This window comes from Amycolatopsis sp. NPDC003676, assembly GCF_053587275.1.
In genome coordinates, this window is sequence record NZ_JBSFNS010000010.1 from 1 (window position 1) to 53,617 (window position 53,617).

Below are 53,617 nucleotides of genomic sequence, written 5' to 3' on the forward strand. Positions count from 1 at the left end.
GTCGGCAGGATCAGGTGGCCGAGGACGTCGCCGAACTGGGTCCAGAACCCGCCCGCGGCGACCACCGAAGAAGAGCCCTGAGGGAATCTGATTCCCTCAGGGTTCCCCTCACGTACCTCAGCCCGCCACGCGAAAGAGGTCCCCGCCCAACCCGGGCGGGGACCTCTTTTTCGGCTCTGCGCCTAAGACTTCTCGGACTTGCCGTTCTCCCCCGGCGCGGAGGAAGACCCGGCGTCCACAGTGTCCTCCGAAGCCTTCTCGTCCGGTTCCGGCTTCTCGGCCGCGTCGTCCGAAGTGGACTCGACAGCGGCGTCCCGCTCGTCCCCCTTGCTGCGCAACGTCTCCGGGGCTTCGCGCGGGCCGCGTTTGGCCGCGAGGACGAAGTACGCCATCGCGCCGATGAACAGCAGGATCGACACCCACACGTTGACCCGCAGGCCGAGGATGTGGTTGGCGTGGTCGGAGCGCAGCAGTTCGGTCCCGCAGCGGCCGACGGTGTAGCCCGCGACGTAGAGCGCGAACGCGCGGCCGTGGCCGAGCTTGAACTTGCGGTCCGCCCACACCACGAGCAGCGCGATGAGCAGGTTCCAGACCAGCTCGTACAGGAACGTCGGGTGCACCGGGCTTTCCGGCAGCGGGATGTGCCCGGTCGCGACGCCGCCGAGGGCGTCCGGGGCTCCGGTGGCCGGGTCGAAGCGCTGGTAGATCTCCAGGCCCCACGGCAGGTCGGTGTGCCCGCCGTACAGCTCCTGGTTGAAGTAGTTGCCGAGCCGCCCGATCGCCTGCGCGACGATGATGCCGGGCGCGATCGCGTCGGCCATCGCGGGCAGCGGGATCCCCCGGCGCCGGCAGGCGATCAGCGCGCCGACCGCGCCGAGCGCGACCGCGCCCCAGATGCCGAGGCCGCCGTCCCAGATGGCGAAGGCGTTCCAGGGGTTCTTGCCCTCGGTGAAGTACAGCTCGGGGTCGGTGATGACGTGGTAGAGCCGACCACCGACCAGGCCGAACGGCACTGCGAACACCGCCATGTCGAGCACGGTGCCCTTCGTGCCGCCGCGGGCCTCCCAGCGCCGCTCGCCCCACCAGATCGCGACGATGATGCCGGCGATGATGCAGAGCGCGTACGCCCGGATCGGGATCGGGCCCAGGTGCCAGACGCCTTGGTCGGGGCTCGGGATCGTGGCCAGGAACGCTGCGGAGTACACGCGGCCACCGTAGCGCGTCGGGCTCCGGTCGTGGTCCGGGAGCCGCGGAACCCTTAGTCAAGACCCGGTCACAGCCCGGTCACGGCCGTCCAGGGTCACACTGTGTACTGCGGGTCGGACGCCGCGGCGAGGTACCCGGCCAGCAGCGCGTCCGCGACCTGGCCGACCGCGGCGTCCTCGGGCAGGAACGTTTCGCCGTGCAGGCTGGGCGCGCCCGCGGTCTCGCCGAGGCCGACGAACAGCATCAGGCCGCGGACGCCGTCGCCGCAGTAATGCGCGAAATCGTCCGCGCCGAAAGACCGGAAATCAACGTCGACGTCCGCGCCGCCGTCTTCGAGCCAGCTCCGCGCGGCGGCGGCCAGCGCCGGGTCGTTGACGAGGACGGGCTCGCACGGGCTGATCCGGAGGTCAGCGGTGCAGCCGTAGGCGCGTGCGGTGGCGTGCACGACCTCGTCGAGCGCCTCCAGCGCGCGTTCGCGGTCGCTCGCGCGCATCAGCCTCAGCGAACCGAACGCCGACGCCGTATTCGGCACGACGTTCGCCGCCGTGCCCGCGCTTAACCGGCCGATCGTGCAGACGGCCCCGTGCATCGGGTCGATCCGGCGGCTCGCGACCTGCTGCAGGCTCACCACCAGTTGGCTGAGCGCCAGCACTGGGTCGCGCAGCAGGTGCGGATATCCGGCATGGCCGCCTTGGCCGTGCACCACGACCTCGAACTCGTCGGTGGACGCGTTCACCGGCCCGGGCGCCGCCGAGACGACGCCGTACGGCAGCCGCGGCTGGACGTGCGCGCCGATCACCGTGTCGATGCCGCGCTCTTCCAGAATGCCCGATTCGACCAGGTCGAGCGCTCCCGACGGGGACGTTTCCTCGCGCGGCTGCAGGATCGCGAACAACGGACGCGGGAGTTCGACGCGCCGCGCTGCCCGGCAGACCGCGGTCAAGGCGGCGAGGTGGACGTCGTGGCCGCAGGCGTGCATCAAGCCGGTCTTCGCGGCCCATTCGACGCCGGTGCGCTCGACTACCGGCAAGGCGTCCAACTCGGCGCGCAGGGCTACGGCCGGACCCGGATGCGGTGCGGAGATCTCGATGAGCCGCCCGGTTTTCGCGACTCGCTCCCCCTCGCCCAACGCAGCGGCCACTGTCCGGGCGGTGTCATCCTCGTCGCCGGAAGCACGCGGATCGGCATGAATCCGGTGCCGCAACTCGACCGCGGCGGGCAACTCCTCGGCCAACGCCGCGCGCCAAGCCTCGACCAAGTCGTTCATGCCCGCTCCAGCCCGTAGATCCTGGCCGCGTTCTCGTGCCCGGCGAGGCGGGCCAGCCGGATCGCGTCCGCTTCGGACAGTGCGTCCGCGGCGAGGGCGGTGCGCAGGAAGTCGGACAGTCCTTGCCGGAACAGCGCGGTGCCCAGGTGATACAGCTCGGCCAGGCCGAACGCGTCGGTGGAGAACAGCAGTTTCCCGAACGGCGCCAGCTCCAGCGTCTCGGCCAGGATGGCGGGCGCGCGGAAGCCCGCGTTGTGCGTGATGAGGCCGACGTCGACGAAGACGTGCTCGAAGACCTGCGCGAGGTAGGCGGCGTTGCGGTGGAACGGGTAGTTGTGCAACAGCAGGATCGGGACGCCCGCGTCGCGGGTCGCGCGCAGCAAACCGGTGAGCCGCAAGGGATCGCAGCGGTGGAGGTCGACGTCGGAATCTCCGTAGCCGACGTGGAATTGCACCGGGAGCCGCCGGTCGATTCCGGACCAGATCAGGTGGCGGTGCAGGACCTCGTCGGCCAGCCGGACCGGGTCGCCCGCCTCGATCCGGGCCAGCCAGCGTCCGGCGGCGGCTTCGACTTCCGCGGGAGCCGGGCGTTCGCCGGACAGCTCCAGCCCGACCCGGTATGCCGCGATCGACTTCACGCCGACCGCTGTGGTGGTGCGGCGGTCGAGTTCGGCGGCGAAGTCGTCGGCGAAACTGGCGGCGCTGGTGGTGCGGATGACGTCTTCGGCGACCTGTTCCAGCCGGACGATGTCGTGCGCGCGGGCGTCGGCCAGTTCGGCGAAGTCCTTCGTCGTTGTGAGGGATTCGGGCAGGAAACCGCCGTCCAGCAAGTAATCCGTGCTGCCGGTGCCGCGCAGGAACCGCCGGTTGACCTCTGCCGCGCCCAGTTCGGCTCGGCGGGCGAGGTAGTCGTCGGCCGGGGCGTGCTTCGGCAGGTCGAGGATCGGCGCGCAGCGTTCGCGCACGGACAGGCCGATCAGCGAATCGAACAGCGACGTCCCCAGCGGCGACACGGTGTCCGCCTCAGTCAGCATCCGCTCGAACCCGTCGCGGTCGACGCCGCCGGTGCGGACGCCGTGGCAATGATGGTCGACCAACGGCAGGTCCGCGACGAAATCGAGCAGTCCGGTCATGCCTCTCCTTCAGCGAGCCTCTCCCCCACCCTACGGGCGAATCCGGGCGCCGAGGCGACCACGACGACAGCCAGCACGAGCACGCCACCCGCGACGACCGGGAACCATCGCGCCGGACCGTCGGTCGGATACGGCACCACGTTGACGTACACGGTGTACCCGAGCAGAACCAGCGCGCCGATCGGGAACGCCAAATGCCACCACGGCACGCGCATTCGCCGTCGCACGAACAGCAGCAGGATCGCGCCGAGTGTGGTGAGCAGGTAGATGACTAGCAGGATCAAGGTGCCGATGGATCCGGCCCAGGCGAAGGTGTCGTCCGCGGTGGCACCGAAGAACACCGCGCACACCAAGATGATCAGCGCCGCCGCGAGCGCGACCACAGTCACGGCGACGGCGGGAGTGCCCTTGGCGGAGATCCGGCCGATGCCGCGTCCGTCGAACGCGTCGCGGCCGAGGGCGAACAGCAGCCGCGAGCCGCCGACGACGCAGGCGAGGCAGCAGCCGAACGCGCTGATCGCGGCACCCGCGCTGATGACGTCGCCGACCCACGGGCCGACGAAGCGGCTGCCGAGATCGCCCAGCAGCGACGGGGAATTGTGGAACGCCGTGGCGTCGCCGCCGAAGGCCATCATCTCGACGGCGGTCACGAGCACGAAGTAGGCACCGCCGAAGATGGCCGTGCCGAGGATCGCGCGCGGGATGTTGCGACGCGGGTCGCGGGTCTCCTCGCCGAGCGTCGCGGCGGCCTCGAAACCGGCGAACGACAGGAAACCGAACACCGCGCCGAGGAAAATGCCGGAAACTCCGGTGTCCGGCACGAAAACCTGCAGCGTGAACCGTCCGCTGGGAGCGTCTCCGGCGATCAGCCGGACCAGGATGACCACGGTGACCAGCAGGATGAGCGCGATGGTCGCGCCTTCGACGGCGAGCAACGTGCTGGTGCCGCGACGAGCCGGGGCGACCGCGAGCAGCCAGCTGCCGATCAGCGCGACGGCGGTCAGCACGAACGGCCCCCACGACGGCGGATGCGGCCAGATCCCGACCTGCGTCAGGAACGCCGTGCCCAGCACACCCGCGGCGGAACTGGTGACCACGGCGTAGAAGGTGTAGGTGCCGAGCAGCCCGATTCCGGACACGACGCCCGCGCGCGGACCGAGGGTCGCGCCGACGAACGCGTAGACCGATCCCGCGTGCTGATAGTGGCGGCAGAGCTGGACGAAACCGTACGCGACCAGCAGCACCCCCGCGGCCGAGAGCAGGAACGCCAGCGGAACCGCGCGTCCGGCGGCCGTCGCTGTTTGCTGTGGATTGATGTTCGCGGCCATGCTGGGTGCCATGAGCGCGACGGACAGCCCGACGGCCTGCCAGACCGACAGGGTGCGCCGCAATTCGGGACGGTCTCCGGACACGGATGCGCTCCTTTCCCGAGGAGTACACAGTGAACCTTCCGAGCGGTGCGGAGAGCGAGCGCCGACCGGCTGAACTCTCTCGTGCGGCACGGAAGGAGCGCCTCGTTTCCCGCCACGCTCGACCAGGAGCAGCTACCGCGGAAACCCTCGCCCGCCCGTTCCCGCCAACTCGACCGCGACCGGCTGCCCGCCAAGGCACCCCCTCACCTCGACCGGCCGCACCTCCCCTCCAGCGTTGAAGGAGCAAACCTTGTCGTCCCCCTTCTCGTCTTCCGCCGGGCTCGACCGCGACCGGCTCGCTGAACTCGGCGCGGCGGCAGCCGGTCGGATGGAGCAGGCGGGCGTCGAGCTCGTCGCGCTGAGTTTCGTGGACAACTCCGGGATTTCGCGGGTCAAAGCGGTTCCGGTAGCGAGGCTGGCGACGGTCGCGGCGTGGGGAGTCGGCGCGTCGAACTCGTTCGATTTCTTCCTCGGCACGGACAGCATCGCTGACGGCGAGCATTCCCTCGGCCCAGTCGGCGACCTGCGGCTGCATCCCGACCTCGACGCGCTCACCGTCCTCGCCGCCCAGCCCGGCTGGGCGTGGGCCCCGGCGTGGCGGTACGACCAGGACGGGCACCAGCATCCGCAGGACACCCGGGGCCTCGCCGCGGCCGCCGCGGCACAGCTCGCCGACCGCGGCCTGTCCGCGCGGATGGCCTTCGAACTGGAGTGGATCACGACCGACGCGGACGGCATCCCGCTGCCCGGCCCGGCCTACGGCTACTCCCGGCTGAGCGCGAACCACGGGTATCTCCGCGCGATTGTGTCCACTTTGGACAAATGTGGCGTGAAGGCGGAGCAGATTCACCCGGAGTACGCGGCGGGTCAGTTCGAGTTGTCGATCACTGCGGCAGATCCAGTACGTGCGGCCGATTTAGCCGTACTGACAAGGGAAACCGTGCGGACAGTGACCGCCGCACACGGCCTGCGCGCGTCGTTCACGCCGAAGTTCGAGCCCGGCGGCGTCGGCAATGGCGGACACGTGCACCTGAGCCTCTGGGACGGCGAACGGAATCTGTGCGCGAACGGAACCGGAGCGTTCGGGCTGACGGAGACCGCGGAATCCTTCGGTGCGGGCATTTTCCGCCGGCTGCCCGCGCTGCTGGCGGTCGGCGCGCCGTCGGTGGTCAGCTATCTGCGGCTGGAACCGCACCATTGGGCAGGCGTGTTTACCGCGTGGGGGCTGGAAAACCGCGAAGCACCGCTACGCCTGATCCGCGGCGCGACCGGACAGCGCGACACGGCGGCGAACCTGGAGGTGAAGTGCTTCGACCTCACCGCGAACCCGTATCTGGTGGTGGCGGGACTGCTTTTCGCCGGGCAAGCAGGCATCGACGCTGCGGCGAGCTTGCCGGAACCGGTCAGCGTGGACCCGGGGTCGCTCTCCCCCGAAGACGCTGCGGCGGCTGGAGTCGCGCGGCTGCCGCAATCGCTGTCGGAGGCGATCGCCGCGTTCGAGGCGGACGATGTGCTGCCGGACGCGTTCGGCCCCCAGCTGGCCACGACGTTGGCGGACGTGCGCCGTGCTGAAGTGGCCGAGCTGGGGTCGCTGGAACCGGCGGAGCTGTGCCAGGTGCTGCGATTCCTGCACTGACCCGGTTCACCGAAGCAAGGCCGCCACCCGAGACTGCAATTCGGGCAGCATCGCGTACAGCTTGTCGCCCGGGCAGTCGGTGTTGTAGAAGTCGCGGTGTCCCTTGATTTCCTTGACCGGGATGCCGTACTGGCGGCACACGTACGCCACGAACACCACCAGCGAATCGAACTGCGCCTTCGGCGGGGCGACCTGCATGTGGGTGCCCTCGTTCTCGATGCCGATCGCGTTGTCGTTCTGACCGGGGCAATGCGCCGCGCGGACGATCTTTTTGCCGCTGCGCAACGCGTCCAGGCTGCCGTGGCGGCCTTCGAGCCGGTAGCCGCCGCGGGAGACCGTGAAGTGCTGGCCGGTGTCGGACCAGCCGTTGTTGTCGATGTGGTCGGCCTGGTCGTTGCGCGCGACCTGGAACGCGTGCTCGAGCGAGTAGTCGGTGCTGTTAGGGCAGTCGATGTGGTGGATGAGCACGCGATTGGCCGGATGGTCGAGCGTGGTGAGCGGATCCGCGGGCGGGCGCGCACCCCACTCCGCACAGCTGTAGATGCGCGGCGCCGCCGCGGCGTGCGCGAGGCCGGGCAGCACGAGCCCCGCCGCCGCGGCAGCGCTCACGCCGGCCGCCCCGCGCAGGAACGTCCTCCGGGGAACCTGTCCGATGTCGAAAGCCATGCGCCGCACTGTGCGCGGACGGCGTACACGATGCGTACAACCGGCCGCTCAGGCGCGCAGATCCAGCTGCGCGGGGAACGGTTCGGCCAGCGTGAGCACCCCGCCCTCGCTCTTCGCGTGCGGCAGGTACTCGCCTTCGGAAAGCGCGTAGACGGTGGCGGCTTCCTGCTCCGGGTCGACGAGCAGGTAGTACGGGATGAGCGCTTCGGCGTAGAGGGCTTTCTTGAAGATCCGGTCCTGCACCCTGGTGGACGGCGATTCGATCTCGGCGACGAGCAGCACCTCGGACGCCGGATACCAGGTCGTGGCCACGTCGGGGCAGGTGACGATTACGAAATCCGGGATCAGCAGCCGGCTTTCACCGCAGCGAACCGCGACGCCGGGGAGCAGTGCAGTGCCTTTCGGCAAGGCTGGCACCATTGCGAGCTGCAATCGCTGGAGCCACTGCTGGTGCAGCGCTGTCGGAGCCGGACCCATCACCAGGGTCCCGTCGACTCCTTCGATCCGGTTGCCGAGGAGCTGTTCGTTCGGCAGGGCGAGTACTTCCGCCAACCCCGGAGCCTTACCCGGGTTGATGTCGTTGGTCTGCATACCGAGAGAGTACGAACGACCACCGACAGTTTCCGGTGCTCGACCCGAGATCAGGCCGGAGTAACCGCCTCGCGCACGCCCTTCGCCAGCTCCGAAGCCAGCTTCGCCACCCCGTCCGGACCGTCCGCCGCGGCCGTGACCAGCGCGGATCCGACGATCACCGCGTCCGCGAACCCGGCTACCTGCGCGGCCTGCTCCCGCGAACGGACCCCGAGGCCCACCCCGATCGGCAGCTCCGTGTGTTCCCGAGTCCGCCGCACCAGGTCCTCCGCGTGCACACCCACCGCGTCGCGGGCGCCGGTCACGCCCATCACCGCGGTCGCGTACACGAAGCCCGACGAGGCCGCCGTGGTCTTCGCCAGGCGTTCCTCCGACGACGACGGCGCGACCAGGAAGATCCGGTCCAAGCCGTGCTCGGCGGACGCGGCCATCCACTCGTCGGCCTCGTCCGGGATCAGGTCCGGCGTGATCAGGCCCAGGCCACCAGCCGAATCCAGGTCGCGCGCGAACGCGTCGACCCCGTAGCGGTGCACCGGGTTCCAGTACGTCATCACCACCGCGCGACCGCCGCGCGCCGACACCGATTCCACAACCTCGAACAGCTGCTTCAGCCGGAAACCGCTGGCCAGCGCCGCCTCGGCGGCCGCCTGGATGGTGGGGCCGTCCATGACCGGGTCGGAGTACGGGACGCCGACCTCGACCAGGTCCGCTCCGCCGTCGATGGTGGCGGCCAGCAGGTCCTTCGAGCCGTCCACCGACGGGAATCCGGCGGGCAGGTAGCCGACCAGCGCGGCCCGGTGTTCCGCCCGCGTCGCCGCGAACAGCTCGTCGAGGCCGCTCACTTGTCCTCCCCGTCCACGAGCCCGAACCACTGGGCCGCGGTGTCCATGTCCTTGTCGCCCCGGCCGGAAAGGTTGACCACGATCAGCCCGTCCGGGCCCAGCTCGCGGCCCAGTTCCAGGGCCCCGGCCAGCGCGTGCGCCGATTCGATCGCCGGGATGATGCCCTCGGTGCGCGACAGCAGCCGGAAGGCGTCCATCGCGGCCGCGTCGGTGACCGGGCGGTACTCGGCGCGGCCGGAGTCCTTGAGCCACGCGTGTTCCGGGCCGACGCCCGGGTAGTCGAGCCCGGCGGAGATCGAATGCGATTCGACCGTCTGGCCGTCCTCGTCCTGCAGCAGGTACGACATCGCGCCGTGCAGGTTGCCGGGAGTGCCCTTGGTGAGCGTCGCGCCGTGCCGGTTGCCCTCGATGCCCTCGCCGCCCGGCTCCAGCCCGACCAGCCGCACCGACGGGTCGTCGTAGAAGCCGGAGAAGATGCCGATGGCGTTGGACCCGCCGCCGACGCACGCCGCGACGACGTCCGGCAGCCGGCCCGCCTTCTCCAGGATCTGCGCCCGCGCCTCTTCGCCGATGACGTGGTGGAAGTTGCGCACCATCATCGGGAACGGGTACGGGCCGGCGGCGGTGCCGAAGAGATAGTGCGTGTCCTCGGCGTTGGTGACCCAGTCGCGCAGGGCCTCGTTGATCGCGTCCTTCAGCGTGCGCGACCCGGTTTTCACCGGCACGACCTCGGCACCGAGCAGCTTCATCCGCGCGACGTTCAGCGACTGGCGCTCGGTGTCGACCTCGCCCATGTACACGACGCAGTCGAGGCCGAGCAGCGCGCACGCGGTGGCCGTGGCGACGCCGTGCTGGCCCGCGCCGGTCTCCGCGATGACGCGCTTCTTGCCCATCCGGACGGTGAGCAGCGCCTGACCCAGCACGTTGTTGATCTTGTGCGAACCGGTGTGGTTGAGGTCCTCGCGCTTGAGGAACACCCGCGCGCCGCCGGCGTGCTCGCCGAAGCGCTTGGCCTCGGTGAGCAGCGACGGACGGCCCGCGTACTCGGTGAGCAGCCGGTTCAGCTCATGGGTGAACTCGGGGTCGTGGCGGGCCTTCTCGTACTCCGCCGCGACCTCGTCGACCACGCCGATCAGCGCTTCCGGCATGAACCGGCCGCCGTACGGACCGTAGTAGCCGCGTTCGTCCGGGTCGTGCTTGCCGCGTTCGGTCACCGCGAGGGCCTCGGGCAGGCGGGGTGCGAACCGGCGGTGACGAGCTTGACGACCGCGCCCTTCGGGTCGCCGGAGGCCACCAGGCCCTCGCCGACGAGCACCGCGTCCGCGCCGTGGCCGGCGTACGACATCAGGTCGCCCGGGCCGCGGACGCCGGACTCGGCGACCTTGAACACGTCCATCGGCAGGCCGGGCGCGAGGCGGGAGAACACGTCGCGGTCCACTTCGAGGGTGTGCAGGTTGCGCGCGTTGACGCCGATGACCTTCGCGCCCGCTTCGAGCGCGCGGTCGGCCTCTTCGGCGTTGTGGATCTCCACGAGCGCGGTCATGCCGAGCGATTCGACGCGGTCGAGCAGCGCGGCGAGCGCGTTCTGCTCCAGCGCGGCGACGATCAGCAGCACCATGTCCGCGCCGTGCAGCCGGGCCTCGTGCACCTGGTACGGGCTGACGACGAAGTCCTTGCGCAGCACGGGAATGTCGACCGCGGCGCGCACCGCGTCGAGGTCGGCGAGCGATCCGCCGAAGCGGCGCTGCTCGGTGAGCACGCTGATCACGCGCGCGCCGGCGTCCTCGTAGTCGCGGGCCAGCGCGGCCGGGTCGGGAATCGTGGCCAGCTCGCCCTTGGACGGGCTGCGCCGCTTCACCTCGGCGATGACGCCGATGCCGGATTCGCGCAGCGCCGCCATCACGTCACGCGGCGGGGCGGCCTTGGCCGCCCTGGCCTTCAGTTCGTCGAACGGCAGCGCGGATTCCCGCTGCGCGAGATCCTCGCGCACGCCGGCGACGATGTCTTCGAGCACGCTCATCGGACGCCCCTACCCGCTGCCGCACTCCTGGGTCCACTCGCAAGCTCGCTCACAAAAACCTTCCCCTTCCCGCCGAAACGATGCTAACCCCCGCTCCATGACCGGCCGGTTCCGGGTTGCTCAGCGCCGCGGATCCCCGCCGTCGGTCGGGTCGTCGCCCTCCGACAGCGCCTCCCACAGCTCGGTGTCCGGATCCTTCCGCGCCGCCTTGGCTCCCGGTGCGGCGTAACGGGCCCCGAGCTTGCGCGCGGCTCCCGCCCACTTGATCGCTGCCAACCCGCCGAGTGCGACAAGAATTCCGCCCAGCGCCGCGATCAGGTGGCCGAACACGATTTCCGTGCCGGGCAGCCCGGGCGCGAACCCGCCGAACTGGATCCCGTCGACGCCGCTCCAGACGCCCGCCGCACCGGCGAGCACCAGCACGATCCCGAGCACGCGGCGCAGCCAGCCGCCGGTGGCGATGGCCCCGGCGACGCCCGCGAGCGCGAGGATCGCGAGCGGCACGAGCGCGGTGGAGCGCTGTTCGCCGGGTTCGGTGTACAGGACGGTGCCGCGCACTCCCTCGTCGCGGAATTCGGCGAACCACACCATCCGGGACGCCCCCCAGAGGGCCAGTGCGCCGAGCAGGAGGGCGAGGATGATCGTCCACAGTGGACGGCGCGCCGAAGCGGCGGCGGCGGGTTCGGGTGTCGTCGGCGATTTCCCGCTCTCCGAGGGCTCCTCTGCAGCGGTTTTCCCCGCGGCAGGCGATTTTTCACCGACATCCGCCGGACGGACCGCGTCCTCTCGCGCCTCGGCGCCGCCGCGCCGTGGTTCCGCCTCCTCGGACCGCTCAGACACCGGCCGCGTCCTCGGCCGGATCCAGCTCGCCCGCCGGGATCATCGTGCCCGCCGCGGCGATCGCGGACAGCACGGTGCGGGCCTTGTTGAGCGATTCGGTGTCCTCGTAGTCCGGGACCGAATCCGCGACCACGCCGCCGCCCGCCTGGACGTAAGCGGTCCCGTCGAGCATCAGCGCGGTGCGGATGGCGATCGCCGTGTCCGCGTCGCCCGCGAAATCCAGGTAGCCGACCACGCCGCCGTACAGCGCCCGGCGCACCGGTTCCAGCTCCTCGATCAGCTGCATCGCCCGCACCTTCGGCGCGCCGGACAGCGTGCCCGCCGGGAAGCAGGCGGTGACCGCGTCGAACGCCGTGGCGTCGTCCTTCAGCTCGCCGGTCACCGTGGAGACGATGTGCATGACGTGGCTGTAGCGCTCGATCTGGAAGAAGTCGACCACGTGCACGGTGCCCGGTTTGCAGACCTTGCCGAGGTCGTTGCGGCCGAGGTCGACGAGCATCAGGTGCTCGGCGCGTTCCTTCTCGTCCGCGAGCAGGTCCTTGGCGAGCTGCGCGTCCTCCTCCGGGTCCGCGCCCCGCCAGCGGGTGCCCGCGATGGGATGCGTGGTGGCGCGGCCGTCGCGGACGGTCACCAGCGATTCCGGGCTGGAGCCGACGATGTCGAAGCCCTCCAGCCGCAGCAGGTACATGTACGGGCTCGGGTTGGAAGTGCGGAGCACGCGGTACACGTCGAGCGCGTCGGCCCCGGTCTCGATCTCGAACCGTTGCGACGGCACGACCTGGAACGCTTCGCCGGCCTTGATCGCCTCGACCGCTTTGTCGACGGCCGCGTGGAAGTCTTCTTTGGCGCGGTGGCGGCGGAACTCCGGCACCGGGCGGTCGAACGTCGCGACCGTCGGCGGCGCGGGGACCCGCAGCTGCTCGGTCATCGCGGACAGCCGGGCCAGCGCGTCGTCGTACGCGGCGTCCACGCGCTCGGCCGAGTCGTCCCAGTTGACCGCGTTGGCGATCAGCGTGACGGTGCCCTCGTGGTGGTCGAACGCGGCGAGGTCGGTGGCGAGCAGCATGGTCAGCTCGGGGATGTCGAGGTCCCGTTCGGCCAGCTCGGGCAGCTTTTCCAGCCATCGCACGGAATCGTAGCCGAGGTAGCCGACCATTCCGCCGGTCAGCGGGGGCAGGCCGGGCAGCGGTTCGGTGTGCAGCGCCTCGACGGTCGCGCGCAGCACCTGCAACGGGTCGCCCTCGGCGGGCAGGTTGTCCGGCGGGGTGCCGGTCCAGACCGCCTTGCCGTCTCGGACGGTCAGCGCGGCCGGGCTGCGCACGCCGACGAACGACCAGCGCGACCACGACTTCCCGTTCTCGGCCGATTCGAAGAGGAACGTGCCGGGCCGGTCGGCGGCGAGCTTGCGGTAAATCCCCAGCGGGGTCTCGCCGTCGGCGAGCACCCGGCGCACCACGGGGATCACGCGGCGGCTCTCGGCCAGCGCGCGGAACTCGGCGCGGGACGGGCTGACCGGGCCGGGCCCGGCCGTGGACGTGGCTGCTGAGCTGACCATGCGTCTCATTGTGCCGCTACGGCCGCGTCCGCCGGTCGGCGGGCTCTCAATTCAATGACTGTTGAATTCGGGGCGGCGACCGGTCAAGATGGACCGGTGAACACCGAAGACACTACCGCGCGCCGCCGCGGCCGCCGCCCCGCTGGTCAGGACACCCGCGCGGTCCTGCTGGAAGCCGCCCGCACGGTGTTCGCCGAGAACGGCTACGAACGCGCGACGGTCCGCTCGATCGCCGCCCGCGCCGGAGTCGACGCGGCCATGGTCAACCACTGGTTCGGCGGCAAGGAGGGCCTGTTCGCGCAGGCGGTGCTGAAACTGCCGTTCGAACCGGCGGAACTCATCGCGATCCTGCGCGACGGCCCGGTCGACGAACTGGGCTCCCGGATCGTGCACACGTTCCTGACCCGCTGGGACGGCGTCGGCGGCGGCACGTTCCAGGCGCTGATCCGCAGCATCGCCAGCCACGACGCGGCGAGCACCGTGCTGCGCGAGTTCTTCTCGCAGTTTTTCACCGGACTGCTGACCGAACTCAGCGTCGACCGGCGGGAGTTGCGGGTGTCGTTGTGCGCTTCGCAGATGGTGGGGATGGGGCTGATCCGGTACGTGGCCCGGTTCCCGCCGATGGTGGAGGCGGACGTGGACACGCTGATCACCGCGGTGGCGCCGACTTTGCAGCGCTACCTGACCGGCGACATCGACTAGCGCGACAACAGCAGGAAGACCAGCGCGAGCCCGCCGGGCAGCACCTGCACCAGCAGGATCCGCTTCGACGACGTCGCGGCGCCGTATAGACCGGCCACGATCACGCACGCCAGCCCGTACAGCTTCAACTGGAAGCCCGCCGGGTCGGCCGCGATCAGGCCCCAGATCAGGGCGGCGGCGAGGAACCCATTGTACAGCCCCTGGTTCGCCGCCAGCGTCTTGCTCTCCCGGGCGAATTCCTCAGTGGTTCCGAACGCCGCGCGCGCCCGCGGCGTGGTCCACAGGGCCATCTCCAGCACGACGATGTACAGGTGGATCAGGGCGACGAGCCCGATCAGCACGTTCGCGACGACGGTCATCACGCGCTCTCGTCGGCGAGCAGCAACCGTTCCTCAGTGTCGAAACAGGTGTGCGTCCCGGTGTGGCAGGCCGGGCCGGTCTGGTCCACCCGCAGCAGCACCGTGTCGCCGTCGCAGTCGACGCGGACCTCTCGCACGTGCTGGACGTGGCCCGAGGTCTCGCCCTTCACCCACAGTTCCTGCCGGCTGCGCGACCAGTACGTCCCGCGGCGCGTGGTGAGCGTGGAGTCGAGCGCGTCGTCGTTCATCCACGCCATCATCAGCACGTCCGACGTCGCGTGGTCCACTACGACCGCGGCGATCAGGCCGTCCGCGTTCCACTTCAGACGGGCGGAAAGTTCCGGGGAAAGGCTCATCGCACGACCACCCCGCCGGTGCGCAGCGCGCCCTTCACGTCGCCGATCGTCAACTGTCCGAAGTGGAATACGCTCGCCGCCAGCACCGCGTCGGCGCCGGCTTCCACGGCGGGCAGGAAATGTTCGGTCGCGCCCGCGCCGCCGCTGGCGATCACCGGGACCCGCACCGCTTTGCGGACCAGGTCGATCAGTTCGAGGTCGAAGCCGGTTTTGGTGCCGTCCGCGTCCATCGAGTTGAGCAGGATTTCGCCCACGCCGAGTTCCTCGCCGCGCGCGGCCCACTCCACCGCGTCGATTCCGGTGCCTCGGCGACCGCCGTGCGTGGTGACCTCGAAGCCGGACGCTGTCGGTTCGCTGCCTTCCGGCACGCGCCGCGCGTCGACGGACAGCACGACGCACTGTGCCCCGAACCGGCGCGACGCCTCGCGCAGCAGCTCCGGGCGCGCGATCGCGGCCGTGTTGATGCTGACCTTGTCCGCGCCGGTGCGCAGGAGCCGGTTGACGTCGTCGGCGGAGCGCACGCCGCCGCCGACGGTGAGCGGGATGAAGACCTGCTCGGCGGTGCGGCGGACCACGTCGAAGGTGGTTTCGCGGTCGCCGGAGGACGCGGTGACGTCGAGGAAGGTCAGCTCGTCCGCGCCTTCGGCGTCGTACCGGCGCGCGAGCTCCACCGGGTCGCCCGCGTCGCGCAGGTCGGCGAAGTTGACGCCCTTCACGACCCGGCCCGCGTCGACGTCGAGACAGGGAATCACCCGAACCGCCACAGCCATGCGCTCCAGCCTAGTCGGCCGCTCGGTCAAGCCCGCCGCGACGGCTTCGTCACCAATTTTCGGATCCGATGCATCAAAACCGCACCCTCGCGCGTCTCATGATCGTGACCACCGGTTTCGACGATTTCGTGGCGGAACGCCTCGACGGGCTGCTGCGCTACGCGACCGTCCTCGCCGACGACCCGCATCTGGCGCAGGACATCGTGCAGGACGTGCTCCTGCGCGCCCAGCAGCGCTGGTCGAAGATCGATTCGCCGCCCACCTACGTCCGCCGGATGATCACCAACGAGTACCTCTCGTGGCGCCGCCGCGCCGCCCGCCGCGTGGTCCCGTCGAACCATTCGGTGCTCGATTCGCTGGGGCCGCCGACCGCCGATCCCAGCACCGCCTACGACGAACGCGACGAAATGCTCGCCTTGCTGGCCACGCTGCCGCGGAAACAGCGCGCCGCGGTCGTGCTCCGCTACTACGAGAACTACACCGACGCCGAAATCGCGGACTTCCTCCGCTGCGGCGTCTCGACCGTGCGCAGCCAAATCTCGCGCGCGCTGGCGACGTTGCGCGCCGGAATGCCCTCGTTGCCGCCCGTCCTCACCACCGGAGCAGGAGAATGACCCCGTCGAACGAGACCGAGACGCTGGTGCGCGACAGCCTCGAACGGCTCGCGGAGCAGGCACCGGACGGCAATGAGGTCCTCAACGCGCTCGCGCAGGCCCGGCAACGCCAGCACCGGCGCCGTCCTCGCCTCGCGCTCGCCGCCGCGGCCGCCGCGGTGATCGCGGTCGCAGCCGGGGTGCCGTTGGTGGTCAACACGGTCACCGACGCGCCCGCACAACTCACGCCCGCCGCTGGACGCCCGGTGCTCGCGTACACGCCGGGCTGGCTGCCGGACGGCTTCACCGAGCAGTACCGCTCGGGCGGGCCCGGGAACACCGCCCAGGTGCGGCAGTGGCAGTCCGGAGCGAGCCGGGTCGAGGTCGCGGCGCACTCCACGGCCGATCCGGAATGGGCGCAGACCGCGCTGCGCATCTCGGCGTTGAAGGACCAGGTCGTGGTGCACGGACGGGTCGCCATGGTGACCGGCCCGAACGACACGATCGCCACGCTGACCTGGATGCCGGACGACCGGCACGTGCTGACCGCCAAGGTCGAAGGCGTCCCGGACGCGCGCACGGTGGCTGAGCAAGTGGCCGATTCGGTAACCCAGGAACCCGTGCTGGTCCGCGGCGAGGCGCGGTTCGGACCGCTGCCCGCGGGAATGCGCGAAGAAGCCACGACGGTGCGCGGCAGCGACTCGGACAACGCTACAACCGTGCTCGACGCCAGCGGTCCGGCAGGCAAGGTGCGCGTGACGATCGGCGGCGGCTCCCCCGCGCTCGGCGGATCCGGGCCGGTGCGGGTGCGCGGCCTGTCCGGGGCTTACGTGCCCGCCTCCGGACCGGCCGACGCGCAGGTCACCGTGCGGCTGTCATCCGGACGGTGGCTGACCGCTTCCGGCCGGTTGCCGCGCGAACAGCTCGTCGCGGTGGCGGACGGGATCGTGCTCGATTCGGCACCGGATTACGCCTGGCTCGGCACCCGCTGACCGCTACCGTGAGGCTATGTCCGACTTGGGGGAGTCTCGGAGCGCGTTCGCGCGGATAGCGACCGCGGTCGGGATCGGCGCCGCGATCATCGCCGTTCTGGTGGCCTGGTGCGTTGGTGCCAACTACCTCGCCCAGCTGACCGCGGGCGAGCAGCTGACCTGCCGGTTGCGGAATCTCGTGCCGTGGTCGGGCTTGGGCGTGACGCTGTGGCAGGTCAGTTCGCTCGTGCTGTTCCTGCTCGCCGGAGCCGGAATCTCGGCGCTCCTCGGACGCCTTGGCGTGCGAAAGGCGGCTCTCGGCATTTCTGCGGCTCTGGTCGTCCTGTTCACCTGGGGCTACGTGGAGGCGACCCACGTGGTGATGCACAAGGTCGCCGACCACGGCACATCGGTCGCCGTGCCGACGACGCCCGGCGGGCAGCAGCCGGTCGACCGCTGCCAAGGACTGTGACGCCGTCTACCGTGGAGCTATGTCCGAACTGGAGCGTCTCGGCGCCGAGAAGTACGTCGTGCTGACCACTTTCCGCCGCGACGGCCGCGCGGTGCCGACCCCGGTGTGGGCTTCCCGCGACGGTGACGAGCTGGTGTTGTTCTCCGAACGCACTGCGGGCAAGGTCAAACGGATCCGCAACAACAGCGAGGTTCGGCTGCAGGCCTGCGACGTCCGCGGCCGCCGAGTGCACGGCGCCGAAGTGAACGGGACCGCCCGGCTCCTCGACGCCGCCGACAGCGACCGCATCCGCGGCGTCATCGCCCGCGACTACGGCATCGTCGGACGCGTGACCATGTTCTTCAGCCGCCTCCGCGGCGGGCCCGAACGCACGATCGGGATCGCGATCAAACTCGCCGAGTAAGTCAAAGGGCCGCCTCGCGGAGCCGGGCGCCCATGGCGGCCGAGTCGTGGTCCGGGCCGCAGCCTTCGACCAGGATCACGTCGCCCACCAGGTGGTCGGTGCGCAGGTGGAGGATCTTGCGGTAGTCCGCCGATGCGTACCACTCCTCGGCAGCGGCGAAATCCGGGAATTCGAGCACGACGGTCGCGCCCGGCCAGGCGCCTTCCAGCACTCGGGTCTGTCCACCGTGGACCAGAAACCGGCCCTCGAACGGGTCGAGCGTCGCCTGGATCAGCTCCATGTATTCGTAGACCTCGGCGTCCACGGTTCCGGGCTGGCGCAGGTGGGCGATGGCGTAGGCGGTCATGTCCGGCTCCTCGGGTCGATTTCGTTGCCTGCCAACCAATCCTGTCCACCCCGGTGCATGGAGTCGATTACCTCGCGGGTAATCGTTCAGCTGCCGTATCGGGCTGACAGCTCCCGTCCGATGCGGGCGAGTTCGGCACGGACCGACTCCGGTTCCACCACCTCGACCATGTCTCCCCAGCCCGCCAGCTGCTCTGCGATAGAGCGCGCCCAGTGCGCCGCCACCGTCACCTCAACCCGGCCGTCCTGCTCCCCGATCACCTCGCAATGCCGCCCGAAATGCGATCGCAGCACGGACAGGTACCGCGCGTCGATCAGCACCGTCGCGGACACGAGGGAGCGCCGCTGCTCCATCTCCTCCACGACCTGAGCCCACTGTTCCCGGAGATCGAAGTCGTCCGGCAGCTGCGAGGGCAGGTCCGTGGTTTCCGCCGCCGAGATCCGGTCGACGCGGAAAGTTCGTTGTCCCGCAACGGTTCCGGCGATGAGGTACCAAACCCCGTCCTTGTCGGCGAGGCCGTACGGATCGACTAACCGCCCTTTGCCGCTGTAGTCGAACCGCACCTTGCGCCGTTGCACCACCGCCTGCTGCAGCGACTGGACGAGCGCGGGCGGCTCGCGATCCCGCTCGCCCCACCCCGCCGGATCGGACACGACGGCTCGCGCGGCGGCTTCGGCATCGGCTCGGAACGTGGCGGGCAGCGCACGGACCAGCTTACGCAACGCGGACGACAATTCCGGACCGCCGGACGCCGCCGGGCCCAGCATCAGGAACAACGCCTGCGACTCGGCCGCGGTCAGCCCGCTGAGATCGGTGCGCGCTCCGCCGACGAGCGACCATCCGCCGCCGCGTCCGGGCTGCGGGTAGACCGGGATCCCGGCCGCCGACAACGCTTCCAGGTCGCGGCGGGCGGTCGCCACGGAGATCTCCAGGTCCTCCGCCAGCTCGGCAGCGGTCACCCGGCCGCGGGCCTGAAGCAGCAGGACGGCAGCGACAAGACGGTCAGCGCGCATGTTTTTGATTCTCTCCCTAAAAGTGCTCAGAAGATGAGCACTTTGGAGGAGAAGCTAGTCCCACAACCGAGCAGACAAGGAACCCGACATGCTTCGAGGACTCAGCACCGTCACCTTCTACTCCCCCGACTTCGAGGCGGCGAAGCGCTGGTACACCGACCTTCTTGGCGTCGCGCCGTACATGGACACCCCCGCGTACATGGAGTGGCGCATCGGCGATTACCAGCACGAATTCGGCATCGTGCACAGCTCGTACGCCACCAGCGAACTCTCCCGGACCGCCGACCTCGCCACTGTCGGGCAGCCCGCGGGCGCGGTCGTCTTCTGGCACGTCGAGGACGTCCCGGCGACGCTGGAGCGCGTCGTCGCGATGGGCGCGAAGGTCCACGACGCCCCGCGCGACCGCGGCACCGGGTTCATCACCGCGTCGGTGATCGACCCGTGGGGCAACGTCCTCGGCCTGATGTACAACCCGCACTACGTGTCGGTCCGGGAAACGCTGGTGCGGGCATGATGATCTTCAGCGACGCCGCGTCGTGGCGGGACTGGCTGGCCGAGCACCATGATTCGGCCGCCGAGGTCTGGGTGGTGCTGGCGAAGAAGGGCACGCCCGGCCTCACCTACGAGCAGGCGCTGCAAGAAGCGCTCTGCTACGGCTGGATCGACGGCCTGACCCGCCGCCGCGACGGGTCCACCTACACCCAGCGGTACACGCCGCGACGGCCGAAAAGCCCTTGGTCAGCACGAAATCTCGCCCGAGCCGAGCTGCTCCGGAAGGAAGGCCGGATGCAGCCTGCCGGACAGCTCGCGCTCGACCGGGCAGCGTGATTTCCGTTGCCCGGCACCAACTCCCGCCGTCAGCGAACGGCGGCGAGAGCCTCCGGCAGGGTGAAAGCGCCCGCGTACAGCGCCTTCCCGACGATGGAGCCTTCGACACCGTCGGACGCCAGCCCGGCCAGCGCGCGCAGATCGTCCACACTGGACACTCCGCCGGAGGCGATGACCGGCGCGTCGGTGCGGGCGGTGACCTCGCGCAGCAGCTCCAGGTTCGGGCCCCGCAGCGTGCCGTCCTTGCTCACGTCGGTGACGACGTACCGGCTGGCCCCGTCGCGGTCGAGCCGCTCCAGGACCTCCCAGAGGTCGCCGCCGTCGGACGTCCAGCCGCGCGCGGACAGCCGGTGCCCGGCCTCGGTGATCCGCACGTCGAGCCCGATCGCGACGCGGTCGCCGTATTCGGAGACGACCTTCGCCGTCCAGTCCGGGTCCTCGAGCGCCGCGGTGCCGAGGTTGACCCGGCGCGCGCCGGTGGCGAGCGCCGCCTCGAGCGACGCGTCGTCGCGGATGCCGCCGGAGAGCTCCACCTGCACGTCGAGCCGCTTGACGACGTCGGCGAGCAGCTCGCGGTTGCTGCCCTTGCCGAACGCCGCGTCGAGGTCCACCAGATGGATCCACTCGGCACCGTCGCGCTGCCACTGCAGGGCCGCTTCGAGCGGGCTGCCGTAGGAAGTTTCGGTGCCCGCCTCGCCCTGGACGAGTCGGACCGCCTGGCCGTCGGCAACATCAACTGCGGGAAGGAGCGTGAAAGTCACGCGCACAGACTATGCGGCGGGGTCGGGCGCACCGTCCGGGGGATATCCGCTCGCCCCGACGGCGCCGGCGAGCTAGGCGGTACGGCGGGGGATGAGGCGCCGACAACGTGAGCAGCGGCACATCCTCCTGCCGCAGCAGAGTTCTTGCCCGCTTACGCCAGCGTGCCCAGCCAGTTGCGCAGCAGCTGCGCCCCCGCGTCGCCGGACTTCTCCGGGTGGAACTGGGTCGCCCACAGCGGGCCGTTCTCCACCGCGGCGACGAAATCCTCGCCGTGGTTCGCCCAGGTCACCTTCGGCTGCTGGCCGGCGAGGCCGGAGTCCAGCTCCCACTTCCGCGCGGCGTAGGAGTGCACGAAATAGAACCGTTCCTCCGGGTCGATCCCGGCGAACAACTGCGAATCGGCGGGCGCGCGGACGGTGTTCCAGCCCATGTGCGGGAGCACGTCGGCGTGCAGGCGCTCGACCGTGCCCGGCCATTCGCCGGTGCCCTCGGTCTCCTCGCCGTGCTCGACGCCGCGCGAGAACAAGATCTGCATGCCGACGCAGATGCCCAGCACCGGACGTCCGCCCGCCAGCCGTTTGCCGATGATCCGGTGCCCGTGCACGCCCAGCAGCCCGCTCATGCACGCGGAGAACGCGCCGACGCCGGGCACCACGAGGCCGTCGGCTTCGAGCGCGGCGTGCGGGTCCGCGGTGACCTCCACCTCGGCGCCCGCGCGCTCGACGGCGCGCTCGGCGGAGCGGAGGTTTCCGGAACCGTAATCGAGGATCACCACACGAGACACGCCTCCGAGCGTAGTCCCCCGGAGAATTTCGTTCCGAAGCCGTTTCGTTCTCTCCCCGATCGGGTACCCATCAGGCTATGCGTGGGCGCCGCCGGCGCCCCCGGACCCGGAAAGAGGACGAAATGTCCGAGTCCGATCTGCTGTGCCGGATGTTCCAAGCATGGCGCGAAGACATCGACAGCGTGCCGTTCCCGCAGTTCAGGGAGCTGACGATCCCGCCGCAGAAGACCCGTGCGGAGATCGACCTGGCGCGCCGGTCGACCGCGCGCACGGCGAACCCCGTGCGGCGCGCCGACGGCGGCTGGTGACCGCGAGCGGTTGCCCGCTGCCGGAATCCCGCTTTATCCGGTGAAAAATTCCTTGAGGGACAACGCGATCGAACCGGCGTCGAGCCCGTGCACGAGATCGTGGTCGGCGAGCGTGCCGTAGATCCGCACCTCGGTGTCCCGCCGGGTGCCGAGGTTCAGCAGCCGGTGCGGCCGGTCGGCCAGCGCGTCGGCGACGCAATGCGCGGACGTTCCCTTGAGATACGGCTCCACCAACGCCACATCGGCGACGTCGGTCACCGCGGCACGCAGTCCCTCGGCGTCGAACGGACGCACCGTCGAGGTGTAGAGCACCGTCACGTCCATGCCCTCGGCCGCTTCCAGCACCCGGTCCAGCATCGGGCCGACCGCGATCACCACGCCGCGCGTGCCGGTGCGGATCGTCTGCAAGCCGACGCCGAGATGCGGCACGGAATTCTCCTGCGCGGACAGGCGCAGGTACGTCCGGCTGTCCCCCGGCACCGAATCGAGCAGCAGCCGCCGCGCTTCCTCGGGATGGCCGGGAACGTGCACGTACCAGCCGGGCAGGGAATCGATCAGCGCGACGTCGCCGGGAGCCTGATGCGTGCGGCCTTCCATCGGCATGTCGTAGGAAGCGCCGTACGACACCAGCACCGCGCCGAGTTCCTGGTGGCTGAGATCCAATTTGATCTGTTCGAACGCGCGCTCCACGAGGAACGCGTTGAATGTATGGACAATTGGCCGCAACCCGGCGAGCGCGAGGCCGGCGCCGGTGCTCACGAGCAACTGCTCGCGGATCCCGACATTGATCACCCGGTCCGGATGCCGTCGCGCGGCCTCGGCGAGCGACGCGGCCGAGATGTCGGCGAGGACGACCGCCACGTCCGGGTCGGTGGTGATGATTTCTTCCGCGGTGGACAGGAAGGTTTCCCGCATGTTCGGCATCAGTGCGCGCCTTTCGGTTCCACGACGGCGACGACCGCGAGCGGCCGTCCGGGATGAGGGGTGGTGAACGCGTCGTACAGCGCTTCGTGGTCGCGACCGGACACCGTTCGCACGGCCCAGCCTTCCGTTTCGAAGCGGCGTGCGATGCCGCCTGGCCAGCCGTGGGACGAGGACTGGTTGTCGATGACCACGGTGGTCAGCTTGTCGAGCCCGAGCCGCGCGGCGACGACGATCGCCTCGTGGTTGGAACCCTCGTCGAGTTCGGCGTCGCCGATCAGCGTGACGATGCGCGAGCTGAACCGGCGGGCGCGCAGGCCGAGCGCGGTGCCGATGGCGATCGGCAGGCCGTGCCCGAGCGAACCGCTGGAGATTTCGACGCCGGGCGCGCGCATGCGGTCGGGATGATGGCCGAGCCGCGAACGCGCCGAACTCCAGTCGGCGAGTTCGTCCTCGTCCAGCCAGCCTTTCGCGACGAGCACCGCGTAGTACGCCATCGGCCCGTGCCCCTTGGACAGCAGGAACCGGTCGCGCCCGGGCTGGCGGGCGGTCTCCGGGCCGAGGCGGAGGACGCGGTCGAACAGCACCCACAGGACGTCCACTGTGGACTCCGCGGCCGCGTGGTGTTTGTCGTCGCCGGTCATCAGCGAGATCAGCCGGGGCAGGTCCGCGTAGCCCGGCTCGTGCGTCGTCGTGGTCATGTCCTCGACCATGCAACCTCGACCAAACTGAAGGTCAAGCGCTAACCTGAAGCAATGACGAGGTTGGCGGACAAGCTGAGCATCGGGCAGGTCGCGGAACGCAGCGGAGTCCCGCACACGGCGCTGCGGTTCTACGAGGAGCGCGGTCTGATCACGTCCGAGCGCTCGGCGGGCAACCAGCGCCGCTACGCGCGCTCGGTGCTGCGGCGGATCGCGTTCATCCGCGCCGCGCAGCGGGTCGGGCTGTCGCTGGAGGACATCAGCGCGGCGCTGGAGACGCTCCCCGCGGACCACGCGCCCACGAAGGCGGACTGGGCGCGGCTGTCGCGCGAATGGCAGACCGAACTCGACGCCCGGATCGACGCGCTGCAGCGGCTGCGCGACCGGCTGACCGGATGCGTCGGCTGCGGTTGCCTGTCGCTGCGCAGCTGCGGCCTGTACAACGCGGACGACGAACTCGCCCGCTTCGGCCCCGGCGCCAGCAAACTGCGCCCGGTCATGGAGGGCGGCATCTGAATTCCGTTGCGCGCCAGGGCGTCAGTGTGGGTTACTTCGGGTTGCAATGAACGAGAAATATCGAACCCGGGTATCGAAACGACTGTCCCGGCACCTGCGCCACGATCCCGGTGGACTCGGCCTCACCCTCTCCCCCGGCGGCTGGGTCCCGGTCGCCGAGCTGCTGGCGGCACTGGCCCGGCACCAGTTCCCGGTGAGCCGCGCCGAGCTGGACGAGGTCGTCGCGAACTGCGCGAAACAGCGGTTCGCCTTCGACGAGACGGGGACGTTGATCCGTGCGAGCCAGGGGCACAGCGTCAGCGTGGATCTGGCGCTGTCCGACGCCGTGCCACCGGAAATCCTCTTCCACGGCACGGCGACGCGATTCCTGCCGTCGATCTGGGCGGAGGGTCTGCGCCCGATGAAACGGCACGCGGTGCATTTGTCGGCGACGCGCGAAACGGCGTGGAAAGTCGGGTCGCGGCACGGGAAACCGGTGGTGCTGACGGTCGCGGCCGGGGAGATGGCCGCGCGCGGGCACGCGTTTCAGGTGAGCGACAACGGGGTGTGGCTTACTTCGGCGGTTCCGGCGGAGTTTCTGGCTGAGTAGCGCATACTGAGTCCGTCGCGACGGAGGAGGTGGCCATGCCGGAGTACACGATCGTCCGGTGCAGCCAGGGCCACTATTTCTCCACGATCTGGCTCCCGCTCGTGTCGTTCAAGGCGATCCGGCTCGGCGACCGTCGGTTGCAGCGCTGCCCGGTGTGCCGCCGTTTCCGCTCCGTCGTCCGGGTTTCCGCGGATCAGTTGAGCACCGAGGAACTGCGCGCGGCCGAAGCGCTGAAGGACTCCCGGCTGCCGTAATCCGCCCCAGCGAGGGTAATTGAGGGGAACCCTGAGGGAATCTGATTCCCTCAGGGTTCCCCTCACGTACTTTTACGAGAGCCCCACGAACATTTCCGCCGCTTCAGCCGGTTTCGGTGACGCGGCACAGGATTTCCCCGTGCGGAATCGAGAACCAGCCGTCCGGATCCGCCGCCCACGCCCGCCACGCTTCGGAGATCTCGCGGAGGTCTTCGGCGGCCGCGTACCCGCCCGCGACAGCCTGCTCGGCGATCTTGGAGTCCAGGATCCGGTCCGCCCACATGCCGCCCCACCACGCTCGTTCCTCCGGCGTGGAATGGCACCAGATGGAGGCACTCGGCTTGACGTCGCGAGCGCCCGCGGCGTGTGCCCAGGCCATCAATCGCCGTCCGGCGTCGGGCTCGGAACCGTTGCCGTGCGCGACCGCGCGGTAGACCTCCAGCCAGCGGTCCAGTCGCGAGTCCGCGGGCCACCAGAACGCGGCGGCGTAGTCGGTGTCGCGGGCGGCGACGACACCGCCGGGCTTGGCCAGCGCCAGCATGTGCCGCAGCGCTTCCACCGGTTCGGTCAGGTGCAGCAGCACCTGGTGGGCGTGCACGACGTCGAATCGGCCGAGTTCCGGGGCCGTCGTGATGTCGGCGCGCTCGAACCGGACATTGGACACGCCCTCGCGTTCCGCGTGCGCTCGTGCCTGCTCGAGAACGGCTTCCGACAAATCGATGCCGAGCACCTCGCCAGGGGCAACTCGGCGGGCGATGTCCACCGTGATCGTCCCAGGACCGCAGCCGACGTCCAACACGCTCCGCCCGGGAAGCAGCTCCGGCGCGAGGTAGGCCGCCGAATTGTCGACGGTGCGCCAATGTTGTGAGCGTACGACGCTTTCCGCGTGCCCCTGCCCGTAGCTGCTTTCCGAAGGCATGCTTCGAGATTAGGAGCAGGTTCCCAAATAGTGCAACAGACTTCTCAGAATTCGAGAAATGCTCAGCAGACCCGGCGGCGCGGCCTGCCCAGCAGCCGCCTGCCCACCCGCACCAATTCCCGGCGCAGGGTTTCGTCGTCCACCTCGGCCAGGTCGGGAGCTCCGCCCGCCATCGCGATGCCGGTGAACGCCACGATCGCCGTCACGCGAGCGGTCACGTCCAGCTCCGGCCCGCCGGCCACGATCGAGATCAGCGCCTGTTTGAACCCTTCGACGCCGTGCGCCGATTTCGCGAGCGCCGCGTCGATGCCCGGGTCGCTGGAGAACAGCGCGACCAGCACCCGGTGCCGCACCACGAGATCGACGAAACCGTCCAGCAGATGGTCCACCCGCGCGCCGTGCCGAGGATGCTTCGCGGCCTCGACGACCAGCTGGTCCAGCTCCCGGATGCCCGGCTCCGCGACCGCCTCGGTGATCTCCGACTTCGTCTTGAAGTGGTAGTACACCGCGGCCTTCGTGACGCCCAGCTCGTCGGCGATCATCTGCAGCGACGTGCCCTCCACGCCGTGCTCGGCGAACAGCCGCAGCGCAGTGGCGAGCAGCCTGGTGCGGGTGTCCGCGACCGGTTCGACGGTCGTCATCGCGCCCTCCTCCTCAAGCGGAGTGCGCTGCTCCGCAGCACATCATGATACTAGCCGAGCGACTAGCCCGACACTTGCCGTGCGGCTAGTCACATCCTAGCCGATCGGCTTGGCAGCTCCTTGCCGAACGGCTAGCTTCGAAAGGGCGATTCCAGTGCGGAGAGCCCGCTTCTTCGGGCGCGAAACGGAGACGACTCGTGGCACCCTTCCTGTACCGGCTCGGCAGGCTGTCGTTCCGCCGCCGGGCCCTCGTGGCGGCGGTCTGGGCGCTTGTCCTCATGGCGTTGGGCGCGGGCGCGCTCACGCTGTCGGGCAAGCTGTCGGATTCGGTGACCATTCCCGGCACCGAATCGCAGCAGGCGATCGACCGGCTGGCCGAGCACTTCCCGCAGGCCGCGGCGGGCGGCGGCACCGCGCGCGTCGCGATCGCCGCGCCGGACGGGCAGAAGATCACCGACCCGGCGGGCCAGGCAGCCGTCGAGGGCGTGGTCGGCAAGCTGAAGTCCGCGCCGAAGGTGGCCGGGGTCGTCGACCCGTTCCAGGCCAAGTCGGTTTCTCCGGACGGCCGGGTCGCGCTCGCGCAGGTGAGCTACCAGGTCAAGGGTTTCGAGCTCAGCGACAGCGACCGTCAGGCGCTGCTCGCGACCGGCGATCACGCGAAGCAGCTGGGATATCAGGTCGAGTACGGCGGCGACGCGGTGCAGGGCATCCCGGCGACCGGAGCCACCGAAGGGCTCGGCGTCGCGGTCGCGGCGGTCGTCCTGATCATCACTTTCGGTTCGCTGCTGGCCGCCGGGATTCCGTTGCTGACCGCGTTGATCGGGGTCAGCGTCGGGATGGCGGGCATCATGCTGGCGTCGGGTTCGATGGAGCTGAACTCCAATACTCCGGTGCTGGCGTTGATGATCGGGCTCGCGGTCGGCATCGACTACGCGCTCTTCATCGTCTCCCGTTACCGGCACGAGCTAGCCGAAGGCCGCGAACCTGAGGAAGCCGCCGGTCGGGCTGTCGGCACCGCGGGTTCTGCCGTGGTGTTCGCCGGGCTCACCGTGATCATCGCGCTCGCCGGGCTCACTGTCGTGGGCATTCCGTTCCTGGGCCAGATGGGCGTTGCCGCTGCGGCGACTGTCGTGGTGGCCGTGCTGATCGCGCTGACGCTGCTGCCCGCCGTGCTCGGTTTCGCTGGCGCTCGCGTCGGTAGCAACAAGATCCGCGTACGCCGTCGCACCGAGGGCCCGACGCACGGCGAACGCTGGGCGCGTTTCGTTGCGCGGCACCGGGTTCCGGTCCTGCTGGCTGCTCTGGTGGGTCTGGCGGTCGTCGCGATTCCCGCGCTGAGCATGCAGCTCGGCCTGCCCAACGACTCGACTGCCGCGCCGGACACCACGCAGCGCAAGGCGTACGACCTGGTCAGCAAGGGCTTCGGCGAGGGCGCGAACGGACCGCTGCTGGTCGTCGTCGACACCGGCCCGAACCACAATCCCGAGGCGCTGAAGCAGGCCGCCGCGGACATCGGCAAGCTGCCGGACGTCGCCGCGGTGACGCCGCCGAAGGTCAATCCCGCTGGGGACACCGCCGTGCTCACCGTGATCCCGAAGAGCGGCCCGAGCAGCACGCAGACCGAGGACCTCGTGTCGGCGATCCGCGCGCAATCCGCGCCGCTGCAGGAAAACACCGGCGGCAGCCTCGCGGTGACCGGCCAGACCGCGGCCAACATCGACGTCTCGCAGAAGCTGTCCGACGCGATGCTGCCCTATCTCGCGCTGATCGTCGGGCTGGCGTTCCTGTTGCTGATGCTGGTGTTCCGGTCGGTCGTGGTGCCGCTGAAGGCGACGCTCGGGTTCCTCGGCTCGGTGGTCGCGACGTTCGGCGCGGTCGTCGCGGTGTTCCAGTGGGGCTGGCTCACCGACCTGCTCGGCGTCGCCTCGACCGGCCCGATCATGAGCATGCTGCCGATCCTGCTCATCGGCGTCCTGTTCGGACTCGCCATGGACTACCAGGTGTTCCTGGTGACCCGGATGCGCGAGGAACACGTGCACGGGGCCGAACCGCAGGAAGCGATGGTGACCGGGTTCCGGCACGGCGCGCGGGTCGTCGTGGCGGCCGCGCTGATCATGATCTCGGTGTTCGCCGGGTTCGTGCTGGCCGAGTCGACGCTGATCCAGTCGATCGGGTTCGCGCTGGCCTTCGGGGTGCTGGTGGACGCGTTCGTGATCCGGATGACCATCGTGCCCGCGGTGATGTCCCTGCTCGGGCGCGGCGCGTGGTGGCTGCCGAAGTGGCTGGACCGGATCCTGCCGAACGTCGACGTCGAGGGCGAGGGCCTGGTCCGCGAGCTCGGCACTCCCGGCGACGACGAACGCGAACTCACGCGCGTCTGACCTTTTGCCGGATTTTTGTCGGTGGTGGTTCGTACCCTGGTTTCATGATCGAAGACACGGTGCGGACGTGGGTAGCGGGATGGGCGTTGTCGCGGCAGACACCGCCGCCGGTCGAGAAGCCATGGGGGCTTTTCGTCGAGGTCCCGGACAATCCCGCGGAGGTCGGCAGGCACGTCCTGCCGGTGGCTGAGGAATCGCTGGTCCGCGCAGCCGCGGGCGCGGTCAGCGAACCTCGGACGTGGCTGAAAACGCCCGCCGAACCCGAGACTCTCGAGCCGTGGATGCCGGAGGGCTGGATCGTCGCCCGGCAGGAAACCGGCCATCTGATGGCGACGGATCTGCTGGCGACGAACCCGGTCGCGCCGGAGGGCTACACCGTGACGGCGGAGATCAGCGGAGCCGTCACGTTCCTCCGGGTGCTGGACGCGTCGGGCGAGCAGGCGGCGAAGGGCCAGATGGCGAGGGTCGGCGATGCGGTGATCGTCGACCGGGTGGTGACCGAGGAGACCCACCGGCGACGCGGACTGGGCGGTTTCGTGATGCGCACGCTGGCCGATCGTGCGGTCTCGGACGGTGCGGTGCTTGGCGTTCTCGGGGCCACCGATGCTGGGCGGGCGTTGTACGAGACGTTGGGGTGGAAGAAGCACGCGACGTTGGCGGAGTGCATTTATCAGCCGTTGGAATCGTAGGTCGTTGGAGGGCTCGCGGTCGTTAGGGGGAAGCTGGGGTTAGTTCGCGGGGAGGGCGGGCATTGGCGGTGGGGAGGGCCCGTGTCAGGCGTGGAGAACCGCGCGTTCGTCGTGGGGAGAGCTCGCGTTGGGCACGGAGATCCGCACGTTCGTCGCGGGGCCACATCCGGCGCGGGGCCACGTTCGCCACGGGGCCACGTCCGGCGAGGGGCCATGTTCGCCACGGGCCACGTTCGCCACGGGGCCACGTCCGTCGCGGGGCCATGTTCGTCGCGGGGCCACGTTCGCCGCGGGGCCACGTTCGCCGCGAGGCCCTGTCCGGTGCGGGCCACGTCCGGCGCGTGCAATGTCCGCGTCAGGTGCGGAGAACCACGCGTTCGCCGTGGGAAGAGCCCGAGTCGGGCACGGAGAGCCGCACGTCCATCGGCGGGCCACGTCCCGGCGGCGGGCCACGTCCAGCGCGTGCAGTGTCCGCGTCAGATGCGGAGAACCGCGCGTTAGCCGCAGAGAAAACCCGGCCAGGTGCGGAGAGCCGCACGTTCGTTGCGTACATGGCCCGCGTCAGCCGCGGAGACGTGCACGTTCGCTGCGGGAAGAGCCGCCACAAGTGCGAAGAGTCGCGGGAAAGCCCGCGTTAGGTGCAGGGGTGCGCGTTAGTCGTGGAGACACGGGCATCCGGTGCGGAGCCGCGTCAGTCGCGGAGAAGCGCGGGGCAGGCGCGAGAAGGTCTGGGCCAGTCAGCTGACGAGCCAGGCGATGGCCCCGCCGATCGCCAGCACTGCCGCGATGCCCAGCACCACGGCGAAGAACTTCGCGGTCTTCCACAGCGAGTAGACCCCGCCGGCCAGGAAGCCGCCGAGGGCCAGCAGCAGGACCGCGATCAGCTCTTTGCTCACAGGGGTTAGCGTGCCACATGGCCTTCACCGTGACGGTACTGGGCAGTGCGACGCCATACCCGCGCCCGGACGCTCCGTGCTCCGGGTACCTGGTGCGCCACGAGGACACCGCGATCTGGCTCGACGCCGGGCCCGGCACCCTCGCTGCCCTGCAGGAACACGTCTCGCCGGCGGAGCTGGACGCGATCTGGATCTCGCATCTGCACGCGGACCACGTCGCGGATCTGTTACCGGCGGTGTACGCCCTGTTGTTCGCTGATCTGCGCCTGCGACGGCCGATCCCGCTCTACGGCCCGCCGGGGACCGCGGCGCGGATCTCCGCGTTTCTGAGCAACACCGGCCGCGCGCCGATCGAGGAGGCGTTCGCCGTCCGGGAACTGCACGACGGACATCGCACCCGGGTCGGCGGCCTGCGACTGGAGACGGTGGCTGTGTCGCACGGGTTCCCGGCGTTCGGGGTGCGGATCACTGACGGGGAGCGGACTTTCGCGTACTCCGGGGATACCGGCCCGTGCGAAGCGCTGTCGACGTTGGCGGAGGGGACGGATCTGTTCTTGTGCGAGGCGGACAGCATCGAACCGTCCGCGGAACACCTGACTCCGGCAGAAGCAGGCCGCGCGGCTGCCGGAGCCGCACGGCTGGTGCTCACGCATCTCGGCCACACAGTCACCGCCCGCGACGCGGTTCGCCTTGCGGCGGAACACTTTCCCGGGCCAGTGGCCTATGCCGCGCCGCGCACGGTGTTCCGCGTGTAAACCCGCCAATGCCGGAAACTGCGGTCGTGAGGGGAACCCTGAGGGAATCTGATTCCCTCAGGGTTCCCCTCACGGACTTAGCCGTTAAAGCACGCCCTTCGTGGACGGAATCCCGCCAGCCCGAGGATCCGGTTCCGTCGCCGCCCGCAGGGCCCGCGCCACGGCCTTGTACTCCGCTTCCGCGATGTGGTGCGGGTCGCGGCCGTGGATGACCCGGACGTGCAGGGCGATCTGCGCGTGGAACGCCAGCGAGTCGAACACGTGCCGGGTCAGGACGAAGGGGTAGTTGTTGCCGATGGTGAACGTGTTGTACTCCTCCGGCTCCCCCACGTGCACGCAGTACGGGCGGCCGGAGACGTCGATCGCGGCGTGGGCGAGGGTTTCGTCCATCGGGATCCACGCGTCGCCGAAGCGGCGGATGCCGCTCTTGTCGCCCAGGGCCTGGCGCAGCGCCTGGCCGAGCACGATCGCGGTGTCTTCGACGGTGTGGTGGGCGTCGATGTGGACGTCGCCGGTCGCCTCGACCTTCAGGTCCAGCGAGCCGTGCACACCGAACGCGGTGAGCATGTGGTCGTAGAACGGCACACCAGTGGCGATCTCCACCTGGCCGGTCCCGTCGAGGTCCAACTGGACCAGGATGGACGACTCCTTGGTGGTGCGCTCTATTTTGCCGACGCGGCTCATCGCTTGACTTCCTTACTCGCTTCGAGGAAAGCGTCGTTCTCTTCCGGGGTGCCGATGGTCACCCGCAGGTGCCCCTCGATGCCCACGTCCCGGATCAGCACGCCGTGGTCCAAATAGGACTGCCAGCTGGCCGGCGCGTCGCTGAACTGTCCGAAAAGGACGAAGTTGGCGTCGCTCGGCACCGGGGTGAAACCCAAGCCCAGCAAGGCTTCCACGACGCGGTCGCGTTCGGCGGAGAGCCGGTGCACCGACGCGAGGGTGGCGTCGGCGTGCCGGAGGGCGGCTCGGGCGGCCGCCTGGGTGACCTTGGAAAGGTGGTACGGCAAGCGGACGAGCTGCAGTGCGTCCACAATGGCCGGTGCGGCGGCGAGGTAGCCGAGCCGTCCGCCGGCGAAGGCGAACGCCTTGCTCATCGTGCGCGAAACGATCAGCTTCGCCGGGTACTCCGCGATCAGCTCGATCGCGCTGGCCTGCGAGGAAAACTCCGCGTACGCCTCGTCCACCACGACGATCCCGGGAGCCGCGTCGAGCACGCCGCGCAGCTGGTCCAGCGGGATCGACCCGCCGGTCGGGTTGTTCGGGCTCGTCACGAAGACGATGTCCGGCTTGCGCTCGGCGACCGCTTCCGCCGCCCGCGCGGTGTCGAGCGAGAAGTCCGCGCGGCGCGGCACCGGCAGCCAGTCGGTGCGCGTGCCGGTCGCGATGATCGGGTGCATCGAGTACGACGGTTCGAAGCCCAGCGCGGTGCGGCCGGGGCCGCCGAAAGCCTGCAGGATCTGCTGCAGGATCTCGTTCGACCCGTTCGCCGCCCAGACGTTGGATTCGGACAGCACCACTCGCGTGGACACCGTCAGGTAGTCCGCCAGATCGGTGCGCAGCGCCACCGCGTCGCGGTCCGGGTACCGGTGCAGCGACGCGGCTTCGGCACGGACGGCCTCGGCGACGTCGTCGACCAGCTCGGGCGGCGGCGGGTACGGGTTTTCGTTGGTGTTGAGCCGGATCGGGACGTCCAGCTGCGGCGCGCCGTACGGGGTGCGGCCCCGCAGGTCCTCGCGCAGCGGGAGTTCGGCGAGGGTGACCTCGCCGCCGGGGATGGCTTCGTTCATCGGCCGTCTCCTTCGAAACGTGCGGTGACGGCTTCGCCGTGGGCGGGCAGGTCTTCGGCGTTCGCGAGCGAGACGACACGGGGAGCGATTTCGCGCAGGGCGTCCTCGGAGTAGTCCACGACGTGGATCCCCTTCAGGAAGCTCTGCACCGACAGGCCCGAGGAGTGCCGCGCGAACCCGCCGGTGGGCAGCACGTGGTTCGAGCCCGCGCAGTAGTCGCCCAGCGAAACCGGGGCGTACGCGCCGACGAAAATCGCCCCGGCGTTGCGCACCCGGGCAGCCACTTCGCGAGCGTTCGCGGTCTGGATTTCCAGGTGCTCGGCGGCGTACGCGTCCACCACGCGCAAGCCGTCGTCCACAGTGGACACCAGGATGATGCCGGACTGCTTGCCGCCCAGCGCCTGGCCGACGCGCTCGGAGTGCTTCGTCGCGGCTGCCCGCTTCGCCAGCTCGCGGTCTACGGCGTCGGCCAGCTCCTCGGAGGTGGTCACCAGGACGCTCGCGGCCAGCGGGTCGTGCTCGGCCTGGCTGATCAGGTCCGCGGCGACGTGCGCCGGGTCGGCCGTCTCGTCGGCGAGGATCGCGATCTCGGTGGGACCGGCCTCGGAGTCGATGCCGATCACGCCGCGGACCAGGCGCTTGGCCGCGGTGAGGTAGATGTTGCCCGGTCCGGTGACGATGTCGACCGGGGCCAGCTCGGCGCCGTCGGTGTCGACGCCGCCGTACGCGACCAGCGCGACCGCCTGCGCGCCGCCGACCGCCCAGACCTCGTCCACGCCGAGCAGCGCGGCCGCGGCCAGGATCGTCGGGTGCGGCCGACCGCCGAACGCGGCCTGCGGCGGCGAGCACACGACCAGCGAGCGCACGCCGGCCAGCTGCGCCGGAACGACGTTCATCACCACGGTCGACGGGTACACCGCCAGCCCGCCCGGCGCGTACAGGCCGACGCGGTCGACCGGCACCCAGCGCTCGGTGACCGTGCCGCCGGGGACGACCTGCGTCGTGACGTCCTTGCGGCGCTGGTCCGAGTGCACCTTCCGGGCGCGCTTGATGGACTCCTCCAGCGCGGCGCGGACCTGCGGGTCCAGCTCGGACAGTGCCTTGGCCAGCTCCTCGGCGGGCACCCGGACCGTCTCCGGGCGCACCTTGTCGAACCGCTCGGTGAACTCGAGAACCGCCTCGACTCCGCGATCCCGCACGGCCTCGACCACCGGCCGGACATGATGCAGCGCCGCGTCCACGTCGTACTCGGCGCGCGGAAGCGCGGCACGGAGCTCGGCAGCGGAGGGGACCTGCCCGCGCAGGTCGGTGCGGTTCAACATGGACACCAGGGTACGAGGTGGCCCGCGCGGTCCCGGCAGGGATACTCGGTGTCGACCCGCTGTCCCCGGACCAGGGAGGCTCGTGTGCCCCGGATCGCGTTGTGCCAGCTCAACTCGGGCGACGCCCCGGAAGAAAACCTGAAAACGGTTCGCTCCGGCGTGGAGGCCGCCGCGGCGGCCGGAGCCAGGGTGGTGGTGTTCCCGGAGGCGACGATGGCCCGCTTCGGCCGCCCGCTCGCCCCGGTGGCCCAGCAGCTGGACGGCCCATGGGCGTCAGCGGTGGCTTCCGTCGCGGCCGAGCACGACGTGCTGGTGATCGCGGGGATGTTCACGCCCGCGGACAACGGGCGGGTGCGGAACACGCTGCTGGTCACCGGGCTGGGGCAGCATCTCGGGTACGACAAGATCCACCTGTACGACGCGTTCGGGTTCGCGGAGTCGGACACTGTCGCGCCGGGGTTGGAGGTCGTGACGTTCTCCGCGGAGGGGACGGTGTTCGGCGTCGCCACCTGCTATGACCTGCGGTTCCCCGAGCTGTTCCGGCGGCTGGCCGACGACGGGGCGGACGTGGTGGTGGTTCCGGCTTCGTGGGGCGCCGGGGCCGGGAAGCGGGAGCAGTGGGAAGTCCTGGTGCGGGCGCGTGCCCTGGACTCGGGCTGCTGGGTGGCGGCTTGCGGGCAGGCTGATCCTGCGGTGACCGGGGTGGAGGTCAATCCGAAGGCACCGACCGGGATCGGGTACTCGCTGGTGGCGGACGGGTTCGGGCGCGTGGCGGAGCAGGCTGGAGCCGGGGTGGAGATGCTGGTGGTGGATGTCGATCCGGAGGTGGCCGGGAAGGCTCGAACGGCTACTGGGGCGTTGGCGAATCGGCGGCTGTAGCCGGGAGTCAGCTCAGCAGGTGCAGTTCGAACGCCTCGAAAGCGCGATCGTACTGGGCTGACGCCTCGGGAGAGATTTCCAGCGGGAGGTTCAGCCGGATCGTGACGTCCTCGCCGTTGAGCAGTTGCCCGTGCAGCGGGTCCATGCGATCACGGAACTCGTACACGAAAGACCTCAACCGCTCCACGGGCTGGTGTGCGAACCGGGCGAGCGCCGCGAAGACTTCGTGGACTTCGTCCGACTCCGTCGCGTAGCCGCGGAGCCGGTAGGACCAGTCCAGGAATGACTCATAGACGGCGACGTAGCGGCTTGCCATGTGGATTATCCGAGGCACATCCCCGCCTTCGGCGAACGCGGAAGCGTGCGCGTCCGCAGAAAGCACCGCGGCGAAAATCCTGGTCACGCTGATCACTGTCGCGAGTTCCCGTTGGACGGTCGCCTGAACCTGTTCGACCGGCACGTACTCGGCCGGATGGGAAAAGCCCATGCGATGATCGAGATAGGCGTCGTGCAGCCGCTCGACCCCGTGAACCAGTTCATAAGAGAAAAGCAGATATCCCCAGCCTGGCGGTCGTTCGCCGATCAGCACCGTGGCTTCGTGTTCGTTGCGCGGAACGTACCCGTTGAACCTGCCTCCGCCCACCGCGGCGGCACTGCCCAATTTCTCGCAGATCGCACCCGCGATGCCGCTCGCCCCGACGATGTTCCCGTCCAAGTAACTGATGCTGTCCCGGACGCCGTCGAGCTGGGTCGCGTCCAAACGCACCGGAAGCAAATATGGTTCCGGCTGATTGATCGCCCGCAACAGCACGCTTCGCCGCTCGAACCTCGTCCACGGTTTGGCCGCGTAATGCCGGGAAACGAACATCACGGCGTACCGTGCGCGTTCTTCGTAAATCTTCGGCAGGTACTCGGTCAGATCTTCGCCCCAGAGCGAAACCTGTTCGTCCTGGTCGTAGAACACCTTGTACCCGGCGTCGTTCACTTCGCGGACGACAGCCTCGACGAACTCGCGGTCTTCTCCGGCGAACGAGACCGCGACGTCGTAGTCGTAGGCCCGGACCGGCTCTCTCGCGGTCAGCGGAGCAACCCTTCCCGGATCGCCACCCGGACGAACCCCGCCCTGCGCCGCTCCCCCGTCTTGTCCCGGATCCGGTCCAGATAGGACCGCACCGTCCGGACGCTGATGTCCAGGATCTCCGCGACGTCGACGTCCCGCTCCCCCGCCGCCACCAGGCGCAGGACCTGTTTTTCCCGCTCCGACAGCACGATCTTCGGCCCGGCGTGCCGTTCGTCGCTGTCCTGGATGATCATCCCGGCCAAAGTAGGCGAGACGTACGCGTTGTCCTCCGCGATGGTCCGGATCGCGCGCAGCAGCTCGTCCCCGTCGACGTCCTTCGACAGGAATCCCTTGGCACCGGCCTGCATCGCGCCGAGGACCTCGGGCTGTTCCGCGTGTGCGGACACCACGAGCACCTTGTGCCCCATCTGCCCCACCTCGAGCACCGCGGCCGCGTCCTGGACGCCGCGGAGTTTCAGGTCGAGCACGACCACGCTGCCCGGCGGCTGGTCCTGGACCGCGAACCGCGCCACGGAGTCGGCTACCGCGACCAGTTCGATGTCCGGCGCCTCGTTCAGCACGCGCGCTACCGCGTCCCGGTACAGCGGGTGGTCTTCGATCACCCCGACCTGGATGGGTCCGCTCCGGCGCCGCCCCTCGTCGGCTTTCACCTCAGTGTTTCCTTCCCCACCAGGCCGCGGCGGATCGCTTCCTTCACGAGGCCGGGGCGCCGCCGTTCGCCGGTCTTGTCGCGGATCCGGTCGAGATAGCCGCGCACGGTGCGGACGCCGATGTCGAGGATCCGCGCGATGTCGACGTCCCGTTCCCCCGCCGCGACGAGCCGCAGCACCTGCACTTCGCGCGGCGACAGCTCCATTTCCGGCCGCGTGACCGGGCGGTCGGTGTTGTCCTTGATGATCATTCCCGCGACGACGGCCGACACGTACGCGCCGCCGCCCGCGACCGCGCGGATGGCGATGAGCAGTTCGTCGACGTCGACGTCCTTCGACAGGAATCCCTTGGCGCCGGCGGCGATCGCGGCGAGCACCGTCTCCGGTTCGGCTTGCGCGGACACGACCAGCACGTGATGGCCCAGCTCCGCGACCTCGAGCACCGCGGCCGCACCGGCGACGCCGGGCAGGCCGAGATCGAGGAGGACGACGCTGCCGGGCGGCTGGCGCGCGACGTGGAAGCGGGCGACCGAGTCGACCACCGCGCCCAGTTCGACGTCCGGCGCTTCGATGAGGACGCGTTCCACCGACCGGCGGTAAAGCGGGTGGTCTTCGATCACGGCCACCTGGACGGTGCCGGGAGCCAACGGTTCCGGCTCCGGCTCCCCTACGCCGCTGGGTCGCTGCGCTGTCGTGGTCACCGGCTCGCTCACCCCGTCCCCGCAGGCTGCCCGGCCACGGCGGGATCGAGCGCGGGACCGGTCGGCATCAGCGCGAGAAGCCCGCCCGCGACCGGATGCCCGGACCCAGAACCGTAGCCCAGCGACGTGAGCGCCGTCCCGTTCGCCACCGGATATTTTCGTCCTGTGTCCGTGACGAGATAAATCGTGCCGGACCCGGCGTCCGTCGCGACCGCGCCGCGCGAGGGCGGGACGTAGACGACGTCCGCGACCCGGGCGTCCGTCCGGCTCTGCACCGGCAGCGCGCGGGCGCCGGACGGGACGGGGAGATCCGCCGAGACCGTCACGCGGCCGTTCTGCGCGCACAGGGTCACCGCGCTGCCGGTGATCGGCGCTTTGCCGGGGATCCGGTCCGGATACGCGGCGGGATCCGCGCCGCCCGGGCGGGATTCGCTGACCTTCTTCACCGACGCGACGTCCGCGGCACGCACCCGCGCGGGTTCCTGCCGGCCCGAATACGCCGATTCGTTCGCCGAGGTAGCGACGAGCAGCGCGGCCTCGGTCTGGCCGACGGGTTCGAGACCGTCCGGGCGGACGAGGTAGTAGGTCGAGGCGTTGGCGGGCGCGGCCATCGGGTCGACGACCGACAGCACCTGGCCGACGCGTGTCTCCTGCGTTCCGACGCGCGGGCCGCGGTTTCCCGCGCCGTCCACGGGGATCTCGCCGAGGTCGCGTCCGGCGGGCACGGTGTCGATCCAGCGCGCGGACACGGTGATCGTCGGGTAGCTGTCGAATTGCAGGGCTGCCGCGGCGGTGTCGCTCAGCCGGTACCGGTGGCCGCCCGCGAGGAGGAACCGGCCGCCCTGCGGGACGCGGACGATCACACCCGAATCGCGCGGCAGCTCGACCCCGGACGCCGCCGCTTCCAGCAGCACGGCGACGAGCGGTTCGGCCGAGGCGGGCGCGTCCTGGGTGGTGCGGCTGCAACTGATCCACGGGGTGGTGATCAGCGTGCTGGGCAACGAATCCGGCGCGCCGACGATCCCGATCTGCGTGCCGCGCGGGGCGGTGCCGAGCTTTTCGGCGGGCACCGTGACGGTCTCATGGCCGTTGCCGCCGGCGAGCAGCCGCGCGGACGCGTAGTTGAGCACCGGGTGCACCGCGCCGTCCGCGCCGAGCACGAATCTCGCGCCGCTGTCGGCTTCCACGATCACTTTGCCGCCGGCCAGCCAGTCCTTCCCGCCGGACGGGCTGACCAGGCCGATCACCCCGAATACCGCCGTCACGAGCAGCGCCGCGCCGACGCCGAGCACCGTGCCGAGCACGAGCCGGCGGCTGGGCGACACCGGATGGTTGGCGTCCGCGGCGACGAGCGCGGACACGAGACGGCGGCGCAGGAACTGGTACGCCTGGATCTGGTCCCGCTGCGTCCACACGCTGTCCCGGCCCCCTGGAGATCACATCCGCTTCTCGCGCAGGCTAGACAGCTCCTCCGACGCGCACGAGGGTAATTTTTACGCCCACGCGCCCGCGCGAGGACGCTAGCGTTCGCGGGGCCGGGTCGCTGCCCGGGGAAGAGGGGAATGCGTTGTCCGTGTCCGCGCCGCCTGCCCCGGCTCATGCCCGCGCACCCGGGACGCCCGGGATTTCGGGCACCGCGCCGTGGCCGTGGCTGCTGCCGATCCGCCCGCTGCAGGCGGCCGGGTGGGAGATCGCCGCGCTGGCGCTGCTGCTCGCGTTCACCGTGCACGGCCTGGCCCAGCCGGTGCGGATCACCGTCGCCGCGCTGGCCGGGCTGCTGGTGGTGACGACGTCGGTGCGGGTCGCCGGACGGCATTTCGCCGGATGGGCGTGGACGTGGCTCGCGCATCGCCTGCGCCGCCACGACAGCCGTCGCGACAGTCCCGACGCCCTGCTGCGCATCGCCGGTCCGGTGAAGGTCCGCCAGCACGTCGACCGCGCGGGCAACCGCTTCGGCGTCGCCGAGGTCGACGGCGACTGGAGCGCGATCGTCCGCCTCACCCCTGGTGCCGGCGAGCCGTCGACGGACGAGCTGCTGGCGATCCTCCGCACGACGTTCCAGAACACGGACATCCCGCTGGCCGCCGTGCAGCTGCTGACGTGGGCGGTGCCAAGGGATTCGCGCGTGTACCGGGTGCGCTGGCTCGCGGTGCGCTACCGGCCTGAGGACGCGCCGATCGCCGCCCTCGCCCGGGGTGGCGGTGAGCTGGGGGCGTTGCGGAGTACCGCGAGTGCTGCGTTGAGCTTGATGGTGGCGCTGGCAGAGTCGGGGTATCCGTCGACGGTGCTGGAGGCTGGCGAGCTGACCAACGAGCTTCGGGTGGCGTTGGGGGTTTCGACCGGCGACCCGCGCTCCGACGGGGATTTGTGGCGTGCGTGGAAGTGGGGCGGGCTTACGCAGACGTGCTACTCGCCTCGGTCTGCGCGGGGTCTCTCGCGGACGCTGGGGGTGGCGGTGCCGGGGGCGGCGTTTACCGCTACTTCTGCGACGTTGCGGCGGACGCCGGGTGGGCGGGAGGAGCTTGAGCTGACCATTCGGGTGGGGGCTCGGGCGGAGGAAGTGCCGGTGCCGCAGGGGGTTTCGGTGGTTCCGCTGCATGGCGAGCATGGGGCGGCGGTGCGGCGGACGTTGCCGCTCGCGCTCACCTGAGGGTCAGGAAGGGTCTGCGCCGAAGTCGATGCGCGTCTCGAGCGTCACGGGCAGCGCCTCGAGGTCCGGATGCGCGAAGATCGCCCGCGCGACGTCCTCATCACACGCCACGTAGGTGGACACGAGGTCGTGATCGGAGCAGACGACCCAGGCGTGGCCACGGGGCATCCAGTAGTCCGGGCCGCTTTCGATGCCGACCTCGTCGTCGACGCGCTTTCGCAGTTCATCGAGACCGTCCAGCGGCGCTGCGATGACGAGATGGGGTATCCCGCCCGCCGCGTCGGCGGAAACGTCGTAGCCGAAAAAGACGTCCGAGGTGCCCGAAGCTTCGGCCAGGACGCTGCTCAGCGCGCGCTGCTCGCGAGGGAACAGCCGGCCGCTCTGGGTCAGCCATTGCCGAGGCCCGGTGGCGACATCGGCTCGGGCAAGGGTCCGGTGGCACGTTTCCGGGTGGATTTCCAGCCCGATCCGCGCCGCCAGGCTCGCCCAGCTCCGCAGGTCCGTGTCATCGTCGGAATGGGCGAACGCGTGCAGGATCCGCAGGTAGACCGGATAGCCGCTGGGCAGGAGCTGGCGCACGACGTGCCCCGGCCCGGTATAGCCCGCCGAGGGGTAGATGTTCTCCAGCCACGCCAGTTCGGCGCGGGCGTCCGGGGTCAGGTCGGCGATCGGCATGCGCCAACCCTGCCAAGCCCGCCGCCCGGGGCAAAGCGAGTTAATCAGCGCGAAGCAGTCGTTCCAGTTCGCTCTCGGCCTCGCTGCTCCCCGCGTCCGAAAGCCGCTGCAGTTCCCGCAGATCGCGGTTCTCCACTGCCCGCCGGGTCAGCAACCGGCCCGCGTGTTCGCTGCCCTCGTCCAGGAGATCCGACAGTTCGGCCAGGTCGCCGCGGCCGTCGGCGAGGTCGGCCAGGCGGTCCAGTGCGGTCTCGTTTCCCTCGTCGGCGAGCGCGCGCAGGGTGTCGTAATCAGCCATGCGGCCAGCTTCCAACCTTGCCCCAGGGACAAGGTCAAGCGCGATACTGGAGACATGCTCACCATCGGCCAGCTCGCCCGTCACGCCGGGGTTTCGGCCAAGGCTGTCCGCGTCTATCACGCGAAGGGGCTGCTTCCCGAGCCCGAACGCGACGCCGCCGGGTACCGCCGTTACGACGCGCAGGCGGTCATCGACCTCGCCCGCATCGTCACGCTCGCCCAGGCGGGCGTCCCGCTGGCGCGTATCCCGCAGGTGCTCAACGCCGACGAAACCGCGCTTGAGCAGATCGACGCCGAGTTGCGCGACCGGATCCGGCAGCTCCAGCAGCGTCGTGTCCGGTTGCGGGATCTCGATCAGCCTGACCGGCTCTGTCTCCCGCCCGAAGCCGTCGCGTTCATGGAGCGGCTAAGGCCGGTGGGGCTGTCGAAGCGCCATGAGAACGCGATCCGTGACGGTTGGATCCTCGCCTGTGCGCTGGCCCCGGACATCAGCCGCGAGATCCTCGCCAGTCGCATCAAGTTGCTGGACGATCCGGAGTACCTCGCCGTTCTCCGCGCGTACGACGAGGCAATCGAGTGGAGTACCGACGATCCCCGGCTCGAAGCGATTGCCGACACCGCAGCGAAGCTCGCGCAGCGGATGACGTTGCCGTCTGATCTGCCGGACTTCCGGAAGGTGCCCCGCCAAATCGTCGAGCTTCTCTCGAAACATCTCGAAAGTCCGGCCTGGCAGCGCATCGATCGGCTGGTCGCACAGCGGATCAGCGAAGCGAGGACCGCGACGTCGGAGCCAAGCGGAGCCGCTGCACGTCGGGCATAACCAACCCGCGTTCGAAGGCCTGCCGCGCGGCAAGGTCGGGGAAAACCCAGACTCCTACCCGGACGTTCTCTCCTTCCCGCACCGGCAGCGCGCGGAAGGTGTTCTCCGCTGGCTCGGTGACGAGGGAAGCGAAAGGTGCAACAAATTCCGTCGAAGCCGGGCCGATGAGCACCAGGATTCGCGATGACGCGGCACCAGCTGGCCGGGGCAACGGCGGGAAGTCGACTTCGGGACGCAGCAGCAGGACGTTGTCGCTGTCGAGCATGGTGGCGTTGGCGGCGTCGCGATGTGTCCGCCAGGCCTCGCCTTCGAGGTAGAACGCGGTCAGCGCGGCGTGCCGGGCCGTCATGTCCGGGAACGAGCGGAACCACACGAAGCGGTCCGGGTCGTCCTCGTCGCGGAATTGGCCGACGATCGTGCAGCCCGCCGCTTCCTGCGGTTCCAGCAGCTCACGGTCGAACAGGTCGATCAGGACGTCCCGTTGCCCCGGACGGAGGGTGTACTGACGAAGCTCCACGACGGTCACGGCAGCGAATCTGCCACCCCGCCCCGGCAAGAGCGAGTGGCAGGACTGACTCCTTTCGCTTAATTCCTGCCGTATCCTCGCACCCATGCGAACCGTCGCGGTCGCGCTGGTCGACGACATGCCGCTGTTCGAGCTGGCCATCGCGGCGGAGGTGTTCGGGCCGTCCAGGACCGACCTCGCCGACCCCTGGTACGAGCTGCGGTTCTGCGCGGCCAAGCCGGAAACCCGAACCGAGTTCGGCTTCCGGCACCACGCCGGGCACAGTCTCGACACGCTCAAGGACGCCGACACCGTGCTGGTGCCCGCGTTGCCGTACGCGTGTGTCCAAACTGGACAGCCCATCCCGGCGAATCTGGTCAGCGCGATCCGGGAGGCAGCGGAGGCGGGCGCGCGGATCGTCTCGCTGTGCACTGGCGCGTTCGCGCTCGCGGCGGCGGGGCTGCTGGACGGCAGGCGCGCGGCGACGCATTGGATGTACGCCGCCACCCTCGGCATGCTGCATCCGCAGGTCCAGGTAGACGCGTCGGTGCTGTACGTGGACGACGGGCAGGTGCTCACCAGCGCCGGACGCAGCGCCGGAATCGACCTGTGCCTGCACGTCGTCCGCAGCGACCTCGGCGCGCACGTCGCCAACGAGGTCGCGCGCCGGATGGTGCTGCCCGCGCATCGCGGCGGCGGGCAGGCGCAGTACGTTTCCGCCACCGTGCCGGAGACCGACGACGCCGGTCTCGGTCCGGTGCTGCACTGGGCGACGCGGCACCTCGACCAGCCGCTGACCGTCGAACAGCTGGCCCGCCAGGCCGGGGTCAGCCCGCGCACGTTCGTCCGCCGGTTCCGCGAAGCCACCGGGACGACGCCGTTGCAATGGCTGCTCGACCAGCGCGTTCTGCACGCCCGCAGCCTGCTGGAATCCACCGACCTGCCGATCAGCCTGATCGGCGAACGCAGCGGCCTCGGCTCGGCGGCCAACCTCCGCCGCCATTTCACACTCCGGCTGGGGACGGCTCCGACGGACTATCGGCGCGCGTTCCGCGGATGAGCCCGACCGCCGTCAATCCGGCCGCGACGGTCAGGCCGACGGCCGTCCAGCACGCGACTTTGACATCGGTCGCGAGGAAAACCGTTGTCAGCACAGCGACTCCTACGGTGCCGCCGAGTTGCTGCACCGCGTTCAGCAGGCCCGCGGCCGACCCCGTCTCCGAGGGACGGACGAGGGCCAGCGCGGCGGTGAAAAACGGCACGGTGAACAGACCGGTCCCCGTGCCAGCGACCGCCAGCGGGACGAGCAGCGGCCAGCCGAGCGCGATCCCGACGATGCCAAGAGCCAGGAAACCCACGCCAGCAAAGAGAATCCGGGTGCCGTAGCGCGGGACGAGCCAGCGTCCGGCCACAAAGGACGATACGGCCAGGCCGCAGGACCACGGCAGCAACGAGAGTCCCGCGGTGCGCGCGTCCGCGTGCTGGGTCAGTTGCAGGAACAGGACGACGACTTGGGTCAAGCCGGTCATCACGGCGAAGAACAGCACTGACGTCAGCAGTCCAGCAGGGAAGCCCAGGCCGCGAAACAGGCTGCGCTCGATCAGACCACCGCGAAACCGTTGCTGCAGCGCGAAAACCACGAGGACAACTATCCCGGCGGCGACGAGGTAGCCGTTCCACTGCGTGAGGAGCGGGTAGACCACGAGCCCGGCGCCCACGACGACCAAGGCGGTCCCGAGCAGGTCGAGCCGCGGCCGGGCGGCGGACCGGTCTTCGGTGAGCAGGCCGGACGCAGCGAGCACGGCGATTCCGAGCGGGACGTTCACCAGGAACACCGACCGCCACGTCCAGGCGTCGGTCAGCAGTCCGCCGAGGACGGGACCGCTCACCGCGGCCAGTCCCATCACCGGACCGATCATGCCGAGCGCGCGAGCCCGGGCCGCGCCGTCGAACAGGACGCGGATCAGGCCGATCGTCTGCGGGATCACCAACGCGGCGCAAGCCCCTTGCAGCGCACGGAAAACCAGCAGGAACCCCGGCGTGGTCGCGGCCGCGCACAGGGCCGAGGCGAGGACGAAACCGGCCATGCCGAACTGGAAAGTGCGGCGTCGGCCGAGAAGGTCACCGAGACGTCCGCCGGTGATCAGCAGGAGCGCGAAGGGCAGCGTGTATCCGACGGTGTAGAAGGAGATCGCACCGCCCAGTTCGGCGTGCACGGCAGGCGCGGCGACCTGGACGATGGTGGTGTCGAGGAGGTTCATCGCTTCCGCGACGAGCAGGACCGCGAGCGCGGCCCAGCGGCGTGAGTCGGTCATGCCGCCAGCCTGGACAGCGGCCGCGAAGGATTCCAGCCACCAGCTCGAACGAGCGGAAATCTTCCATTGAGGACAGATTGGTGCAGAATCAAGCCATGCTCGACGACCTCGACCACGCCCTCGTCCACGCGCTCCAGATCGACGGCCGCGCCCCGTTCGCGCGGATCGGGACCGTCCTCGGCGTCTCGACCCAGACCGTCGCCCGCCGTTACCGGCGGCTGCGCGCCGAAGCCGGACTGCGCGTCGTCGGGCTGGCCGCGCCGCATCGCGCCGGGCAGACGCAGTGGCTCGTGCGGCTCACCGTCGTCCCGGCCGTCGCGCAACGGGTCGCCGACGCGCTAGTTCGGCGCACCGACACGACCTGGGTCAAGCTCGCCGGCGGCGGCACGGAAATCTGCGTCATCGTCCATTCCGCCAACGGTTCCGAGCACGGCCTGCTGCTGCACGACATCCCGCGCACGACCGGCATCACCGCCGTCTCCGCGCACCAGCTGCTGCACCTGTATCACGGCGGGCCGACCGCCTGGCTGGGCCGCGCCGAAGTCCTGACCGACGCCCAACGCGGTCAGCTGGAACCGGAAACCCGCGCCACATCTGCGCAAGCGACCGCCGCCGACGAACCTCTGCTCACCGCTCTGCAGCGAGACGGCCGCCTCGGCCAGACCGAGCTGGCGGCCATTACCGGCTGGTCCGCCGCCACCGTCGCCCGCCGCATCACCGACCTGCGCGCGGCCGAAACCCTTTACTTCGACGTGGAAATCGACGCCCGGCTCTTCGGCGCAACGACGCAAGCTCTGCTGTGGATGGCCGTGGCCCCGGCCGATCTCGACGCGGTAGCCACCGACCTTGCCACCCACCGCGAGCTAGCCGTCGTCGCCGCGACCACCGGGCCGACAAACCTGCTCGCGCACGCCCTCTGCGCCGATCCCCCAGCGCTGCACCGTTACCTCACCCACCGGCTGGGCGCGCTGCCCGGCATCCGCTCCTGCGAAACCGCGCCGGTTCTGCGCACGCTGAAAGCCGCGAGTCCGCTCAGCCGCTGACCGCCTCGTACACCCCCGCGATCAACGCCACGAACGGCACCAGCGACAACAGCACCAGGAACTCCGAAATATCCAGCAACCGCGACCAATACGGCGACCGCACCCCGCGCGCGACCCGCGTCGCGTAGAACAGCGACACCACCGCGGCCAGCACCAGCGTCAGCCCGACCGCGAGCAGCGCGATCCGCTGATTAGCCGCGATCAGCCAGAAACCCGCGGTCAGCAAGGCAATGAGGCCGAAACCCACCAGCACTAGCCGTTGCGTGCGTCCGGCATACGCGCGCGAACGCTGGATCCACGCCGTCCCGAGAAGCGCAGCCAGCCCGGCTTCCCACGGCCCGCCGGTGGCGAGCACGATCGACGAACCGATCACCACCAGCCCGAGCGCCACCAGCAAGCTCGTAAGCAACGCCTGCGCGTACGTGGTCCGCCCGGCCATTTCCACGCCGAGCGACGGTTGTTCGTTGGCGCGGAAGGATTCCATGTCGTCCGGCACGCGCGGGAGCGGCATCCGGCCCAGCCGCAGCGCGAGCATCGGCGCTACAGCAGCCAACGCCGTCGCCAACACTGCCGCGACAGCCGCAGCAGCGACCGGCTTCGCCCCAGTCAGCAGCACCACTCCGGTCGCGATCGCGCCAATCCCAGCCGAACCGACGACCGCGACGAAGAACGGCAACCGATCCGCCACCGAAACCGCGGCCAGCACACCGTAAACAGTCACCGCCGCGAGTCCCGCGGCAAGCGGCCCGGCGGAGAGCGAGAACACCGAATGCGGTGGCAGCAAGGAAATTCCGGCCAGGAACGCCACACCGACCCCGGCCAGCGCACCGGCCGCACCCGCGCCCGAATCGCCGTATGCCCGGCTCAACGCGCCGCCGCCGAGCAGCAGAATGACGGCGAGCAGCCCGGTGCCGATCGGCGCGAGCACGCTGCCCGCCAACGAGGCCTGGATCAGCAACCCGCCCGCGAACAACAACACCGCAGCCGTCGTGATCCCGGCTCGGCGAGCGACCTTCGGCCCCCACGTGGTCGACGCGGATTCCCCGACGCTCGCGATCGAATCGACCACGTCGTCGAACAGCAACGGACCCCGCGGCCGTTCACGCGGGGTCAGGTGCAGCACTTCGCCGTCGCGCACCTGCGCGGCGGCCACGGTGAGCCCGAGCGCGAGCGGCGCGCCGCCGAGCCGCGACAGCACCCAGCCCGGATGCTCGGCCGACGCCTGCCCGGCCGCCCCGGCGAGCCGGACCAGCTGCGGCACCAGTTCGGCGAACGTGCTCTGCTGCGGCAAAGCGACATCCACCCTGGCGCGCGGGGTGACGATCGTGACGCGCCGGGTCGACCCGGCGACGGCCGGCGCGCTCACAGCTGGGACCTGGACGCCTCGATCACCGGGGCGAACTTCGCGCTGCTCGCCTCGGCGAGCTTCTGCAGGCCGGCGTTCACCGCTTCGAGGACGATCTCCGACAGCGTGCGTGCGTCGAACTCGCGGATCGCGCGCTGGTCGATGTCGACCGAGGTGAACCGGCCGTCGCCGCGCAGCGTCACGGTCACCTCGTTCTGCCGCGAAGCCGCCTTGACCTCCATCGCCTCGACCGTGCGCTGGATCCGCTGGACCTCTTCGGTCTGCTTGCGGACCTGCGCGAGCAGGTCGTCCATGTCCGGCACGGCATACGGTTCAGTCACCGTCGTTCTCCTTCTCCTGCGGGGTTTCCCGGCGGACGTGCACGCTGGCGACGAACTTCCGGAAGTCGGGGACGAGCGTGCGCGCGTCCTGCGGATCGGCCGTGCAGACCAGTTCCAGCACGACCCGCCCGGCCGGACCGGGCACGGTCAGGAACACCTGGATCTGCAGCAGATCCTGGCCTTCGCCGGTGCGCATCCGCAAGGTCTGGGTGCAGCCGGGCGCGGCGGGGCTGCCGACCTCCTGGCGGTCGAGGACGTCCAGCAGCGCCATCGTCCGGCCGAGGCGTTCGACGGCCTCGTCGGCGATGTCCTTCATCGGCACGGAATCCTCGCGCTGCTGGATGCCGAGCGTGATGTTCGGCGTGAAGTCCGCGACCGGTTCCGGGTGCACCGCGACGAAAACCAGCCCGGGCGCGATCGGCGGCACCGGCGTCCAGCCCTCGGGGACGTCGAAGCCCAGCGGGAGCGTCACCAGATCAGCCATGGCGCTCACCAGGAACCCACATACTGCGCCGCGTCGTCCCAAGCCCCGCCCAGCGCGTTGGCCGCCTCGCTCGCCGCGTCGCCGACCGCGTCGATTGCCGCGCCGCCGTACTCGCTGACCGCCGCGCCGACCTTCGGCAGGTCGATGTCGATCTTCGCCCCAAGCCCGGCACCGAGCCCGAGCGCGGCACCGGCCTTGAAGTTCATCTTCAGATGCCCGTTGTCATAAACGAACTGCCCGTCGAGCTGAGCGCCGATTCCATATTGGACGCTCCCGCTAGCGCCGACGCCGACCCCCGCGACATCCGCCGCGACCTGGCCCTCCAGCTTGCCGCCCGCGAAAGCGTTGGCGTGCACGCCAAGTCCGTGAATCCCCAGCTGTCCCGAAGCGCTGACCTCGCCGCCCGCGAACGCGGAACCGCGAGCGCTGCCGTGCGCGACGCCGTAGCTTCCACTGGTCCCGATGTCCTCCCGGAACCCCAGCTCAGCGTGGCCGGACGCCTTCGCGTCCCAGCCCTGCGAGGAGATTTTCCCGTCGTACTCCGGAATGAAGCCGTCTTGCTCGTGCGCGGTCTTGTAGTAGGTGATCTCGGTGGCGCGGGCGATCTCGCTCTTCAGCTTCGGCTGTCCGAACGGCGTATCGGCCTTCTTCGGAGCGCGGGTGCCTTCCAAACCGTTCCAGGTCAGCTTCTTCCAGCCGGAATTGCCGAACCACGACGGCGCCGACCGCGGCCGCTTCCGTCCGTCGAGGGTGTCGCCGTTGACCCAGGACAGCGGGCCGTAGTTGCGTTTGCCCAGCTTGCCCGGCTTGCTCATCGGCCCGGCCCACGGCGCGGGGAACAACTCCGCCAACGCGTCCGACAGCTCGTCGGCGACCTGCCCGGCCGCAGCGACCGCCTGCTCGCCCAAATCCCTTGCGGCGGCGATAAAAGCACCCACCGCGTTCGGATCCGCTGAGCGCGCCTGGTTGATCAGCTGTGTGCCGTACTGCTCGAACTGCGCGACAACCGAGTCAACCCCAGAACGCGCCCACCGCAACAGCTGTCCGGCCATCGACAACCGCTTGCCCTGATCGGCCAGCTTCGTGCCGTCTTCGGTCAGGGCGTGCGCCACGTCGGAAGCAGCTGTCGCGTACGCGGTGTACGCAGCGCCGTCCCAGTCAGCGTGCAATGCCGTGGCAGCGTCCGCGATTTCGGTGGCTTTGCCGGTAATCGTGGACGCGTTGGTGCCACAGCGATTCGCCGCCGCTTCGAGCGCCGCCGGGTCGCCGGTGACCCGGCGCTGGTATTCGACCAGCACCTGCCGGTAGTTCGACAGCACCGAGCTGACGACTCCGGACGCGTCCACGGCCACCGGTTATGCGCCCTTCGCGTCGATGTCGACGTGCTGCTGGAAGTGCTTGCCCTGGTAGGTGACGTCGACATCGATGTCCACGTCCTGCCCGGCCGGAGCTTCGACCGTCGACTGCCCGGTGTTCAGGTCGGTGTGGATCACGACCTCGTGCGCACCGGTCGACTGTCCCGGCACCGAAGGCGCGGGGGACGGAGCCGGAGCCGGATCCACCGGGATCCAGCTGTTCCCCGGGTTGGCCCCCGCTCCGGCACCCCCGCCGGACGGCCAACCGCCAGTGCCAGTGCCGCTGCCCGAAGGCCAGCCGCCGTTGGACAACGCGGGCGGCGTGTAGTTCGTGAACGACGGGTTGCCCCCGGGCACTCCCCCGCCGCTGCCGCCGATCGCCGCCTGCCCGGACGCGCTCGCGACCGGCGCGGGCAGCTGCGGCGCGGTGACCGGAGTGCCGGACACCGCAGCGTTGCCCGCCGCACCGTTGGCGTCGGAAGAACCGTGGTGGAACAGCTTTTCGATGTCGCCGATGATCGTCGCGACCTGGGTGATCTGGTTCGCGAGGTCGCCCGCGCCGAGCGCCTTCAGCAGACCGCCGACCGCGGTGATGAATCCGCGGAGCGTGGCGCTGGTGGCAGTGGAAAGCGCGACCGCCGCGCCGTAGGTCCACCAGTTCGACATCAGCGACGCGACGGTCGGGTTCACCGCCGCGACCACCGACCGGTACGCCTCCTGCGCCGCCTTCACCAGCGTGCCCGAGATGCCGAGCAGTTCAGCGCCCTTCTCGATCACGTTGATGATCTTGGTGAGCTGCTCGAGCGAGTGGGAGATCTTCTGCAGCGCCGATTCCGACGCCCCGCCGGACCAGACCTTGCCGAGCTGGTCGGCGGCCTTGCTGAGCTCGGTGTAGAGCGATGTCAGCTCGGCGGCCTTGTGCAGCAGGTCGAGGACGTGCTTGGCGATCTGCTCGGGCTGGCCGGTGACGATCTGCGGCAGCACGGTGATCGGGCCGCCGCTGGTCGCGGTGGCGTCCATCGCGCTGGAGTTCGGGAAGAACATCGGCTTCGGACCTCACTTGGTCGGGGGTTCGGGGTCAGACGGAGGCGGGCCGGTAAACGCTGACCTTGGCCAGTCCGCCGAGGCCCGGATCGACAGGGCCGTGGTTGTAGAGGGCGCCGCCGTCCCCGGCGACGCCGATCACCGGGTGGTGTTCGGGCAGCAGAAGCGGCTCCACCACGACAACGTCGCCGCTGTGCACGCCGCCGGGCACGTCGCCGAAGGTGCGCGCGGTGCCCGAGTACACCTCGATCAGGCCGACGCGCGCCTGGTTGTCGGCGTCGCCGGCGAGCCAGTCGTTGAAGTCCGCGACGCCATGGAAGCGGGCGTCGGTCAGCGGGTGCTCGGCGAGCCTGCCGAGGTCCGCGTCGCCGAGGTAGCGCAGCACGTTGCCGACCGAGGACGGTTCGCCGTGCGCGCCGGTGCTGTCGGTGATCGCCGCTGCGGCCAGGTGCGCGGCGTGCGGGGTTCCCCAGATCGACGTCAGCGGCGTAGAAGACCCAGCAGACTGGGCACCTCCGCCGTAGCCGTCGGAAACGGCTTCGTCGGCGCTTTGGTAAGCGTCGGCGCTGTGCTTGACCAGGCCGTTGATCTCCTGCAGCAGCTGCAGCAGCGAACGCACCGCGGTCACCTGCTGCGAGTGCAGCGCCTCGTTGGCCGCCGCGACGACGCTGCCGAAACTGGCGAATGTCGTCGGCTGCAGGACGAGTTTTTCCAGGTCTGCGACGGCGTTGATGCCGTGGGCGATGACGGCGCCCACGTTGCCGACGGTGGAGCGCATGGCCTCCGGCTCGGCCCGGTACTCGCCGGTCGTGCCCATGGCTCTCCCTCCCGCTCCGTGCGTACGACGCACCGGTGCGGGGCGTCTGCGCAGAGCGTAAGTTCGCGCCGCCGGGCGAGCGGACGGCAAAAGTACCCACCGCGACCGGACAACCGGCGGCCAAAATACGGGGCATGAGTTCCACCCGCGACCGCCTCGGCCTGCTCGGCGAGCAGCCTGGGGAGATCATGCTGCAGTCCCCGCCGATGCTGCCCAAGAGCGGCTCCGGCGGCGTGATGCAGCTCATGATGTTCCTGCCGATGATGCTCGGCATGGGCGCGATGTCGTTCGTCTACATCGGACGCGACGGCGGGGTGATGACCTGGATCTTCGGCGCGCTGTTCGTCACCGCGATGGGCGGCATGATCGTGATGTCGCTCGGCCGCGGCGGCATGGCGAAGAAGGCGCAGATCAACGAGGAGCGCCGCGACTACCAGCGGTATCTCGCCGGTCTTCGCACGCGCGTGCGCGCGGTCGCCGACTCGCAGCGCGCCACGCTGATCGCGCAGCAGCCGGATCCGGCGGACCTGTGGGCGTACGTCGAAACCGACCAGCACTGGGACCGCCGCCGCGCCGACCGCTCGTTCGCGATGGTGCGCGCGGCCACCGGGCCGCAGCCGCTCGCGACGCCGTTGCGCGCGCCGCAGATCGCGCCGCTGGAAGAGCTGGACCCGGTTTCCTCCACCAACCTCAAGCACTTCATCCAGACTTTCTCGACCGTCGAAGGCCTGCCGGTTTCGGTGTCGCTGCGCTCGTACGCGGCCGCGACGCTGTCCGGCCGCCGGTTCGACGTGCTCGGGATGACCCGCGCCGTCCTGGCTCAGCTGGTCACTTTCCACTCCCCGACCGACCTGCGGGTGGCGTTCTGCGTTGCCCCGGACCGTTCGCACGACTGGGATTGGGCGAAGTGGCTGCCGCACGCCACCGCGCCGGTGCTCGCCGACGCGACCGGCCCGCGGCGGCTGTTCGCCGACAACGCCGCGGAACTGGCGCGGTTGCTCGGCCCGGACCTCGGCGACCGACCCGCGTTCTCGCGCCGCGGTAACGCGGCCGACCTGCCGCACATCGTGCTCGTCGTCGACGGCGGCGACTCCCACGGCGAACCGCGGCTGCTGGCCGAAGAAGGCCGTCTGGGCATCACGGTGCTGGAAGTCGGCGGCGACCAGCCTCGCGCGACCTCGACCGAGCGGTTGCTGAGCCTGCACGTCTCACCGGATCAGCTCGGTATGGTGGTGCTCGACGGCACCGAAGCGCGGCTCGGGTTCCTCGGCACGCCGGACCGGCTCGACCACGGCGCGGCCGAAGCGCTGGCCCGGATGCTGACGCCGTTGCACCACGGCGGCGCGGTGGTCAGCGAACAACCGATGTCCTCGACCTTCGGCTTGGCCGGGTTGCTCGGCATCGGCGACCCGCGCGACACCGACACCACCGTCACCTGGGCTCCGCGCCCCGCGCGCGACCGGCTGCGGATTCCGTTGGGCGTGAACCCCGACGGCCGCCCGGTCGACCTCGACCTCAAGGAATCCGCCGAGGGCGGCATGGGCCCGCACGGCCTGGTGATCGGCGCGACCGGGTCCGGCAAGAGCGAACTGCTGCGCACGCTGGTCACCGCGCTGGCCGTCACGCATTCGTCGGAAAAGCTGAACCTCGCGCTGATCGACTTCAAGGGCGGCGCGACGTTCGCCGGCATGACCAACCTGCCGCACACCTGCGCGGTGATCACGAACCTGTCCGACGACCTCGCGCTCGTCGACCGCATGGCGGACGCGCTGAACGGCGAATTGCTGCGGCGGCAGGAACTTCTGCACGCGGCAGGCAACTACGCCTCGGTGCGCGACTACGAAAAGGCGCGCGCGGACGGTACTCCGCTGCAGCCGTTGCCGTCGCTGCTGGTGATCATCGACGAGTTCTCCGAGCTCCTGTCCTCGCGGCCGGAGTTCATCGACCTGTTCGTCGCCATCGGACGGCTCGGCCGTTCGCTGGGCATCCACCTGCTTCTGGCTTCGCAGCGTCTCGAAGAGGGCCGCCTGCGCGGGCTCGACTCGCACCTGTCGTACCGGATCGGCCTGCGAACGTTCTCCGCTGCGGAAAGCCGTGCGGTGCTGGGTGTCGCGGATGCCTACCAGCTGCCGCCGGTGCCGGGTTCGGCGTATCTGAAGTCCGACAACGACACCCTGATCCGGCTGAAGGCCGCGTACGTCTCCGGCGAACTCCCGCCACGCAGCCGGATTGTGCGTTCGGACGGACAACAACTGGGCGTCCTGCCGTTCACACTGGGACCGGTTGAAGTACCAGTCGCCGAACAACCCGCCGCCGAGGCCCCCGCGAAAGGCACCGGCGAAACGATCATCGGCGCGATGCTGTCCCGTTTGGAAGGACGCGGCCCAGCCGCCCACCAGATCTGGC

The 53,617-nt window shown here is 70.1% G+C and carries 61 protein-coding genes (1 of these 61 cut by a window edge); 21 read left to right on the forward strand and 40 right to left on the reverse strand.

Annotation, left to right across the window (positions count from 1 at the left end; all coding sequences use genetic code 11):
• Positions 1-182 precede the first annotated feature (182 nt).
• The 4 genes from lgt to ACWDNU_RS08530 all read right to left on the reverse strand — a co-directional run bounded on the left by lgt (position 183) and on the right by ACWDNU_RS08530 (position 5,018).
• A complete protein-coding gene (lgt, locus tag ACWDNU_RS08515) occupies positions 183-1,205 on the reverse strand; it encodes a prolipoprotein diacylglyceryl transferase (protein ID WP_449668314.1) in 1,023 nt (340 codons plus the stop codon).
• Positions 1,206-1,300: 95 nt separating this feature from the next.
• A complete protein-coding gene (locus ACWDNU_RS08520) occupies positions 1,301-2,473 on the reverse strand; it encodes a M20 metallopeptidase family protein (protein ID WP_449668315.1) in 1,173 nt (390 codons plus the stop codon).
• A complete protein-coding gene (locus ACWDNU_RS08525; protein WP_449668316.1) occupies positions 2,470-3,606 on the reverse strand; it encodes an amidohydrolase family protein in 1,137 nt (378 codons plus the stop codon). Before ACWDNU_RS08525 ends, ACWDNU_RS08520 begins: the two co-directional genes overlap by 4 nt.
• Positions 3,603-5,018, reverse strand: a complete 1,416-nt coding sequence (locus tag ACWDNU_RS08530) for an APC family permease (RefSeq protein WP_449668317.1) — start codon at positions 5,016-5,018, stop codon at positions 3,603-3,605. Before ACWDNU_RS08530 ends, ACWDNU_RS08525 begins: the two co-directional genes overlap by 4 nt.
• A 328-nt stretch (positions 5,019-5,346) precedes the next feature.
• On the opposite strand from ACWDNU_RS08530, the gene ACWDNU_RS08535 reads away from it, so the two are divergent.
• Positions 5,347-6,654 (forward strand): glutamine synthetase, encoded by a 1,308-nt coding sequence (locus ACWDNU_RS08535; protein WP_449668423.1) that lies wholly within the window; start codon positions 5,347-5,349, stop codon positions 6,652-6,654.
• Positions 6,655-6,660: 6 nt separating this feature from the next.
• On the opposite strand, the gene ACWDNU_RS08540 is transcribed toward ACWDNU_RS08535, so the two are convergent.
• The 7 genes from ACWDNU_RS08540 to ACWDNU_RS08570 all read right to left on the reverse strand — a co-directional run bounded on the left by ACWDNU_RS08540 (position 6,661) and on the right by ACWDNU_RS08570 (position 13,168).
• Positions 6,661-7,320 (reverse strand): peptidoglycan recognition protein family protein, encoded by a 660-nt coding sequence (locus ACWDNU_RS08540; protein ID WP_449668318.1) that lies wholly within the window; start codon positions 7,318-7,320, stop codon positions 6,661-6,663.
• A 48-nt stretch (positions 7,321-7,368) separates the two neighbouring features.
• Entirely contained in the window at positions 7,369-7,911 is a 543-nt protein-coding gene (locus ACWDNU_RS08545) for a Uma2 family endonuclease (protein ID WP_449668319.1), read from the reverse strand.
• A 50-nt stretch (positions 7,912-7,961) separates the two neighbouring features.
• Positions 7,962-8,753, reverse strand: a complete 792-nt coding sequence (trpA, locus tag ACWDNU_RS08550) for a tryptophan synthase subunit alpha (protein WP_449668320.1) — start codon at positions 8,751-8,753, stop codon at positions 7,962-7,964.
• Complete coding sequence (gene trpB, locus ACWDNU_RS08555) at positions 8,750-9,967, reverse strand: tryptophan synthase subunit beta (protein ID WP_449668321.1); 1,218 nt, start codon at positions 9,965-9,967, stop codon at positions 8,750-8,752. The genes trpA and trpB overlap by 4 nt, the downstream gene beginning before the upstream one ends.
• Positions 9,964-10,773 carry an indole-3-glycerol phosphate synthase TrpC gene (trpC, locus tag ACWDNU_RS08560; protein ID WP_037369991.1) on the reverse strand — a complete coding sequence of 270 codons (810 nt, stop codon included), beginning with the start codon at positions 10,771-10,773 and terminating at the stop codon, positions 9,964-9,966. Before trpC ends, trpB begins: the two co-directional genes overlap by 4 nt.
• Before the next feature lie 120 nt (positions 10,774-10,893).
• Positions 10,894-11,412, reverse strand: a complete 519-nt coding sequence (locus ACWDNU_RS08565; RefSeq protein WP_449668424.1) for a Trp biosynthesis-associated membrane protein — start codon at positions 11,410-11,412, stop codon at positions 10,894-10,896.
• A 193-nt stretch (positions 11,413-11,605) separates the two neighbouring features.
• Complete coding sequence (locus ACWDNU_RS08570) at positions 11,606-13,168, reverse strand: anthranilate synthase component I (RefSeq protein ID WP_449668322.1); 1,563 nt, start codon at positions 13,166-13,168, stop codon at positions 11,606-11,608.
• Between the two features lie 54 nt (positions 13,169-13,222).
• On the opposite strand from ACWDNU_RS08570, the gene ACWDNU_RS08575 reads away from it, so the two are divergent.
• Positions 13,223-13,870, forward strand: a complete 648-nt coding sequence (locus tag ACWDNU_RS08575; protein ID WP_370939161.1) for a TetR/AcrR family transcriptional regulator — start codon at positions 13,223-13,225, stop codon at positions 13,868-13,870.
• Here ACWDNU_RS08575 and ACWDNU_RS08580 read toward each other — a convergent pair.
• Genes ACWDNU_RS08580 through hisF form a run of 3 tightly spaced genes read right to left on the reverse strand, consistent with a single transcriptional unit; the run spans position 13,867 to position 15,355 of the window.
• The gene (locus tag ACWDNU_RS08580; RefSeq protein WP_182896750.1) at positions 13,867-14,229 is read right to left on the reverse strand and encodes a DUF1304 domain-containing protein; all 363 of its coding nucleotides are present in this window, start codon (positions 14,227-14,229) and stop codon (positions 13,867-13,869) included. The genes ACWDNU_RS08575 and ACWDNU_RS08580 overlap by 4 nt on opposite strands.
• Positions 14,229-14,585 carry a phosphoribosyl-AMP cyclohydrolase gene (gene hisI, locus ACWDNU_RS08585; RefSeq protein WP_449668323.1) on the reverse strand — a complete coding sequence of 119 codons (357 nt, stop codon included), beginning with the start codon at positions 14,583-14,585 and terminating at the stop codon, positions 14,229-14,231. Before hisI ends, ACWDNU_RS08580 begins: the two co-directional genes overlap by 1 nt.
• Positions 14,582-15,355, reverse strand: a complete 774-nt coding sequence (gene hisF, locus ACWDNU_RS08590) for an imidazole glycerol phosphate synthase subunit HisF (RefSeq protein WP_370939163.1) — start codon at positions 15,353-15,355, stop codon at positions 14,582-14,584. The genes hisI and hisF overlap by 4 nt, the downstream gene beginning before the upstream one ends.
• 98 nt (positions 15,356-15,453) lie before the next feature.
• Here hisF and ACWDNU_RS08595 point away from each other — a divergent pair, with 98 nt between their 5' ends.
• The 4 genes from ACWDNU_RS08595 to ACWDNU_RS08610 are packed head-to-tail and all read left to right on the forward strand — an operon-like array spanning position 15,454 to position 17,794.
• Positions 15,454-15,969 (forward strand): SigE family RNA polymerase sigma factor, encoded by a 516-nt coding sequence (locus ACWDNU_RS08595; protein ID WP_370939164.1) that lies wholly within the window; start codon positions 15,454-15,456, stop codon positions 15,967-15,969.
• On the forward strand, positions 15,966-16,940 hold the full coding sequence (locus ACWDNU_RS08600; RefSeq protein WP_449668324.1) for a hypothetical protein: 975 nt from the start codon (positions 15,966-15,968) through the stop codon (positions 16,938-16,940). Before ACWDNU_RS08595 ends, ACWDNU_RS08600 begins: the two co-directional genes overlap by 4 nt.
• 16 nt (positions 16,941-16,956) lie before the next feature.
• Positions 16,957-17,391 (forward strand): hypothetical protein, encoded by a 435-nt coding sequence (locus ACWDNU_RS08605; protein ID WP_449668325.1) that lies wholly within the window; start codon positions 16,957-16,959, stop codon positions 17,389-17,391.
• A 19-nt stretch (positions 17,392-17,410) separates the two neighbouring features.
• Positions 17,411-17,794 (forward strand): PPOX class F420-dependent oxidoreductase, encoded by a 384-nt coding sequence (locus ACWDNU_RS08610; RefSeq protein ID WP_449668326.1) that lies wholly within the window; start codon positions 17,411-17,413, stop codon positions 17,792-17,794.
• 1 nt (position 17,795) lies between these two features.
• Here ACWDNU_RS08610 and ACWDNU_RS08615 read toward each other — a convergent pair whose 3' ends face one another.
• A complete protein-coding gene (locus ACWDNU_RS08615) occupies positions 17,796-18,140 on the reverse strand; it encodes a DUF1330 domain-containing protein (protein WP_370939169.1) in 345 nt (114 codons plus the stop codon).
• A gap of 86 nt (positions 18,141-18,226) precedes the next feature.
• Positions 18,227-19,153: a helix-turn-helix transcriptional regulator gene (locus ACWDNU_RS08620; RefSeq protein WP_449668327.1), complete on the reverse strand. Its 927-nt coding sequence runs from the start codon at positions 19,151-19,153 to the stop codon at positions 18,227-18,229.
• Between the two features lie 88 nt (positions 19,154-19,241).
• Between ACWDNU_RS08620 and ACWDNU_RS08625 the strand changes: the two genes are divergently transcribed.
• Together ACWDNU_RS08625 and ACWDNU_RS08630 are read left to right on the forward strand one after the other, a co-directional pair.
• Complete coding sequence (locus ACWDNU_RS08625) at positions 19,242-19,667, forward strand: VOC family protein (RefSeq protein ID WP_449668328.1); 426 nt, start codon at positions 19,242-19,244, stop codon at positions 19,665-19,667.
• A complete protein-coding gene (locus ACWDNU_RS08630) occupies positions 19,664-19,981 on the forward strand; it encodes a YdeI/OmpD-associated family protein (protein ID WP_449668329.1) in 318 nt (105 codons plus the stop codon). Before ACWDNU_RS08625 ends, ACWDNU_RS08630 begins: the two co-directional genes overlap by 4 nt.
• A gap of 29 nt (positions 19,982-20,010) precedes the next feature.
• Here ACWDNU_RS08630 and priA read toward each other — a convergent pair whose 3' ends face one another.
• Together priA and hisH are read right to left on the reverse strand one after the other, a co-directional pair.
• A complete protein-coding gene (gene priA / locus ACWDNU_RS08635; RefSeq protein ID WP_116202272.1) occupies positions 20,011-20,742 on the reverse strand; it encodes a bifunctional 1-(5-phosphoribosyl)-5-((5-phosphoribosylamino)methylideneamino)imidazole-4-carboxamide isomerase/phosphoribosylanthranilate isomerase PriA in 732 nt (243 codons plus the stop codon).
• Between the two features lie 152 nt (positions 20,743-20,894).
• Complete coding sequence (hisH, locus tag ACWDNU_RS08640; protein ID WP_370940527.1) at positions 20,895-21,518, reverse strand: imidazole glycerol phosphate synthase subunit HisH; 624 nt, start codon at positions 21,516-21,518, stop codon at positions 20,895-20,897.
• Positions 21,519-21,649: 131 nt separating this feature from the next.
• Here hisH and ACWDNU_RS08645 point away from each other — a divergent pair, with 131 nt between their 5' ends.
• The gene (locus ACWDNU_RS08645; protein ID WP_370939174.1) at positions 21,650-21,835 is read left to right on the forward strand and encodes a hypothetical protein; all 186 of its coding nucleotides are present in this window, start codon (positions 21,650-21,652) and stop codon (positions 21,833-21,835) included.
• 33 nt (positions 21,836-21,868) lie between these two features.
• Here ACWDNU_RS08645 and ACWDNU_RS08650 read toward each other — a convergent pair whose 3' ends face one another.
• Together ACWDNU_RS08650 and ACWDNU_RS08655 are read right to left on the reverse strand one after the other, a co-directional pair.
• Positions 21,869-22,759, reverse strand: a complete 891-nt coding sequence (locus ACWDNU_RS08650) for a transketolase family protein (RefSeq protein WP_449668330.1) — start codon at positions 22,757-22,759, stop codon at positions 21,869-21,871.
• Positions 22,759-23,457: a thiamine pyrophosphate-dependent enzyme gene (locus ACWDNU_RS08655; protein ID WP_449668331.1), complete on the reverse strand. Its 699-nt coding sequence runs from the start codon at positions 23,455-23,457 to the stop codon at positions 22,759-22,761. Before ACWDNU_RS08655 ends, ACWDNU_RS08650 begins: the two co-directional genes overlap by 1 nt.
• A gap of 54 nt (positions 23,458-23,511) precedes the next feature.
• On the opposite strand from ACWDNU_RS08655, the gene soxR reads away from it, so the two are divergent.
• Genes soxR through ACWDNU_RS08670 form a run of 3 tightly spaced genes read left to right on the forward strand, consistent with a single transcriptional unit; the run spans position 23,512 to position 24,816 of the window.
• Complete coding sequence (gene soxR, locus ACWDNU_RS08660) at positions 23,512-23,973, forward strand: redox-sensitive transcriptional activator SoxR (protein ID WP_370939178.1); 462 nt, start codon at positions 23,512-23,514, stop codon at positions 23,971-23,973.
• Positions 23,974-24,019: 46 nt separating this feature from the next.
• Positions 24,020-24,562 (forward strand): RNA 2'-phosphotransferase, encoded by a 543-nt coding sequence (locus ACWDNU_RS08665; RefSeq protein ID WP_449668332.1) that lies wholly within the window; start codon positions 24,020-24,022, stop codon positions 24,560-24,562.
• 35 nt (positions 24,563-24,597) lie between these two features.
• Positions 24,598-24,816, forward strand: a complete 219-nt coding sequence (locus tag ACWDNU_RS08670; protein ID WP_449668333.1) for a hypothetical protein — start codon at positions 24,598-24,600, stop codon at positions 24,814-24,816.
• Between the two features lie 103 nt (positions 24,817-24,919).
• Here ACWDNU_RS08670 and ACWDNU_RS08675 read toward each other — a convergent pair whose 3' ends face one another.
• Positions 24,920-25,735 carry a class I SAM-dependent methyltransferase gene (locus tag ACWDNU_RS08675; RefSeq protein ID WP_449668334.1) on the reverse strand — a complete coding sequence of 272 codons (816 nt, stop codon included), beginning with the start codon at positions 25,733-25,735 and terminating at the stop codon, positions 24,920-24,922.
• A 62-nt stretch (positions 25,736-25,797) separates the two neighbouring features.
• Positions 25,798-26,376, reverse strand: coding sequence for a TetR/AcrR family transcriptional regulator (locus tag ACWDNU_RS08680; RefSeq protein ID WP_370939182.1), 579 nt, complete (start codon positions 26,374-26,376; stop codon positions 25,798-25,800).
• A gap of 197 nt (positions 26,377-26,573) precedes the next feature.
• Here ACWDNU_RS08680 and ACWDNU_RS08685 point away from each other — a divergent pair, with 197 nt between their 5' ends.
• Both ACWDNU_RS08685 and ACWDNU_RS08690 read left to right on the forward strand, forming a co-directional pair.
• Entirely contained in the window at positions 26,574-28,757 is a 2,184-nt protein-coding gene (locus ACWDNU_RS08685; RefSeq protein WP_449668335.1) for an MMPL family transporter, read from the forward strand.
• A 44-nt stretch (positions 28,758-28,801) separates the two neighbouring features.
• Entirely contained in the window at positions 28,802-29,446 is a 645-nt protein-coding gene (locus tag ACWDNU_RS08690) for a GNAT family N-acetyltransferase (RefSeq protein ID WP_449668336.1), read from the forward strand.
• A 737-nt stretch (positions 29,447-30,183) separates the two neighbouring features.
• Here ACWDNU_RS08690 and ACWDNU_RS08695 read toward each other — a convergent pair.
• Entirely contained in the window at positions 30,184-30,342 is a 159-nt protein-coding gene (locus ACWDNU_RS08695; protein WP_162836028.1) for a hypothetical protein, read from the reverse strand.
• Between the two features lie 17 nt (positions 30,343-30,359).
• Between ACWDNU_RS08695 and ACWDNU_RS08700 the strand changes: the two genes are divergently transcribed.
• Complete coding sequence (locus ACWDNU_RS08700) at positions 30,360-31,097, forward strand: MBL fold metallo-hydrolase (protein WP_449668337.1); 738 nt, start codon at positions 30,360-30,362, stop codon at positions 31,095-31,097.
• An 84-nt stretch (positions 31,098-31,181) separates the two neighbouring features.
• Here ACWDNU_RS08700 and hisB read toward each other — a convergent pair whose 3' ends face one another.
• Genes hisB through hisD form a run of 3 tightly spaced genes read right to left on the reverse strand, consistent with a single transcriptional unit; the run spans position 31,182 to position 34,209 of the window.
• Positions 31,182-31,781: an imidazoleglycerol-phosphate dehydratase HisB gene (gene hisB, locus ACWDNU_RS08705; protein ID WP_370939187.1), complete on the reverse strand. Its 600-nt coding sequence runs from the start codon at positions 31,779-31,781 to the stop codon at positions 31,182-31,184.
• A complete protein-coding gene (locus ACWDNU_RS08710) occupies positions 31,778-32,887 on the reverse strand; it encodes a histidinol-phosphate transaminase (RefSeq protein WP_449668338.1) in 1,110 nt (369 codons plus the stop codon). Before ACWDNU_RS08710 ends, hisB begins: the two co-directional genes overlap by 4 nt.
• Positions 32,884-34,209, reverse strand: coding sequence for a histidinol dehydrogenase (gene hisD, locus ACWDNU_RS08715; RefSeq protein ID WP_449668339.1), 1,326 nt, complete (start codon positions 34,207-34,209; stop codon positions 32,884-32,886). Before hisD ends, ACWDNU_RS08710 begins: the two co-directional genes overlap by 4 nt.
• Before the next feature lie 84 nt (positions 34,210-34,293).
• On the opposite strand from hisD, the gene ACWDNU_RS08720 reads away from it, so the two are divergent.
• Positions 34,294-35,088, forward strand: coding sequence for a carbon-nitrogen hydrolase family protein (locus tag ACWDNU_RS08720; RefSeq protein WP_449668340.1), 795 nt, complete (start codon positions 34,294-34,296; stop codon positions 35,086-35,088).
• A gap of 7 nt (positions 35,089-35,095) precedes the next feature.
• On the opposite strand, the gene ACWDNU_RS08725 is transcribed toward ACWDNU_RS08720, so the two are convergent.
• From ACWDNU_RS08725 to eccB, 4 genes are all read right to left on the reverse strand, one after another.
• Positions 35,096-36,169 carry a TIR domain-containing protein gene (locus ACWDNU_RS08725; RefSeq protein ID WP_449668425.1) on the reverse strand — a complete coding sequence of 358 codons (1,074 nt, stop codon included), beginning with the start codon at positions 36,167-36,169 and terminating at the stop codon, positions 35,096-35,098.
• Positions 36,166-36,819: a response regulator gene (locus tag ACWDNU_RS08730; RefSeq protein ID WP_116202251.1), complete on the reverse strand. Its 654-nt coding sequence runs from the start codon at positions 36,817-36,819 to the stop codon at positions 36,166-36,168. Before ACWDNU_RS08730 ends, ACWDNU_RS08725 begins: the two co-directional genes overlap by 4 nt.
• Positions 36,816-37,466 (reverse strand): response regulator, encoded by a 651-nt coding sequence (locus ACWDNU_RS08735; RefSeq protein WP_370940528.1) that lies wholly within the window; start codon positions 37,464-37,466, stop codon positions 36,816-36,818. The genes ACWDNU_RS08730 and ACWDNU_RS08735 overlap by 4 nt, the downstream gene beginning before the upstream one ends.
• 62 nt (positions 37,467-37,528) lie before the next feature.
• On the reverse strand, positions 37,529-38,935 hold the full coding sequence (gene eccB / locus ACWDNU_RS08740) for a type VII secretion protein EccB (RefSeq protein ID WP_449668341.1): 1,407 nt from the start codon (positions 38,933-38,935) through the stop codon (positions 37,529-37,531).
• Between the two features lie 152 nt (positions 38,936-39,087).
• Between eccB and ACWDNU_RS08745 the strand changes: the two genes are divergently transcribed.
• A complete protein-coding gene (locus tag ACWDNU_RS08745; RefSeq protein WP_449668342.1) occupies positions 39,088-40,170 on the forward strand; it encodes a type VII secretion protein EccE in 1,083 nt (360 codons plus the stop codon).
• A 3-nt stretch (positions 40,171-40,173) separates the two neighbouring features.
• Here the strand turns inward: ACWDNU_RS08745 and ACWDNU_RS08750 are convergent, their stop codons facing one another.
• Both ACWDNU_RS08750 and ACWDNU_RS08755 read right to left on the reverse strand, forming a co-directional pair.
• Entirely contained in the window at positions 40,174-40,845 is a 672-nt protein-coding gene (locus tag ACWDNU_RS08750) for a hypothetical protein (protein WP_449668343.1), read from the reverse strand.
• A 40-nt stretch (positions 40,846-40,885) separates the two neighbouring features.
• Entirely contained in the window at positions 40,886-41,143 is a 258-nt protein-coding gene (locus tag ACWDNU_RS08755) for a hypothetical protein (protein ID WP_370939196.1), read from the reverse strand.
• 54 nt (positions 41,144-41,197) lie between these two features.
• Between ACWDNU_RS08755 and ACWDNU_RS08760 the strand changes: the two genes are divergently transcribed.
• Positions 41,198-41,962: a MerR family transcriptional regulator gene (locus ACWDNU_RS08760; RefSeq protein WP_449668344.1), complete on the forward strand. Its 765-nt coding sequence runs from the start codon at positions 41,198-41,200 to the stop codon at positions 41,960-41,962.
• Here the strand turns inward: ACWDNU_RS08760 and ACWDNU_RS08765 are convergent.
• Positions 41,904-42,488 (reverse strand): NIPSNAP family protein, encoded by a 585-nt coding sequence (locus tag ACWDNU_RS08765; protein WP_449668345.1) that lies wholly within the window; start codon positions 42,486-42,488, stop codon positions 41,904-41,906. The two genes, ACWDNU_RS08760 and ACWDNU_RS08765, sit on opposite strands and share 59 nt — an antisense overlap.
• Before the next feature lie 85 nt (positions 42,489-42,573).
• On the opposite strand from ACWDNU_RS08765, the gene ACWDNU_RS08770 reads away from it, so the two are divergent.
• Positions 42,574-43,527, forward strand: a complete 954-nt coding sequence (locus ACWDNU_RS08770; RefSeq protein ID WP_449668346.1) for a helix-turn-helix domain-containing protein — start codon at positions 42,574-42,576, stop codon at positions 43,525-43,527.
• Here the strand turns inward: ACWDNU_RS08770 and ACWDNU_RS08775 are convergent.
• Positions 43,472-44,782, reverse strand: a complete 1,311-nt coding sequence (locus ACWDNU_RS08775) for an MFS transporter (protein ID WP_449668347.1) — start codon at positions 44,780-44,782, stop codon at positions 43,472-43,474. The two genes, ACWDNU_RS08770 and ACWDNU_RS08775, sit on opposite strands and share 56 nt — an antisense overlap.
• Before the next feature lie 80 nt (positions 44,783-44,862).
• On the opposite strand from ACWDNU_RS08775, the gene ACWDNU_RS08780 reads away from it, so the two are divergent.
• Positions 44,863-45,825: an Lrp/AsnC family transcriptional regulator gene (locus tag ACWDNU_RS08780; RefSeq protein ID WP_449668348.1), complete on the forward strand. Its 963-nt coding sequence runs from the start codon at positions 44,863-44,865 to the stop codon at positions 45,823-45,825.
• Here the strand turns inward: ACWDNU_RS08780 and eccD are convergent.
• Genes eccD through ACWDNU_RS08810 form a run of 6 tightly spaced genes read right to left on the reverse strand, consistent with a single transcriptional unit; the run spans position 45,815 to position 51,211 of the window.
• Complete coding sequence (gene eccD, locus ACWDNU_RS08785) at positions 45,815-47,191, reverse strand: type VII secretion integral membrane protein EccD (protein WP_449668349.1); 1,377 nt, start codon at positions 47,189-47,191, stop codon at positions 45,815-45,817. The two genes, ACWDNU_RS08780 and eccD, sit on opposite strands and share 11 nt — an antisense overlap.
• On the reverse strand, positions 47,188-47,511 hold the full coding sequence (locus tag ACWDNU_RS08790; RefSeq protein ID WP_370939204.1) for a YbaB/EbfC family nucleoid-associated protein: 324 nt from the start codon (positions 47,509-47,511) through the stop codon (positions 47,188-47,190). Before ACWDNU_RS08790 ends, eccD begins: the two co-directional genes overlap by 4 nt.
• Positions 47,504-47,995 (reverse strand): hypothetical protein, encoded by a 492-nt coding sequence (locus ACWDNU_RS08795; RefSeq protein ID WP_370939205.1) that lies wholly within the window; start codon positions 47,993-47,995, stop codon positions 47,504-47,506. The genes ACWDNU_RS08790 and ACWDNU_RS08795 overlap by 8 nt, the downstream gene beginning before the upstream one ends.
• Positions 47,996-48,000: 5 nt before the next feature.
• Positions 48,001-49,347, reverse strand: coding sequence for a WXG100 family type VII secretion target (locus ACWDNU_RS08800; protein WP_449668350.1), 1,347 nt, complete (start codon positions 49,345-49,347; stop codon positions 48,001-48,003).
• A 3-nt stretch (positions 49,348-49,350) separates the two neighbouring features.
• Positions 49,351-50,394 (reverse strand): WXG100 family type VII secretion target, encoded by a 1,044-nt coding sequence (locus ACWDNU_RS08805; RefSeq protein ID WP_449668351.1) that lies wholly within the window; start codon positions 50,392-50,394, stop codon positions 49,351-49,353.
• A 34-nt stretch (positions 50,395-50,428) separates the two neighbouring features.
• Positions 50,429-51,211 (reverse strand): WXG100 family type VII secretion target, encoded by a 783-nt coding sequence (locus ACWDNU_RS08810; RefSeq protein WP_370939208.1) that lies wholly within the window; start codon positions 51,209-51,211, stop codon positions 50,429-50,431.
• 134 nt (positions 51,212-51,345) lie between these two features.
• On the opposite strand from ACWDNU_RS08810, the gene eccCa reads away from it, so the two are divergent.
• Positions 51,346-53,617, forward strand: partial view of a type VII secretion protein EccCa gene (gene eccCa, locus ACWDNU_RS08815; protein ID WP_449668352.1) — the 5' portion only. 1,673 nt of this gene lie beyond the right edge of the window; only the first 2,272 of its 3,945 coding nucleotides appear in the window; the start codon lies at positions 51,346-51,348; its stop codon lies beyond the right edge, outside the window.

Excerpts from the sequence above, each read along its gene's own strand:
- ACWDNU_RS08520 (WP_449668315.1), bottom strand. The coding sequence starts at position 2,473 with ATGAACGACTTGGTCGAGGCTTGGCGCGCGGCGTTGGCCGAGGAGTTG.
- ACWDNU_RS08525 (WP_449668316.1), bottom strand. The coding sequence starts at position 3,606 with ATGACCGGACTGCTCGATTTCGTCGCGGACCTGCCGTTGGTCGACCAT.
- ACWDNU_RS08535 (WP_449668423.1), top strand. The coding sequence starts at position 5,347 with ATGGAGCAGGCGGGCGTCGAGCTCGTCGCGCTGAGTTTCGTGGACAAC.
- ACWDNU_RS08540 (WP_449668318.1), bottom strand. The coding sequence starts at position 7,320 with ATGGCTTTCGACATCGGACAGGTTCCCCGGAGGACGTTCCTGCGCGGG.
- ACWDNU_RS08545 (WP_449668319.1), bottom strand. The coding sequence starts at position 7,911 with ATGCAGACCAACGACATCAACCCGGGTAAGGCTCCGGGGTTGGCGGAA.
- trpC (WP_037369991.1), bottom strand. The coding sequence starts at position 10,773 with ATGAGCGTGCTCGAAGACATCGTCGCCGGCGTGCGCGAGGATCTCGCG.
- ACWDNU_RS08570 (WP_449668322.1), bottom strand. The coding sequence starts at position 13,168 with ATGGTCAGCTCAGCAGCCACGTCCACGGCCGGGCCCGGCCCGGTCAGC.
- ACWDNU_RS08575 (WP_370939161.1), top strand. The coding sequence starts at position 13,223 with ATGACTGTTGAATTCGGGGCGGCGACCGGTCAAGATGGACCGGTGAAC.
- ACWDNU_RS08580 (WP_182896750.1), bottom strand. The coding sequence starts at position 14,229 with ATGACCGTCGTCGCGAACGTGCTGATCGGGCTCGTCGCCCTGATCCAC.
- hisI (WP_449668323.1), bottom strand. The coding sequence starts at position 14,585 with ATGAGCCTTTCCCCGGAACTTTCCGCCCGTCTGAAGTGGAACGCGGAC.
- hisF (WP_370939163.1), bottom strand. The coding sequence starts at position 15,355 with ATGGCTGTGGCGGTTCGGGTGATTCCCTGTCTCGACGTCGACGCGGGC.
- ACWDNU_RS08595 (WP_370939164.1), top strand. The coding sequence starts at position 15,454 with ATGATCGTGACCACCGGTTTCGACGATTTCGTGGCGGAACGCCTCGAC.
- ACWDNU_RS08600 (WP_449668324.1), top strand. The coding sequence starts at position 15,966 with ATGACCCCGTCGAACGAGACCGAGACGCTGGTGCGCGACAGCCTCGAA.
- ACWDNU_RS08605 (WP_449668325.1), top strand. The coding sequence starts at position 16,957 with ATGTCCGACTTGGGGGAGTCTCGGAGCGCGTTCGCGCGGATAGCGACC.
- ACWDNU_RS08610 (WP_449668326.1), top strand. The coding sequence starts at position 17,411 with ATGTCCGAACTGGAGCGTCTCGGCGCCGAGAAGTACGTCGTGCTGACC.
- ACWDNU_RS08615 (WP_370939169.1), bottom strand. The coding sequence starts at position 18,140 with ATGACCGCCTACGCCATCGCCCACCTGCGCCAGCCCGGAACCGTGGAC.
- ACWDNU_RS08620 (WP_449668327.1), bottom strand. The coding sequence starts at position 19,153 with ATGCGCGCTGACCGTCTTGTCGCTGCCGTCCTGCTGCTTCAGGCCCGC.
- ACWDNU_RS08625 (WP_449668328.1), top strand. The coding sequence starts at position 19,242 with ATGCTTCGAGGACTCAGCACCGTCACCTTCTACTCCCCCGACTTCGAG.
- ACWDNU_RS08630 (WP_449668329.1), top strand. The coding sequence starts at position 19,664 with ATGATGATCTTCAGCGACGCCGCGTCGTGGCGGGACTGGCTGGCCGAG.
- ACWDNU_RS08645 (WP_370939174.1), top strand. The coding sequence starts at position 21,650 with ATGTCCGAGTCCGATCTGCTGTGCCGGATGTTCCAAGCATGGCGCGAA.
- ACWDNU_RS08650 (WP_449668330.1), bottom strand. The coding sequence starts at position 22,759 with ATGCCGAACATGCGGGAAACCTTCCTGTCCACCGCGGAAGAAATCATC.
- ACWDNU_RS08655 (WP_449668331.1), bottom strand. The coding sequence starts at position 23,457 with ATGACCACGACGACGCACGAGCCGGGCTACGCGGACCTGCCCCGGCTG.
- soxR (WP_370939178.1), top strand. The coding sequence starts at position 23,512 with ATGACGAGGTTGGCGGACAAGCTGAGCATCGGGCAGGTCGCGGAACGC.
- ACWDNU_RS08665 (WP_449668332.1), top strand. The coding sequence starts at position 24,020 with ATGAACGAGAAATATCGAACCCGGGTATCGAAACGACTGTCCCGGCAC.
- ACWDNU_RS08670 (WP_449668333.1), top strand. The coding sequence starts at position 24,598 with ATGCCGGAGTACACGATCGTCCGGTGCAGCCAGGGCCACTATTTCTCC.
- ACWDNU_RS08675 (WP_449668334.1), bottom strand. The coding sequence starts at position 25,735 with ATGCCTTCGGAAAGCAGCTACGGGCAGGGGCACGCGGAAAGCGTCGTA.
- ACWDNU_RS08680 (WP_370939182.1), bottom strand. The coding sequence starts at position 26,376 with ATGACGACCGTCGAACCGGTCGCGGACACCCGCACCAGGCTGCTCGCC.
- ACWDNU_RS08690 (WP_449668336.1), top strand. The coding sequence starts at position 28,802 with ATGATCGAAGACACGGTGCGGACGTGGGTAGCGGGATGGGCGTTGTCG.
- ACWDNU_RS08700 (WP_449668337.1), top strand. The coding sequence starts at position 30,360 with ATGGCCTTCACCGTGACGGTACTGGGCAGTGCGACGCCATACCCGCGC.
- hisB (WP_370939187.1), bottom strand. The coding sequence starts at position 31,781 with ATGAGCCGCGTCGGCAAAATAGAGCGCACCACCAAGGAGTCGTCCATC.
- ACWDNU_RS08710 (WP_449668338.1), bottom strand. The coding sequence starts at position 32,887 with ATGAACGAAGCCATCCCCGGCGGCGAGGTCACCCTCGCCGAACTCCCG.
- hisD (WP_449668339.1), bottom strand. The coding sequence starts at position 34,209 with ATGTTGAACCGCACCGACCTGCGCGGGCAGGTCCCCTCCGCTGCCGAG.
- ACWDNU_RS08750 (WP_449668343.1), bottom strand. The coding sequence starts at position 40,845 with ATGCCGATCGCCGACCTGACCCCGGACGCCCGCGCCGAACTGGCGTGG.
- ACWDNU_RS08755 (WP_370939196.1), bottom strand. The coding sequence starts at position 41,143 with ATGGCTGATTACGACACCCTGCGCGCGCTCGCCGACGAGGGAAACGAG.
- ACWDNU_RS08760 (WP_449668344.1), top strand. The coding sequence starts at position 41,198 with ATGCTCACCATCGGCCAGCTCGCCCGTCACGCCGGGGTTTCGGCCAAG.
- ACWDNU_RS08770 (WP_449668346.1), top strand. The coding sequence starts at position 42,574 with ATGCGAACCGTCGCGGTCGCGCTGGTCGACGACATGCCGCTGTTCGAG.
- ACWDNU_RS08775 (WP_449668347.1), bottom strand. The coding sequence starts at position 44,782 with ATGACCGACTCACGCCGCTGGGCCGCGCTCGCGGTCCTGCTCGTCGCG.
- ACWDNU_RS08795 (WP_370939205.1), bottom strand. The coding sequence starts at position 47,995 with ATGGCTGATCTGGTGACGCTCCCGCTGGGCTTCGACGTCCCCGAGGGC.
- ACWDNU_RS08805 (WP_449668351.1), bottom strand. The coding sequence starts at position 50,394 with ATGTTCTTCCCGAACTCCAGCGCGATGGACGCCACCGCGACCAGCGGC.
- ACWDNU_RS08810 (WP_370939208.1), bottom strand. The coding sequence starts at position 51,211 with ATGGGCACGACCGGCGAGTACCGGGCCGAGCCGGAGGCCATGCGCTCC.